The organism is Methylobacterium soli, from assembly GCF_008806385.1.
Lineage (GTDB): Bacteria > Pseudomonadota > Alphaproteobacteria > Rhizobiales > Beijerinckiaceae > Methylobacterium > Methylobacterium soli.
In genome coordinates, this window is the sequence record NZ_VZZK01000043.1 from 1 (window position 1) to 42427 (window position 42427).

Annotated in this window: 39 protein-coding genes; 14 read left to right on the forward strand and 25 right to left on the reverse strand. The window is 70.2% G+C overall.

Features of this window, described 5'->3' with window-relative positions; translation table 11 throughout:
- Positions 1-410: 410 nt before the first annotated feature.
- From oxc to F6X53_RS27110, 5 genes are all read right to left on the reverse strand, one after another.
- Positions 411-2174: an oxalyl-CoA decarboxylase gene (gene oxc / locus F6X53_RS27090; protein ID WP_151004235.1), complete on the reverse strand. Its 1764-nt coding sequence runs from the start codon at positions 2172-2174 to the stop codon at positions 411-413.
- A 383-nt stretch (positions 2175-2557) separates the two neighbouring features.
- Complete coding sequence (gene oxlT / locus F6X53_RS27095) at positions 2558-3874, reverse strand: oxalate/formate MFS antiporter (RefSeq protein WP_151004237.1); 1317 nt, start codon at positions 3872-3874, stop codon at positions 2558-2560.
- A 564-nt stretch (positions 3875-4438) separates the two neighbouring features.
- A complete protein-coding gene (locus tag F6X53_RS27100) occupies positions 4439-5125 on the reverse strand; it encodes an alpha/beta hydrolase (RefSeq protein WP_151004239.1) in 687 nt (228 codons plus the stop codon).
- Positions 5126-5230: 105 nt separating this feature from the next.
- Positions 5231-5605 (reverse strand): Cif family virulence factor, encoded by a 375-nt coding sequence (locus F6X53_RS27105; protein WP_151004241.1) that lies wholly within the window; start codon positions 5603-5605, stop codon positions 5231-5233.
- 83 nt (positions 5606-5688) lie between these two features.
- Positions 5689-6132, reverse strand: a complete 444-nt coding sequence (locus F6X53_RS27110; protein WP_151004243.1) for an OsmC family protein — start codon at positions 6130-6132, stop codon at positions 5689-5691.
- Positions 6133-6666: 534 nt separating this feature from the next.
- Between F6X53_RS27110 and F6X53_RS27115 the strand changes: the two genes are divergently transcribed.
- A complete protein-coding gene (locus F6X53_RS27115; protein ID WP_151004245.1) occupies positions 6667-7170 on the forward strand; it encodes a PAS domain-containing protein in 504 nt (167 codons plus the stop codon).
- Positions 7171-7236: 66 nt separating this feature from the next.
- Complete coding sequence (gene frc, locus F6X53_RS27120; protein WP_151004246.1) at positions 7237-8487, forward strand: formyl-CoA transferase; 1251 nt, start codon at positions 7237-7239, stop codon at positions 8485-8487.
- Positions 8488-8863: 376 nt separating this feature from the next.
- On the opposite strand, the gene F6X53_RS27125 is transcribed toward frc, so the two are convergent.
- From F6X53_RS27125 to F6X53_RS27140, 4 genes are all read right to left on the reverse strand, one after another.
- Positions 8864-10177, reverse strand: coding sequence for a leucine-rich repeat-containing protein kinase family protein (locus F6X53_RS27125; RefSeq protein ID WP_151004248.1), 1314 nt, complete (start codon positions 10175-10177; stop codon positions 8864-8866).
- Positions 10178-10318: 141 nt separating this feature from the next.
- On the reverse strand, positions 10319-11551 hold the full coding sequence (locus F6X53_RS27130; protein WP_151004250.1) for an extracellular catalytic domain type 1 short-chain-length polyhydroxyalkanoate depolymerase: 1233 nt from the start codon (positions 11549-11551) through the stop codon (positions 10319-10321).
- A 73-nt stretch (positions 11552-11624) separates the two neighbouring features.
- Positions 11625-12044 (reverse strand): CopG family transcriptional regulator, encoded by a 420-nt coding sequence (locus F6X53_RS27135; protein ID WP_151004252.1) that lies wholly within the window; start codon positions 12042-12044, stop codon positions 11625-11627.
- A 108-nt stretch (positions 12045-12152) separates the two neighbouring features.
- Positions 12153-13016, reverse strand: coding sequence for a transglutaminase family protein (locus F6X53_RS27140; RefSeq protein ID WP_151004254.1), 864 nt, complete (start codon positions 13014-13016; stop codon positions 12153-12155).
- 428 nt (positions 13017-13444) lie between these two features.
- Between F6X53_RS27140 and F6X53_RS27145 the strand changes: the two genes are divergently transcribed.
- A complete protein-coding gene (locus F6X53_RS27145; RefSeq protein WP_151004256.1) occupies positions 13445-13882 on the forward strand; it encodes a hypothetical protein in 438 nt (145 codons plus the stop codon).
- Positions 13883-13901: 19 nt separating this feature from the next.
- Here F6X53_RS27145 and F6X53_RS27150 read toward each other — a convergent pair whose 3' ends face one another.
- Positions 13902-14144, reverse strand: a complete 243-nt coding sequence (locus F6X53_RS27150; RefSeq protein WP_151004257.1) for a hypothetical protein — start codon at positions 14142-14144, stop codon at positions 13902-13904.
- Positions 14145-14465: 321 nt separating this feature from the next.
- Between F6X53_RS27150 and F6X53_RS27155 the strand changes: the two genes are divergently transcribed.
- The 3 genes from F6X53_RS27155 (at position 14466) to F6X53_RS27165 (ending at position 15533) form a co-directional block, all read left to right on the forward strand.
- Positions 14466-14645 carry a hypothetical protein gene (locus F6X53_RS27155; protein ID WP_244965626.1) on the forward strand — a complete coding sequence of 60 codons (180 nt, stop codon included), beginning with the start codon at positions 14466-14468 and terminating at the stop codon, positions 14643-14645.
- 153 nt (positions 14646-14798) lie between these two features.
- The gene (locus F6X53_RS27160) at positions 14799-15047 is read left to right on the forward strand and encodes a hypothetical protein (protein WP_244965627.1); all 249 of its coding nucleotides are present in this window, start codon (positions 14799-14801) and stop codon (positions 15045-15047) included.
- A gap of 231 nt (positions 15048-15278) precedes the next feature.
- The gene (locus tag F6X53_RS27165) at positions 15279-15533 is read left to right on the forward strand and encodes a DUF6894 family protein (RefSeq protein ID WP_151004259.1); all 255 of its coding nucleotides are present in this window, start codon (positions 15279-15281) and stop codon (positions 15531-15533) included.
- A gap of 151 nt (positions 15534-15684) precedes the next feature.
- Here F6X53_RS27165 and F6X53_RS27170 read toward each other — a convergent pair whose 3' ends face one another.
- The 5 genes from F6X53_RS27170 to F6X53_RS27190 form a co-directional block, all read right to left on the reverse strand.
- On the reverse strand, positions 15685-16599 hold the full coding sequence (locus F6X53_RS27170) for a PhnA-like protein (RefSeq protein ID WP_151004261.1): 915 nt from the start codon (positions 16597-16599) through the stop codon (positions 15685-15687).
- Positions 16600-16663: 64 nt separating this feature from the next.
- On the reverse strand, positions 16664-17005 hold the full coding sequence (locus tag F6X53_RS27175) for a CsbD family protein (protein WP_151004263.1): 342 nt from the start codon (positions 17003-17005) through the stop codon (positions 16664-16666).
- Between the two features lie 76 nt (positions 17006-17081).
- Positions 17082-17240, reverse strand: coding sequence for a CsbD family protein (locus F6X53_RS27180; RefSeq protein ID WP_151004265.1), 159 nt, complete (start codon positions 17238-17240; stop codon positions 17082-17084).
- Positions 17241-17335: 95 nt separating this feature from the next.
- The gene (locus F6X53_RS27185) at positions 17336-18796 is read right to left on the reverse strand and encodes a helix-turn-helix transcriptional regulator (RefSeq protein ID WP_151004267.1); all 1461 of its coding nucleotides are present in this window, start codon (positions 18794-18796) and stop codon (positions 17336-17338) included.
- 205 nt (positions 18797-19001) lie between these two features.
- Positions 19002-19493 (reverse strand): YidB family protein, encoded by a 492-nt coding sequence (locus tag F6X53_RS27190; protein ID WP_151004269.1) that lies wholly within the window; start codon positions 19491-19493, stop codon positions 19002-19004.
- Positions 19494-19827: 334 nt separating this feature from the next.
- Between F6X53_RS27190 and F6X53_RS27195 the strand changes: the two genes are divergently transcribed.
- From F6X53_RS27195 to F6X53_RS27205, 3 genes are all read left to right on the forward strand, one after another.
- Entirely contained in the window at positions 19828-21120 is a 1293-nt protein-coding gene (locus F6X53_RS27195) for an ArgE/DapE family deacylase (RefSeq protein ID WP_151004271.1), read from the forward strand.
- 42 nt (positions 21121-21162) lie between these two features.
- The gene (locus tag F6X53_RS27200; protein WP_151004272.1) at positions 21163-22482 is read left to right on the forward strand and encodes an MFS transporter; all 1320 of its coding nucleotides are present in this window, start codon (positions 21163-21165) and stop codon (positions 22480-22482) included.
- Between the two features lie 174 nt (positions 22483-22656).
- Positions 22657-23445, forward strand: a complete 789-nt coding sequence (locus F6X53_RS27205) for an IclR family transcriptional regulator (protein WP_151004274.1) — start codon at positions 22657-22659, stop codon at positions 23443-23445.
- Between the two features lie 28 nt (positions 23446-23473).
- Here F6X53_RS27205 and F6X53_RS27210 read toward each other — a convergent pair whose 3' ends face one another.
- Complete coding sequence (locus tag F6X53_RS27210) at positions 23474-24319, reverse strand: bestrophin-like domain (protein ID WP_151004276.1); 846 nt, start codon at positions 24317-24319, stop codon at positions 23474-23476.
- A 208-nt stretch (positions 24320-24527) separates the two neighbouring features.
- Here F6X53_RS27210 and F6X53_RS27215 point away from each other — a divergent pair, with 208 nt between their 5' ends.
- Complete coding sequence (locus F6X53_RS27215; RefSeq protein ID WP_151004278.1) at positions 24528-24938, forward strand: hypothetical protein; 411 nt, start codon at positions 24528-24530, stop codon at positions 24936-24938.
- A 38-nt stretch (positions 24939-24976) separates the two neighbouring features.
- On the opposite strand, the gene F6X53_RS27220 is transcribed toward F6X53_RS27215, so the two are convergent.
- The 3 genes from F6X53_RS27220 to F6X53_RS27230 all read right to left on the reverse strand — a co-directional run bounded on the left by F6X53_RS27220 (position 24977) and on the right by F6X53_RS27230 (position 28173).
- Positions 24977-25831 carry a GNAT family N-acetyltransferase gene (locus F6X53_RS27220; RefSeq protein WP_151004280.1) on the reverse strand — a complete coding sequence of 285 codons (855 nt, stop codon included), beginning with the start codon at positions 25829-25831 and terminating at the stop codon, positions 24977-24979.
- Between the two features lie 72 nt (positions 25832-25903).
- Positions 25904-27580 carry an FAD-dependent oxidoreductase gene (locus F6X53_RS27225; RefSeq protein WP_151004282.1) on the reverse strand — a complete coding sequence of 559 codons (1677 nt, stop codon included), beginning with the start codon at positions 27578-27580 and terminating at the stop codon, positions 25904-25906.
- A gap of 311 nt (positions 27581-27891) precedes the next feature.
- On the reverse strand, positions 27892-28173 hold the full coding sequence (locus F6X53_RS27230) for a hypothetical protein (RefSeq protein WP_151004284.1): 282 nt from the start codon (positions 28171-28173) through the stop codon (positions 27892-27894).
- A 135-nt stretch (positions 28174-28308) separates the two neighbouring features.
- Between F6X53_RS27230 and F6X53_RS34085 the strand changes: the two genes are divergently transcribed.
- Entirely contained in the window at positions 28309-28443 is a 135-nt protein-coding gene (locus tag F6X53_RS34085) for a YjiS-like domain-containing protein (protein WP_151004286.1), read from the forward strand.
- Positions 28444-28471: 28 nt separating this feature from the next.
- Here F6X53_RS34085 and F6X53_RS27240 read toward each other — a convergent pair whose 3' ends face one another.
- From F6X53_RS27240 to F6X53_RS27255, 4 genes are all read right to left on the reverse strand, one after another.
- On the reverse strand, positions 28472-30199 hold the full coding sequence (locus tag F6X53_RS27240) for an adenylate/guanylate cyclase domain-containing protein (protein WP_151004288.1): 1728 nt from the start codon (positions 30197-30199) through the stop codon (positions 28472-28474).
- Between the two features lie 273 nt (positions 30200-30472).
- Positions 30473-30988, reverse strand: coding sequence for a peptide-methionine (S)-S-oxide reductase MsrA (msrA, locus tag F6X53_RS27245; protein WP_151004290.1), 516 nt, complete (start codon positions 30986-30988; stop codon positions 30473-30475).
- 72 nt (positions 30989-31060) lie between these two features.
- The gene (locus F6X53_RS27250; RefSeq protein ID WP_280526074.1) at positions 31061-31627 is read right to left on the reverse strand and encodes a methylated-DNA--[protein]-cysteine S-methyltransferase; all 567 of its coding nucleotides are present in this window, start codon (positions 31625-31627) and stop codon (positions 31061-31063) included.
- A 98-nt stretch (positions 31628-31725) separates the two neighbouring features.
- Positions 31726-32538, reverse strand: a complete 813-nt coding sequence (locus F6X53_RS27255) for an isocitrate lyase/PEP mutase family protein (RefSeq protein WP_151004292.1) — start codon at positions 32536-32538, stop codon at positions 31726-31728.
- A gap of 543 nt (positions 32539-33081) precedes the next feature.
- Here F6X53_RS27255 and F6X53_RS27260 point away from each other — a divergent pair.
- Both F6X53_RS27260 and F6X53_RS27265 read left to right on the forward strand, forming a co-directional pair.
- Positions 33082-35325, forward strand: a complete 2244-nt coding sequence (locus F6X53_RS27260) for a TonB-dependent siderophore receptor (RefSeq protein ID WP_238296726.1) — start codon at positions 33082-33084, stop codon at positions 35323-35325.
- 12 nt (positions 35326-35337) lie between these two features.
- Complete coding sequence (locus F6X53_RS27265; protein ID WP_151004295.1) at positions 35338-36924, forward strand: PepSY-associated TM helix domain-containing protein; 1587 nt, start codon at positions 35338-35340, stop codon at positions 36922-36924.
- Positions 36925-36967: 43 nt separating this feature from the next.
- Here the strand turns inward: F6X53_RS27265 and F6X53_RS27270 are convergent, their stop codons facing one another.
- Positions 36968-37948, reverse strand: a complete 981-nt coding sequence (locus tag F6X53_RS27270; protein WP_151004297.1) for a quinone oxidoreductase family protein — start codon at positions 37946-37948, stop codon at positions 36968-36970.
- 165 nt (positions 37949-38113) lie between these two features.
- On the reverse strand, positions 38114-41836 hold the full coding sequence (gene putA / locus F6X53_RS27275; protein ID WP_151004299.1) for a trifunctional transcriptional regulator/proline dehydrogenase/L-glutamate gamma-semialdehyde dehydrogenase: 3723 nt from the start codon (positions 41834-41836) through the stop codon (positions 38114-38116).
- A gap of 366 nt (positions 41837-42202) precedes the next feature.
- Here putA and F6X53_RS27280 point away from each other — a divergent pair.
- A partial coding sequence (locus F6X53_RS27280; RefSeq protein ID WP_151004301.1) for a co-chaperone GroES occupies positions 42203-42427 on the forward strand: 225 nt, incomplete at its 3' end.

Below are 42427 nucleotides of genomic sequence, written 5' to 3' on the forward strand. Positions count from 1 at the left end.
CCGAGACACCGGAAGACCAAACTCCCGCAAAACCGCCTTCGCCTGATATTCGTGTATGTTCATGGCACTCCAATCCCTGGCGTTTCATCCCTGGCCGCTGCCGGCACGGGTGCGACGAGATCATGATGGCGACGCCTGCGCCCGATCCCGCTCGGGATAGCGGGCCGGGCGGCCTCGTGACGACCGGGCCTATAGCGGGAATGCGCGCGTGCGTCTCTCGCGCACGGCCACGCTTCAATAAGCAAAAAATCCTATATCGCGACAGAGCGAGCCTCGGATCCGTCCCGGCGCTCCGATGGCGCTCCCGGACACCGAAAGACTGCCGAGCCCGGGGGGCTCGGCAGCGCTGGAGGTCTCCTTCGGTTCCGGACGGCGGCGCGCCGCCGTCCGGGTCGCCGAGGCGGCTCTCTTCACTTCTTGCGGATCGAGCTCTGCGGGTTGAGGCTGCCGATATTGCCGCTCTCGCTGCCGGCTTCCGGGTCGATCACGGCGTTGATCAGGGTCGGCCTGCCGGAATCCATGGCCTCGTTCACGGCGCGGCTCAGCTCGTCCGGCGTGGTGACGTGGACGCCGACGCCCCCGAAGGCTTCCATCATCTTGTCGTAGCGCGAGTCCTTCACGAAGACGGTCGGCGCGACGTCGGCACCGCCCGAGGAATTCACGTCGGTGCCGCGATAGATGCCGTTGTTGTTGAAGACCACGATACAGACCGGCAGGTTGTAACGGCAGATCGTCTCGACCTCCATGCCGGAGAAGCCGAAGGCGCTGTCGCCCTCGACCGCGAGGACGGGCTTGCCGGTCTCGACTGCGGCCGCGACGGCGAAGCCCATGCCGATCCCCATGATGCCCCAGGTTCCGACATCGAGGCGCTTGCGCGGCTGGTACATGTCGATGATGCCGCGGGCGAGATCGAGGGTGTTGGCGCCCTCGTTGACCAGGATCGCGTCCGGCCGCTCCTTGATGACGGTCCGAAGCGCCCCGAGGGCACCGTGGAAGTTCATGGGCGAGGCATTGCTCATGAGCTTGGGCGCCATCTTGGCGAGGTTCGCCTCCTTGCGCGCCTTGATGGTGTCGGTCCACTCGGCCGGCGGGGTCGGCCACTTGCCGTCCATGCCGTCGAGGAGCGCGGTGATGCAGGAGCCGATATCGCCGACGAGCGGCGCGACGATCTCGACGTTCGAGTCCATCTCCTTCGGCTCAATGTCGATCTGGATGAACTTCTTCGATCCGGGCGCGCCCCAGGTCTTGCCCTTGCCATGCGACAGCAGCCAGTTGAGGCGGGCGCCGACGAGAAGCACGACGTCGGCATCCTTGAGCACCAGCGAGCGGGCAGCACCCGCCGATTGCGGATGCGTGTCGGGCAGGAGGCCCTTTGCCATGCTCATCGGCACGTAGGGGATGCCGGATTGCTCGACGAGGGCCCGGACCGCATCGTCGGCCTGCGCGTAGGCCGCGCCCTTGCCGAGGATGATCAGGGGACGCTTGGCGCTCTTCAGGACTTCGAGGGCGCGCTTGACCGCGGCCGGGGCCGGGATCTGGGCGGGCGCCGGATCGATGACCTTGACGAGGGAGTTGGCGCCCGCCTGGGCGTCCATGACCTGCGAGAACAGCTTGGCCGGCAGGTCGAGATAGACGCCGCCCGGACGGCCGGACACGGCGGCGCGGATCGCGCGCGCCACGGCGATGCCGATATCGGCCGCGTGCAGAACGCGGAAGGCCGCCTTGCAGAGCGGCTTGGCGATGGCGAGCTGGTCCATCTCCTCGTAATCGCCCTGCTGCAGGTCGACGATCTCGCGCTCGGAGGAACCCGAGATCAGGATCATCGGGAAGCAGTTGGTGGTGGCGTTCGCGAGCGCCGTCAGGCCGTTGAGGAAGCCGGGCGCCGACACGGTGAGGCAGATGCCGGGCTTCTTGGTCAGGAAGCCCGCGATGGCGGCCGCGTTGCCGGCATGTTGCTCGTGGCGGAAGGAGATGACGCGCATGCCCTCGGCCTGGGCGAGGCGGCCGAGATCCGTGATCGGGATGCCGGGCACGCCGTAGATCGTGTTGATGTCGTTGAGCTTGAGGGCATCGATGACGAGGTGGAAGCCATCGGTCAGCTCCCGCTGGGTGTCGGCTTCGGCCATGTTCACGTCGGCCGTCTGCGTATCGATGATCTGTGCCAGTGCGGACATTCTGCTTCCTCCCGGATGTTTTGCCGAAGATTTTTCATTGTGAGGCTCAGCGGCCTGTTCGGACGGCCAAACCCGATGATGCGCATGCCGGTGGTGTGACCGGACAAGGTGACGCCGGCGTCCTGATCCTGCGTGAGGACAGCCTCTGCGGGCGTTCCTCGAACGATGCCGCGGGCCTCGAAGCCAACGCGACAACACGATTCAAAACTGGCATGCCAAATACCAGATGTCAAACCGGATCTGCGGCCACGCCTCCCGCGGCGTTGCATCTCCGCGCCTCGTGTCAGGGCCGATCCTACATCCCGGACCGCATGAAAAAAGGGGCACGGACCTGAAGTCCGTGCCCCCTCTCGGTAGAATGTAACCCGGGTCGGTGGAGGCCGTCAGGCCACCGCGACGCGGGAGACGGGCGCGGCGGCAGCGTCGCGCTGGCTGTTGGCCACAACCCGCTTGCGCCAGGGCTTCAGCACCGCGATGGCGAGGATCGACGCCAGGATGTTGGCGCCGGCGGCGGCCAGGAAGACGCCGTTCCAGTTGCCCGAGCTCTGCTGCAGGTAGTTGGCGACGGGGACGAGGAGCGCTGCCGTTCCCTTGGCCGTGTAGAGCAGTCCGGCATTGGTGGCCGCGAACTTCGAACCGAACGTGTCCGTGCAGGTCGAGGGGAAGAGGGAGTAGATCTCGCCCCAGGCGAAGAACACGAAGCCCGAGAGCAGCACGAACCACAGCGGGTCATGGCCCCAGAGGTAGAGCATGTAGATGCCGAACCCTTCCATCGCGAAGGCGATGAACATCGTGTTCTCACGGCCGATCTTGTCCGAGACCCAGCCGAAGAACGGCCGCGTCAGTCCGTTGAGCACGCGGTCGATCGTCGCCGCGAAGGTGATCGCCACCATGGTGACGCCCAGGATGGTCACCGGCACCTTGTCGACGCCGATATCGGCCGCGATCGGCTTCAGGTTCGCGGTGATCATCAGGCCGCCGGCGCCGACGATGACGAACATGAAGTACATCAGCCAGAAGATCGGCTGCCGGGCGACCTCGCCAGGGGTGTAGTTGCGGCGGGTCTGGATGATGTTGGCGTTGGCGACGACCTCCGGGACCTGGCCCTTCTTGGGCGCGGCCAGGAAGAAGGCCAGCAGGGCGACGATGATGCCCTGGCCGAGGCCGAAATACAGGAAGGCGGCCTGGAAGCCCGCATCGGCGATCGCCCACTGGATCGGCGCGACCGTGAGTGCCGAGCCGGCCCCGAAGCCCGCGGCGGTGATGCCGGCGGCCAGACCGCGCTTGTCCGGGAACCACTTCAGGGCGCTGCCCACGCAGGTGCCGTAGACGGCGCCGGCGCCGAGACCGGCGATGACCTGCCCGAGATAGAACATGTTCAGCGTCTCGGCATAGGCGTTGATCACCCAGCCGATGGCACAGAGAATGCCGCCGAACAGGACCACGACCTTCGGGCCGTACTTGTCGACGAACCAGCCCTCGACGGGCACGAGCCAGGTCTCGAAGAGCACGAAGAGCGTGAAGGCCCACTGGATCGCGGCGCGATCAAAGCCGAACTTCTTCTGAATTTCCGGGACGAAGAATGTCCATCCGTATTGCAGGTTGGCGATCATCACCATGCAGATGACGCCGATGATCAGCTGCGTCCATCGATAGCCATCGCTGACCGGTTTGATCGGCGTCACGTCGGTCGTACCCATCGGTTTCCTCCAATTGCCCTCTGTCGGGGCATCGCAGTGGATTGGGAGCCTAGAAACTCATCTGAAGGTTCGGAGCAGCGAAGTATGTCTCCCGCCCCATCAGTGATCCGAGAAGGCTGAAGCATGGTGCCATGCCGCCTTCCGAATGAAACGAACGTGTCGCTCAGAAGCGCGACAGTTCTTAAAGCCTCACAAACCGTGCGATGCGCTGGAATTCGTCGCGATCACGCAGCATGCCTTGACTCGTATATTGTATACCAGCTTCTGCCTCGCCGGGACGCGCGTCAAGTGTGCAAGCCGCAAGATTCGATTTTGCGTTGCAACATACTTCCCCTTCCGTCACCCTGAAGCGTACGCTTCCGGACACGCGACGGGGCCCGAGCCGACGCCGGGGCGACGACCAAGTTTCGTCACCTGCCGTTTTTTCCGGAGCGATGTCCGGAGTTTACGAAGGGAGACCCCGGTCGAGCGCGGCGGTGTCAAACGCGCGCCTGTCACCATGAGCCGGCACGAAAAATCACGATGCCCGGCCGAGAGCCGCGGATCGGCACCGCGAGCGTACGGTCACTCGCGCGCGTCGAGGAAGAAGTCGACCGCCTTGGCGATGACCGGCGGCTGATAGGCGTGGGGTCCGTCATACTCGACATAGGTCACGTCGTAGCCCGCCTCGCGCAAGCCGGCGGAATGCACGCGGCCGCTGCGGCCCACAGGGATCTGCTCGTCCTGCGTGCCATGGGACATGAAGATCCTCGGGGCGCCCTCCTGGCTGTGGACGGACAGGAAGCCCGCCGATGAGACGATCAAGTGCGTGACGACATGGCCGTTGGCGAGCCCGGTCGAGAGCGCGTAGCTGCCGCCGTCGGAATGGCCCGCGAAGGCCAGGTGGGCGGGATCCAGGAGGAAGCGCGTCGAGACCGCCGCCAGGGCGAGGTCGAGCCGCTGCCGGTCCGGCCCATGGCCCGCGATGACGATGTCCCAGGTCGGAAACAGCGATTGCGGCGCGAGGAGCAGGAAGCCCCGGGCGCTCGCATGCGATTCCAGCATGGGCAGGATCTTCGCGGCACTGCCGCCGCCGCCGTGGAACAGGACCGCGAGGGGTGTGGGGCGGCGCGGATCGACGCCTTCGGGCACGTACAGGATGGCATCGCGCTCCTCGAAGAGCCCCATCGGTTGACGCCCCGGGGGTAGCGGCGCCTCGGTCGGCAGGCGATGCGCGAAGCCGAGCCGGCCCGCCAGATAGGGATCGATCATGCCGCAAGCCTCATTGCTGCGCGGATCGCGCACGCATCAACATCCGTGGTCTTCAGCACGCCTGCCTCCCGTTCTCCGCCCAGGCGGGGCGCCGCAAGGCGCCGCTCAAGCCTTGCTCGGGGCCAGCGGCTTCAGCTTCAGCTGGTCGATGAACCACAACCAGGTGCCGTCGGCCTGCTGGCGGGCCGCCTCGACCGAGACGTTGCCGTTCGGAAGCCGGGCGAAGGTGAGGGCGACGGGGCCGTTGCGCAGCGCGGGCGGCGCGTCCACGGCCGGAAAGGTCGAGCGGCGCGCGAGCAGGTCGGCGTAGAACGCCCGGATCTCGGCCTGACCGGTCGCGACGACCTCGCCCACCGCCACGACGGCGCCCGGCTCGTACAGGGCCACCAGCCCGTCCACATCCCCCGCATTCGCCCGCTCGTTGAAGAGGCGGGCGAGGTCTTCGGGCTCCCGCGCGGCCTTGAGGTCGGTTCCGTCCATCGATGTCTCCTCCTGATCATTCGCGCTCGGCCCCTCGGGGCCATGTCCGCCGCCGAGCGTCGATATTTCCAACGCGCCGGATGCTATTTCAGGCGTTCGCCCCGGCTGTCCCGGACCGAGACGGCGACCGGGATGCCGGTCTTCACGCTCTCGGAGACCGTGCAGAAGCGCTCGAACTGGGCGAGCACCTTGTCCATCCGGTCGAGGGCGGCGACCTCTGCGCCGATGGTGATCGCCACGTCGATCGCGCTGATCCTGAGCCGCCCCTCGGCGTTGCGCTCGACCGCACAACGAGCCTCCGCCACCACGCCCCGGGCGTCCTGCTTGAACTTGCCGAGCGCGAAGACGAAGCTCGCGCACAGGCAATTCGCCACGCCCGCGATGAGCAACTGCTCCGGGAACGGTCCCTCCCCCTGCCCGATCGGCACAGCCTCGTCGACGAGCAGGTCCGGGTGCAGCGCACCGAAATCCACCATGAACTGGTAATCGTGAACCTGCCTGATCGTGATGCTCGGGCTCGACGCCATGTGGCTCTCCTGATGCGCGCGCTGCGGGAAGCGCCGCGACCTGCTCTCGATGGAATTGGCGTCCCTGGATGGCCCGGGATCAGGCCCGTCGCGGGCGTGGAGCGCTGCCCGGCTCCGCCGCGATGCGGCCCATCTAGGGCACCGCGGCCCGACCTGCCAAGCCGGACGGCAGGGGCATGACCGCCTCCCATCCGGCGGCTGGCTTCGCCGCGTCGGCGCCCAACTTGGCCGCGTCGGCGGCGGCGGGTCGGTCCATTCCCGGTCGCTCCCTTGACAGCACCACCCCTGTTGGCATACCACATGCCACACACCGATACAAAAAGATCGTGAAAACGACGCGCCGCGGTCGAAAGGCTGAGCCCTTCGACGAGAGGAGGAGATGGAGGTCGTGAGACTACCTGACACAACTCAGCTTTCTCATCACGCCAAGTTACATATCTGCCTGAAATTCATCGTCACACGCTAGTATTTTTTAAGACAATATCTCAGCATCGACTTGTTAAAACGTCGAGTTTCGTGCGTGATGGCAATACCATGTCGCAGATCGTCGATCTTGATAACCTCGTTGCTTCAATCGGTGATGCGATTGTCGTATCGGATGTCGAAGGATCGATCATTCTGTGGAATCCGGCCGCGGAACGCATCTTCGGTTACTCGGAGGCTGAGGCCCTCGGTCAGTCGCTCGATCTCATCACGCCTGAACGGCAACGTCAGCGTCATTGGGACGGCTACGCCAAGACGATGCGCACCGGCGAGACCCGCTACGGCACCGAGGTGCTTCGGGTTCCCGCCCTGCACAAGGATGGTCGGCCCCTGTCGATCGCATTCACCGTCGGCCTCCTCTTCGACGCCGACAGCAAAGTCACCGGAATCGCGGCCGTGATCCGCGACGACACCAAGCGCTGGAATGACGAGCGACAGTCACGCCGGCGCTTGAACGAACTCGAATCCCAGTTCGCCTCGTTGAGCTGCCATGCGCGCACGGCGCGCAGCCCAGTTGAACGCGGCACCGACTTTCCGGGCGCACCGATGCGCTGACGATCTCGCTCCGGAAGTCACGTCGAACGAACCGCAATCCAAACGATCCAAAGGGAGAACACCCAGATGAGCCAGCCGCTCGAAGGCATCAAGATCATCGACTTCACCCACGTCCAGGCGGGCCCCGCCTGCACGCAGCTGCTGGCTTGGTTCGGCGCCGACGTGATCAAGGTGGAGCGCCCCGGCGCCGGCGACGTGACGCGGACCCAGCTCCGCCACGTGGAGGACGCGGACGCCCTGTACTTCACGATGCTGAACAGCAACAAGCGTTCGCTGACGCTGGACACCAAGACGGCGCAGGGCAAGGAAGTCCTCGAGAAGCTGATCCGCGAATCCGACGTGATGGTCGAGAATTTCGGCCCCGGCGCCCTCGATCGCATGGGCTTCTCCTGGGCCCGCATCCAGGAGCTCAACCCGGGCATGATCCTCGCCTCGGTCAAGGGCTTCTCCGACGGCCACCATTACGAGGACCTGAAGGTCTACGAGAACGTGGCGCAATGCGCCGGCGGCGCCGCCTCGACCACGGGCTTCTGGGATGGCCCGCCCACCGTCAGCGCCGCGGCGCTGGGTGATTCCAACACCGGCATGCACCTCGCCATCGGCATCCTCACGGCGCTCCACCACAAGAACAAGACCGGCAAGGGCCAGAAGGTCGCCGTCTCGATGCAGGATTCGGTGCTCAACCTCTGCCGCGTCAAGCTGCGCGACCAGCAGCGGCTCGATGCCCTCGGCTACCTCGAGGAATATCCCCAGTATCCGCACGGCGAGTTCTCCGACGTCGTGCCGCGCGGCGGCAACGCCGGTGGCGGCGGCCAGCCGGGCTGGGTGCTGAAGTGCAAGGGCTGGGAGACCGATCCGAACGCCTACATCTACTTCACGATCCAGGGCCATGCCTGGGCGCCGATCTGCAAGGCGCTCGGCAAGGAGGAGTGGATCGAGGATCCGGCCTACAACACGGCCCGTGCCCGCCAGGACAAGATCTTCGACATCTTCAACACGATCGAAGGCTGGCTCGCCGACAAGACCAAGTTCGAGGCGGTCGACATCCTGCGCAAGTTCGACATCCCGTGCTCGCCGGTCCTGTCGATGAAGGAGATCGCGGCCGATCCCTCGCTGCGCGCCAGCGGCACCGTGGTCGAGGTTCCGCACCCGAAGCTCGGCTCGTACCTGACGGTCGGCTCGCCGATCAAGTTCTCGGACCTCAAGGTCGACGTGAAGGCCTCGCCGCTCCTCGGCGAGCACACCGACGAGGTGCTGCGCGGCCTCGGCTACACCGAGCAGCAGATCGAGCGCCTGCACCAGGAGCGGGCGGTCTGAGACCGTCCCCACCCGAATGACCCTGCGAGGGCGGCGCGCCGAGAGGTGCGCCGCCCTCGCGCGTTTCTCGGCCCCGCTTCGAGGCCGGGCCCGTCCGCGCGGCCGACCTGCTGGAGATTGCCGAGCCAGGGCGACCTGCCGGCGCGCTTCAAACGCACCATCCATCGGCAGGCGGCGCAGAGGGGCAGGCTGAAACAGGCCGCGAGCGCCCCGACAGGCGGCCACGCCCGCGCTGGATGTCGCCCCGCCTCACGGGATCGCCGCCCTCGCGGCGTCCGCGCTCAAGGTGGGATTCCTGCCCCTGTCGCCGTGACACTGTGCCTGCCCGGCGAATGGGCAGCGCACCGCGCGACGGGCATGTCCGTTCCGGGAGCCCTCAGCCCGTCGATCCTGCGCCGACCTGCGCGCGGATCTCGGCCATGCGCGGGCGCGCTCGCGGGTCGGCCTGACAGCAGGCGCGCTCCAGCGCCCGCAGGGCGGTCGCCGCCTCGGGCTCCCGCGCGCAGCGATCGAGGAGTTCGCCCAGGAGCAGGCCCCAGGCCCGCACCTCGATCCGCTCCAGGGCAGTGCCCGCCACGCCGGCAGGCAACCCCGACGCGGCGCCGAAATCGCTGAGCACCGCCTCGCCCGCAACGCCGTCCCAGAGGATGTTGTGGGCGTAGAGGTCGCCGTGCAGGATCCCGCCCGCATGGAGATGCGCGGCGGCCTCCGCGACGGCGCGCGCGATGCGGAGCGCGGCGCGCGGGTCCAGACGCAGGTCAGGGTCGTAGACGTCGCGGCTGCAGCTTGCGAGGCTCGGCGGCCCGGCGAGCGGTCGCCAACCCGGCGGCAGGAGCGGCATCAGGAGCCCGTCGACCCCCTCCGGATGTCCGGTGACCCGGCCGAGGGCGCCGGTGAGGTGCGGATGGCGGCCGGCCGCCAAGCAGGCCGCCATCTCGTGCTCGGGCAGGCCGTCGCTGGTCAGGCTGCCCTTGAACAGCTTGAGGGCGACGGCTTGCCCCGCGCCCGTGCCTCCCTTCCGCCAGAGCGCGCGATGCACGCGCCCCGAAGCGCCCTCCCCCAGCAGGGCGCCGGGCTCGAGGTGAGACCAGGCGACTTCGGGGGCCCGCGCCGGAGCCCGCGCCGCGCCCGCGAGCGGGTTTCCGCCCCAGGCGATCCAGGCGAGGGAGGGCAATTCCGCCAGCCAGGCCGGAAGGTCCTCGAACCGGTTGGCGGACAGGCGCAGGAGTTCCAGGTTCGGCGCGCCCGCGAGGGAGGCCGGCAGCGCCCGCAGGCGGTTGCCCGCCAGCATCAGCTTCTGGAGCTGAGGCCGCGCGCCCAGCGCCTCGGGAAGCGCCTCGATCCGGTTGTCCGTCAGCGTCAGCCAGCGCAGGGCGTTCGGCAGGGATTCGGCCGGAACCTCGCGCAATCCGCTTCCCCGGAAGCCGATCTGGCTCAGGGCCGGGCAATCCCCGAGGCAGGGCGGCAGCCGGGCGAAGCGGGTCCCGGAGCAGAACAGGATCCTGAGCTTGCGCAGCCGCCCCATGTCGTCGGGAAGCGCGCTGAGGCCGCTGCCACTGAGGTCGAGCATCTCCAGGGTGTCGGAAAGACCGAAGACCTCGCGCGGCAACGCCGCGAGCGCACCCGTGAGGCGCAGGCTGCGCGCACCCGCGAGATCTCCGCGCCGCAGCGCCTGCACTGTGTCCTGCATCGTCGGATCCCCGCACCGTGGCGCGCCCTCGCCCCGACGCTTCGGGACGCCCCAGCTCTCGCAGGTCGCGCGGGGCCCGAGAAGCGCGGCGGCCGGCGGACGTCCACCGGAGGGGCACCGGATGGGGCCCCTCCGGCCGGCTCAATGCCGGGTCGCGGCCTGCGCGCGCGCATGGGTCCTGAAGAAGCGCATCATCTCACGGCTCGCATCGGGGCCGCGCGGGTCGGTGTAGGTGCCGGCCGTGCTGCCGCCCGACCAGGCATGGCCGGCCCCGTGCAGCAGCCACTGCTCCAGCACCTCGCGGCCGGCCGCGTCGGCCTGGACCGTGCGGGTATAGGCCATCCCGCCGGGCGTCTCGCCGCGCGTCACCGTCCTGACGAGGCCGTCGCGGGGCGTTGCCTGCGCGATGACCTGGTCGCCATTGACCGGGTTGACGGTCCGGTCGCCATCCCCGTGGAACACGATGGTGGGCACCGCCTCCCCCGCCCCGCGCGGCCAGACCGCGCCGCCGCCGTTCATGGCGGCGAAGGCCGAGGGCATGTCCCGGGCGGCGCCGCAGGCGAGGCCCGAATGCACGCCGATCGCGGCGAACAGGTCCGGGTAGGTCGCCCCCATGATGGCAGCGGCCGCGCCGCCCGCAGAGAGACCGGCCACGTAGATGCGGGCCGGATCGGCCGAGAACTCCGCCATCACCGCGCGGGTGATGCCGGCGATCAGCGCGGGCTCGCCGCCCTCCCGCTGCTGGTCGCCGGCGTTGAACCAGTTCCAGCACTTCTGCATGTTGGCCGATTGGGGCTGGCGCGGATAGGCGACCAGGAAGGTCTGCTCCTCGGCGACCGCGTTCATCCCCGTGCCGGCGGCGAAATCGTCCGGGTTCTGGGTGCAGCCGTGCAGCATCACCACGAGCGGCAGCGCCTGGCCGACATAGCCGCTCGGGATGAACACCTTGTAGGTCCGGGCGCCCGCCTCGTTCGCGAAGGTCCGCTCCTCGAAGCGCGCCCCTTCCGGCACGGGCGGCGGCGCCTGCCGGCCGGAGCCGAGCCCCTCACCGAGGCCCGCGAGCGCGCCCGGCCCGGCGAGGCGGTCGCGGAACGCCCGCATCGTCTCGGCGAGATCGGGGAAGCCCGGGGCCTTGCCGGCCTTCTGCGCGTCGCCCGGCGCCGTCCAGGCCCCGCCGGCGGCCGAAGGGGGCACCATGTCGAGGGTCGGCCAGGATGCGGCACCGCGCGGCGCGCGGTCCGAATGGCCCGGCGCGGCGTCCGGCGGGACGTCCGGCGCCTTGCGGCCCTGGAGCAGCGCCATGGCCTCGGCGAGCTTGCCGGCCCGGGTGAGCCGGGTGACCTCGCTCATATCGATCGTCTTGTGCATGGTCATGATCCTTCCTTCGCTCCGGCGGGGCCGGGCGGGAGCGCCGATGCGCGGTTGGGGGATGGGCGTTCGGTGGGCGTCAGGCGATCCGGTCGGCGAGGGCGGCCTTCACGGCCGGACTCGCGTGGAAGGCGCCGAGGACCTGGATCGAGGCGATGGCCGCGCGGGCGAGGTCCGGCGTGACGTCTTCGGCGATGCTGGCGAGGCCGAGAACCTGAATGTGCAGCGGCAGGCCCGCGTCGCGCGCCGCCTCGAGATCGCGGCGGCTGTAATGCGACAGGCCGAGGCTAAGCTGGCGTCGCGCCACCGATTGGCGGACCGCCTCCTCCTGCCGTTCGAGCTGGTTGCGCACCGCGGTGCGGATGAAGTCGGCCCGGTTGGCATAGAACCCGTCTCGCACCATCAGATCGACGCGGCCGAGATCGACGAAGCCCAGATTGACCGTGACCTTCTCGCTGTCCGGCATCCTCGGCCGAAGCTCCTGAACGTTGCCCGCCATCTATTCACCCTCTCTACGCCATCCGGTTGGATGGTCTAGAGATGGCGAGCGCCAGCAAGGCCGCAAGGGGCGGGGCGTCAGAATTATCGGAGCCCGACGCCTCCCGGATTATTGCGCGGTGACGCTCACGGTCACGCTCATGCTGGCGAATGCGTCGGCGGAACCGAGATAGCTGCCGACCACCGGCATGGCCTGGCGGATATCGCGGGCGACGGCGACCGGGATCAGGTTCGCGCCGCCCATGCTGCGATTGGTCGGATCGAAGGTGATCCAGCCCGCGCCCGGCAGGTAGACCTCCGCCCAGGCATGGGTGGACCCGGAATCGGCGGATCCCACGAGGGTGCGCGTCGGGTCGTGAAGGTATCCCGAGACGATGCGCGCCCCGAAGCCGAGGCTGCGAACGGCCTCGACGAACAGGGTCGCGAGATCGCGGCAGGAGCCCTGCGCACGCCACAGGGTCTCGTTCGGAGGCTGCGTCCCCTCGTCTTCCCGCGCCTGATACGCGGCCGCCTGGGCGACACCGGCATTGAGATCCTGGAGGAGCGCGAGGGTGTTGGTCGGGTTGCCGGCGACGAAGCCCTGCGCCCAGGCCCGCAGGCGGCCGTCATCGGGATATTGCTGGACCGTCAGGGCACCGAGATCGGTCCAGGCATCGTCGGTGTAGCGGAAGGGATAGGATTGCGCGCAGGCCGCGATGTCGAAGACCGGGTAGACCTGGGCGGACAGCGCGACCTCGGCCACGGCGTCGATCACGAGATTGTCGGCGGGTGCCACGAAGGTGGCGGTGGCCAGCGCGTTGCCGGCAACGTCGTTGGCCCAGCTCACCGACGCATCGGGTGTCAAGCTGAGGCTGCTCGACACGAGGCGCACCTCGCGGCTCTCGCGGGGCCTGAGAAGCAGCCTGTGGGTGCCGAGGCTGACCGGCCAGCGATAGCGATACAGGGTCCGGTGATGGATCCGTAGATTGATCAAAGGGCATTCCTCCCGAGAACCATCCGGCGTGCTCGGCGATTCCGCAAGGTGGATCATCCGGCAAAGCGATGCACGAAGCGACGCCCGCATGGCCGTCCGGAATCATCAGGAGACGCCAGGGCAACACGCCTCGACCAACGCGCAAATTCTCCTTCGCGGGCATCACGAATAGACAACGCGCAAATCCAGATCCGTTCACGATCAGCAGGATCGCGTTACACGTCTCTCGTGGAAGAACCCCGATCCCGCGCAATGCGCCGCACCCTGAAAACCCTGATCAGCTTGGCACCATTGCCACGCCTCGGGCGTTGATCCGCCATGCGGGCCTTCACCGCCATGCGCGCAAGCGTGCAAGCCTGTCCTCGTGGGCACAGGCAAAACAATCCCTGATTCAGGTCGGCATTCATGGGTGCGCCTGGGAGACAAACGTGCCGGCACACCAGATTAGTGAGGCGGAGGCCGCAACGGACGTTCTGCTGCACATCATCGCGACGTGCCGGGAAGGCCGCGTGACCTTCAGCGCCGTGTGTGAGGGTGGGGTTCTCACCACGTGGCCCGAGCCCGGATGCGCCCAGCCCGGCCCGGATTTCGGCGGGCGCCTCGGGAACGCCGCCGCGACGGCCTACTGGATGCAATTGCAGGGCCTCGGCGAATCCATCCACGCCACGGGCGGGCTCGATGCCCTCGACGAGGCCATCATGCACATCGTCCAGATGGACCCGGTCCACTCGGATTGGCGCGCGTTGGTTCTGGAGAGCGTGTGGTTCGACATCGGGCGCGCCCCCTCCACCGATAGGGTGATCGGTTCGGCCTCGGAGCGCGTGACTGCAGCGCGATCGGAGACGATTCCGGAACCCGCCCCTTGAGCGGCGCGCCGAGCCGGTCCTAATCCCAGTCCTGGCTGTCGACCTGGCAGGCGCCGCCCATGTAACGCTCGATGGCCGCCATGGTGGCATCGAGGGAGGCGTGAAGGCGCACGACGCCGTCCAGCCGGCTGCCGTCCTCCGGCATGATCTCGAAGGTTCCGGAGGGGCCGGAACTCTGGACCTTGCCGAGCGGCCGGCCGAGCCGGTCCTTCAGGCTCCACGCCAAGCCCTCGGACCCGATCGGGGTCAGCACCACGTCCATGGCCGAGATCCTCCTCGAGGCCCGGAGGATACCGCAATTTCGGCCGTCCGTCCGGGCTGTGCCGGAAGGGGCCGGGTCCACCCGGCGATGTCCCCCGCCTCGAAGCCCGCTGCGGGAATGCTTTCGAATGGACGATCCGCGCGAGGGCGCGGTAAGGTCGATGCGCGGAGAGACACTGCGGTGATCCGATCGGTCGCCTCGCAGCCGGAGCGTTCGAGCGAGGGCGGGTTCTCCGCGACGGGGCCTGAGCGACAGGCAGGCTGCCGGAGACCCGAGAACGCCGCCATCCTGACCCCTCCTTCCCTCACCCGACGGTTGCCCATGACTGAACCGAAGAAGCTGGTCCGCGTGCTGACGATCGAGGTTTCGGGCGGCTATGAACTCGTCATCGAATCGGATGATGGCCGCGTGGTCCGGGTGGTGGCGACCTCCCGGCAGATCGAGGCGCTGGCGCGTCAGTTCACGAAACTCGTGGATGACGAGGAGCAGGCCGGCGGCTGATCCGCCCCGCAAACAGACGCGTCTTCGCGGCGGAGGCCTGAGAAGTGCGGGTCCCGATCCCCATATCAGGGTGTACGACGCCGCAAAGGCCGCCGCGACGTGGCCGGACCGCCCTTCGGTCGGCGCGGGTTCGGCCCACCGGAGGAGATCACCTTGTCCGACTTCATCGAGCACGCTCCCGATAAGCCCGAGCCCCTGGCCGAGCGCCAGAAGCGCTGGGCCCAGGAGAGCGCGGAAGCCTGGATCGCCCATGACGCGGTCGTGCAGGCCCGTGACGAGAAGACGATCCGCCTCAAGGCCTTGCGGCTGGCCAAGCAGGCCGCCGACGCCGAGACCGAGCGTCAGCGCGCCGCCGAGGCGCCGGCGCGGAAAAAGCGCAAGCCGGCCCAGCCGAAGACCTGATCGGCGCCAGCAAGCCGGGTGCGGACCGGTCGATGCGCGCCCGGCGCGTGTCGGGCGGAAGCGCATCGGTTTGCCCGCCATCATGCGGGCGCCCGACGCGCCCAGACTACTGGTATAATTTCACTAATTGATACGTTTAATTATTTGATGCAAAAGCTTCCGCGAGGAAATTGCGCCAAATCGCGCGGCCGGAACGGCTACGCATGACGCAAAGCGCGCCCCCAGAGAGTGATGTCCAGGTATTTCTTCGATGTCGATGACGATGGCGTCGTGCAGGATGACCAGGGCGTCGAACTGATCAACCTTCACCTTGCCCGCAATTACGCAGTGCGCGTTGCGCAGGATTGCGCCAGCCGGCATCTGAGCGAGGGCCGGAACCGCTCCGTGGCGGTCAGCGTCCGCGATCCCGCGGGGCGGCGGATCCTGAAGATCTCCCTGACCTGCGTCATCGAGGACGGCGCGTCGGCCCATCCTTTGCCGCGCTAGGGCCGTGCCCGGCCATGACGGGCCGGATCACCGGACGCGATGTTCGCTCCGGTGCGCGCCTTGCCGCCGAATCGACGGCCAGGGCGCGTCGTTCCGCCTCGGATCATTGATCCCCGGCCGGTCACGGCCGGGGTGTCGTTGCCGGGATCGATCAGGCCCGGCGGGCCGCGAGGCTGCCCGCCGCGACCGGATCGACCGCGCCCATGCGGCCGCCCAGGAAGGCCGCGAGGGCGCCGAGGATCAGGGCGATCGCCGCGTAGAAGGCGGCCTGCGTCGCCGCGCTCTTCGTCGCGATCGCGGCGGCCTCGGCCTTCTGCTTGGCCGTGGCGACCGCCTGCTCGTACTGCTTCGTGTAGTCCTGGATCTGCTGGCGGGCCTGCTCGACGGGCACGCCCTGCGCCTTGGCGAGCGCGTCCGCGGCCCGCGACTCGGCCTGCTGCTTCTGGGCCGGATCGCCGGACAGGAGCGCCCGGACGGCGGCGGCGGCGGAATCGCGCAGAGCCTGCGGATCCTGGCCGCTCGCCTGCTCACGCACCTGGCGCTCGATTCCGTCGTGGGGGTTCGAGACCTTGGCCAGGGCGGGCGCGGCCGCCTGGGCCGCCGTCTGGACGGTCCCGCCGATCGCCGAGCCCGCCCCGCCGAGCGCGCTCGTGACGGTGCTGAAGGCGCCGCCCACGATGCCGCCGACCGCAGAGGTCAGCAGATACAGGATCACAAGGGTGGTCACCGCCCAGGAGACGAGGCCGTGATAGCCGGCCGTGGCGCCGGCGGCCCGGCCGGAGAGGCGGCCCGCCAGATAGCCGCCGGCCAGGGAGGCCAGGATGCCGGAGACCACCCACCACAAGCCGGCGCCGAGCGAGAGGGTGGAGGCGGCCGGGTTGTCGGCCGCATGCGTGCCGACGCTGGCGAGCCCGACGCCGACCCCGACCATGTTGAGGATGAGCTGCGTCACGAGCGCCGTCACGGCGCCGGCGAAGATCGCTCCCCAGGAGACCTGATGCAGCAGGGTGCGGGTGTCGGCCGTCGGCGCGAGGGGCGCCTGCGGGATGCTGGAGGATGTGGCCACGCGTGGACTCCGGGTCGTGTCAGGCATTGCGATGGATGATCGTTCGCGGGCAGGCGCCCGGCGATCAGCGGCGATGGATCAGGAGGGCGAGGCCGTAGCCGAGCACGCCGGCGATCAGCAGCGCGGCCAGCGGGCTCTCCTCGACCTGGCCGCGCACGGCACGGCTCCCTTGGCGCAGGGCGTTCCCGCCGGTCTCGAAGGCATCCTCGGCGTAATCCGAGACGTCGTCGGCGACATGCCGGACCGCATCCTTGGCCTGGCCGTAGAGGTTCTCGCCCCGTCCCTGCGCCTCGCGGAGGCGGCCCTCGACGGAATCGCCGTGCGATCCGACGAGGTCGCCCACCGCACTCTGCACCTTGCCGCCGAGTTCCCGGGCGGCTCCCGTCACGCGATCGATGTCGACCATCTTCGTCTCCTTCACTGAACGTGTCTGTTGCCGACGCAACATTCCTGGTGCGCCGAGGCTCCTGCGGGCCTTGCCCTCAGGTCTTCGGCGAGGGGGCGCTGCGCACGGGCTTCGCCCGGTGCTTCTCCGCCCTGCCCTCGGTCTCGATGCGGGGATCACCGGTCAGCTTGCCGATGGCCTCCTTGACCGAGCCCTTGAGCTCGGCGGCGGAGCGCTTCTCCTCGTTCCGGCTCATGGGCGCCTCAACTCCTGCGAGCAAACCCTCACGCCGGCTCAAGTGGACTTGGTTGCGCACGATTCAATGATGCAAAACTACCAGTAACGTGGATTTTATTGACCAGCCGCGGAGGCCGGAAAGCCGTTGTCCCGGCCCCACACGATCACCTCCGTCCGCTTGTGGACCCCGAGCTTGCGGTACAGGGCGGCGGTGTGGTTGCGGACCGTGTTGCGGGACAGGTTGAGCCGCTTGGCGATGGCCTCGTCGCTCTGCCCGGCGCAGATCAGGTTGAGGATCTGCCGCTCGCGCACGGTGAGGCTCAGGGCCGGCTCCTCCGCATCCTGCCGCCCCGGATGGCGCAGGTTCGCGAGCTTCTCGATCAGGCCGCGACTGAACCACGAGGTGTCGGTCATCACCGCCTCGATGGCGGCGAACAGGTCACGCTCGGAGCGCTTGCGCTCGGTGATGTCCTGCAGGACGGCGAGGACGTAATCCTCCTCGCCGATCGCCACCCGCTCGGCCGAGACGAGGCAATCGAGCTCGCTGCCATCCTCGTGGCGCAGGCAGGTCTCGAGGCCGATCACGTAGCCGGTGCGGGTCACGGTGGATTCGAAGCGGGCGCGGGCAGCCTCCGCCACCCAGAGGCCGATCTCCCCCGGGGCGCGCCCGACGATCCTGTCCTCGCCGTAGCCGAAGACCCGGGAGAAGGCCTCGTTGATCCCCGTGATGCCGAAGCCCGCGGCCCGGGCCAGCACGGTCGGCACGGGGGTGAGCCGGAAGGCCTTGGCGAAGCGCTCCTCGCTCTGGCGCAGGGCCGCCTCCGCCTTCCGGCGCAGTTCGAGATCGGCGAAGGTGAAGAGCATGCACGGCTCCGCGCCCATCTCCATCGGCTGCCCGGCCACGATGACGAAGCGCGTGCCGCCATCCGGCAAGGCGAGGCAGGCCTCCATCTGCGGGATGGTGCCGCCCTGGTTCAGCCGGGAGATCGCGAGATCGCGGTTGCGGGCGCCCGCCAGCACGTCGACCTCGTAGACGCTGCGCCCGATCACGTCGTCGCGGGTATAGCCGGTCATCTCCAGGAAGCCGGCATTCACCTTGACGTGGCGCAGGTCCGCCAGCCGGCAGATCACCGCCGGGGCCGGGTTGGCGTTGAAGGTCTTCTCGAAGCGCTCCTCGGCCTCGTATTGCGGCGTCACGTTCTGCAGGATCAGGGCGAGGCAGCTCGGGTTGCCGTCTGGATCGGTGGCCACGAGGCTGCGGAGCGAGTGCACGAAATCGACGTCGGGCCGATCCGTGCGGGTCACCTCCACGATGACGTCGTGGAAGGTCTCGCCCGCCACCACGCGCTCGATCGGGTATTGCTCGGGGGCCCGGTTGTTGCGGTAGCGCAAAGCGTAGCGCGACCGGTAGGCGTCCACGGTCTCGCCGAGCTCCCCGAGCGTCTCCGCCCCGTGCATGGCGAGCGCCGCCGCGTTCGCCCAGGTGATGCGCTGGTCGGGCTCGACGAGGATCACCCCCTCGCTCAAGCCCGCGATGATCTGGCGAAGTTCGGATCTGTCGACACCCTGCGTCACCGGCTCGGCCCTGCTTCCCCGTCGACGCGGATCGGTCGAGCGCTAACAGGGTGCCGGTCCCGCGGTTCCGGGGGCCACCCGCGCGGCGCCGGTACATCTGCATCAATGACGTGATCGTGATGCCCGGTATCGCGCGGGGGCCCGGGTGACCGGGTGCCCCGCCACGGCCCCTGGCTCGCGGCGGGGACGGGTCGGACCCGCGGGATCAGGCCGGAACGCGGCCGTCCGGCGAGTAGCGGTCGATCGCGTTAGGCAGTTCGCGGGAGAGGCGCGCGAGCAGTTCGTCGCGCGAGAGGCCGGTCTGCTGCGCGAGGGTTGCGAGTACGTCGGGACCGATCGCCTTCTCCAGGTCGGAGGATGGCAGGTCGCGATTGGGGCCCTGGTTGACCCAGGATTGCGCGGCCTCGCCATGGCCGTTCCGGGTGAAGTGGTCGACGAGCTCGTTCAGTCCGCTGGCGATCAGCCCGCCGACGCCGCCCGCGCCCGCACCGCCCAGGAGCCCGCCAAGGCCCGACGGTATGTCAGTCCGGCCAGCGGGCGAGGCGCCCTGCCCCACCTGTGCCGTGCCCTGCCCCGCGGGCGTAGGCGGCTCCTTGCCCAAGCCCCCGAGCAATTCGGCGATCTTGTCCCGGTTCTGGTAGCCCGCGACCGCGAGCAGCCCGAGCAACGCCGTCATCGACGGATATCCGCGACTCATCACGATTCCTCCCTGGTTGCTGCGACCACAAGGAGCCGCGCGCCGCTTGGTTCCGGCCGAGGGGCCTGCGGGTGCGCGTTCGAACGCGCGCCCGATCGGAGTTCCGAGGCGCAGGACACGCCGATGCGGCGGGCAGGCGCGCTCCCGCCCGCCCCTTTCCGCTCGGTGACGGATCGCGAGACGTTCCCCTCTCTGCGCCCTGTGAGTGTCAATAGATGATACTTCCATCATAGGTTGACACCGACGAAGATTCCCGCTGTCCTGGGGACATCGTGCGATGTTCAACGCGGCCTCACCGGATCCCGCGAGGCCGGCCCAGCCGCAGAGGTTGCCCATGACGCCGATCGACGAGACGCTCCGGGACGCCATCCAGGCCTCGGTCGCGACCGGTTTCGGCGAGCAGGTCGCCTTCACGCAGGACATGATCCGCCTGGCGTCGCTGCGCGGGGCGGAGCACGCCATCCAGGATCACGTCTTCCGCGCCCTCAAGGCTCGCGGCTACGCGATGGACCGGTTCGCGATGGACCGGACCGCGATCGAGGCGCATCCGGGCGGGGCGGCCTTCACGCCGGAGCACTCGGACGCTCCGATCGTGGTCGGCATCCACCGGCCCCGCACCGAGGCAGGCCGCTCGCTGATCCTGCAGGCGCATGTGGACGTGGTGCCCCCGGGCCCCGCCGAGATGTGGACGCACGGGCCGTTCGATCCCGTCATCGAGGGCGACTGGCTCTACGGCCGCGGCGGCGCGGACATGAAGGCCGGGCACGTGGCCAACCTCTTCGCCCTCGACGCGCTGCGGCGGATCGGGATGCAGCCGGCCGCGACCGTGTACGTCCAATCCGTGGTCGAGGAGGAATCCACCGGCAACGGGGCCCTGATGACGCATCTGCGCGGCTTCCGGGCCGACGCGGTGCTGATCCCGGAGCCCGAGGACGAGAAGCTGGTGCGCGCCAATACGGGCGTCCTCTGGTTCCGCGTCGAGGTCCGGGGCATGCCGGTGCATGTGCGCGAGATGACTACCGGCTCCAACGCCATCGACGCCACCTACCGGGTCATCGCGGAACTGCGCGCCATCGAGGCGGAATGGAACGCCGCCAAGGGCGAGCATCCGCATTTCGAGGACGAGGCGCACCCGATCAACCTGAACATCGGCAAGATCGAGGGCGGGGACTGGGCCTCCTCGGTGCCGGGCTGGTGCCGGATCGATTGCCGGATCGCGTTCTACCCGGGCCAATCGGCCGCGGATGCCGCGCGCGCCATCTCCGAGCGCCTCGCCGCCTTCGCACACGCCGACACGTTCCTGGCCAACAACCCGCCGCGCGTCACCTTCAACGGCTTCCACGCCGAGGGCTACGTGCTGGAGCCGGGCTCCGAGGCCGAGGCGGTCCTGGGCGAGGCCCACCGCGCCGCGACGGGCCGCCCCCTCGAGTCGTTCATGACGGCGGGCTATCTCGATACGCGCGTCTACGCGCTCTACGACCGGGTCCCGGCGCTCTGCTACGGGCCGGTCTCGCAGAACATCCACGGCTTCGACGAGCGCGTCAGCCTCGCCTCCCTCGCGCGCATCACCACGACGATCGCGCTGTTCATCGCCCAATGGTGCGGGCTCGAACCGATCGAGGGCTGAGGCCGACACCGACAGGTCATCCGACGCGAGAGGGGCAGGACCATGAGCACGCAACCCGCCGGGGCGATGCCCGCGCCGACGAACCAGTCGCGGCGCGCCGCGATCGCGTCCTTCGTCGGCACGACGATCGAGTGGTACGACTTCTTCATCTACGGGACGGCGGCCGCCCTCGTGTTCGGCCCCCTGTTCTTCGCGGAATCGACGCCCTTCATCGCGACCCTCTCGGCCTTCGCGACCTTCGCGGTGGGCTTCCTGGCGCGCCCGGTCGGCGGCCTGATCTTCGGGCATTTCGGGGACCGCTTCGGCCGCAAGCGCGCCCTCGTCGTCACCCTGGTGATGATGGGCCTCGCGACCACGGGCATCGGCCTGCTGCCGACCTACGCGTCGATCGGCTTCTGGGCGCCGACGCTTCTCGTCTTCCTGCGCCTGATCCAGGGCGTCGCGGTGGGCGGCGAGTGGGGCGGCGCCGTCCTGCTCGCGGCCGAGCACGCGCCCAAGGGCCGAAGCGTGTTCTATGCCTCCTTCGCGCAGCTCGGCAGCCCCGCCGGCCAGATCCTGTCGCTCCTGGCCTTCCGCCTCGCGAGCCTCCTCGACAAGCAGGCCTTCCTCGAATGGGGCTGGCGGCTGCCGTTCCTCGTCAGCGCCGTCCTGCTCCTCGTCGGCCTGGCGATCCGCCTCGGCGTCGAGGAATCCCCCGATTTCGAGCGCACCCGGCGCGAGGTCGGCGCCGCGCAGGCGCCGATCCGCGAGGTGCTCGGCACCAGCCTGAAGCCGCTCTTCCTGGCGGCGGGCGCCAACACCATGGGGATCGCCTCGGTCTACCTCTTCAACACCTTCATGATCGCCTACACGACGCAGTATCTCGGCATCGAGCGGGCGACGATCCTCGACGCGCTCCTGGTCGGCGCCTTCGTGCAGCTCGTGATGACGCCGGTCGGGGCCCGCATCGCGGAGCTGATCCGCAACGAGCGCCTGTTCCTCCAGCTCGCCCTGGTCTGGGCGATGCTCGCCCCCTACCCGCTGTTCCTGCTCGTCGACACCCGCGCGGTCTGGGCCATCACCCTCGGCCTGTGCATCAACATCATCGGCGTCGCGACCTTCTACGCGGTGATCGCCGGCTACGTGGCGAATGCCTTCCCGACCCGGGTGCGCTACACGGCGATCTCGATCGCCTACCAGTTCTGCGGCGCGATCGCGGGCGGGCTGACGCCGGTCATCGGCACCATCTTGGCCGAGCAGTTCCGCGGGCATTGGTGGCCGATCGCCGCCTTCGGCACGACGCTGGCGCTGATCTCCTTCGTCTGCGTGACGCTGCTGGCCGGGCATCAGCGGCGGGCCTCCGCCCTCGCGGTCGCGGCTTAAGGGGCGGGCCCGGGCAGCGGGACGGCTTCGAACATCCCGGCCGACGGCACGGCGTTTCGCCCCCCGGCCGTTCCGTGCCATGCCTCGACGGCATGCCCGGAGCCGAATCCGCAGGACCGTAACCGGGCGGCAAGAAACGGACGAAGAGACGGGCACGCCATGGGAGAGGTCGGGATGAGGCCGGGCGAGGCGATCGCCCCGAAGCCCGGCGTGCCGCTCGTCCGGGCGCTCGAGCGCGGGGTGGCCCTGCTGAGGGCTTTCAGCGCGGAGAAGCCGAACAGGACCCTGACGGACCTCGCCCAGGCGACGAGCCTCGACAAGGGGACGGCGCGCCGGCTCCTGCACACCCTGGCGCTCTGCGGCCTCGTCGCCCACGACGAGCGGACCGGGTTCTACGCGCTGACGATCGGGGTTCTGGAACTCGGGGCCGCCGTGGAGACGGGCCGCGCGCTCCACGAGGTCGCGGCCCCCTATCTCGCCGAGATCGCCGAGACGACCCGGGCCACGACCTTCCTGTGGGTCCATCACGAGGGATCGGCGCTCTGCGTCGGGCGCGTCCGGGCGCCGGTGCCGAGCGTCGAGGTGCCCTGGTCGACCATCGGCACGCGCATCCCGCTGCATTGCGGCGCGGGCCCGCGCACGCTCCTCGCCTTCCTCCCGGCGCCGGAGCGCGAGGCCGTCCTGGCGCGCCCGCTGCCGCGGCGGACCCCCGCGACCCAGACCGATGCCGATCAGCTCCGAGCCGAGGCGGCGCGCATCCGGGCGCAGGGATGGGAATTCGCCGTGGACGACTTCGTCATGGGTCTCTGCGCCCTCGGCGCGCCGATCTTCGAACCGGGCGGCGCGCTCGCGGGCTCGCTCAGCATCACGACCCTGACCGGCCAGATCGCCCAGGATGAGGTGGCGCACCACCTTCGTCCGATCCTGAGGGCCGCGGCCGAGATCCGCGCGAAACTCGGCTGACGCACCGATCCGCGCCGGCCCGGCGCGGTCACGGGGTCGCGCCGAAATCCGAGAGCAGCGCCGAGAGGGCTTTCGGCTCGACATGGACCGAGCCCGCGAAGGGGTGATCGATCGCGACGATCACGAGGAGACCGGAGAAGATCAGGACCGAGAGCATCCCGGTCATGATCGTCTGCACCAGCAGGTTCTCGGCCCCGAAGAAGAAGGTGAAGGCCGTCGTCAGCACGGCGCCGCTGAACAGCACCAGCCACAGGATGTCCGGGACGCTGCCGGAGGCCATGATCAGGCGGTCGCGGCGCGCCTCCGTCACGAGGTCGAGCTGGTGCAGGATCTCGCCGAACAGGGTCTCCCCCCGGGTCTCGCCCGGGGCGATGGACAGGACGATCCGGTAGAGCGCGTCGAGCTCTTGGCGCGAGGCCGGGCTCGCCGCGCCGTGCTCCATCGCGGGCCAATCCCCGTCGATCGTCGCCGCGACGTAGCGGGTCAGCCCGGCGCGCAATTCGGTCCGCGACCGCGCCTCGATCCCGTCCGTCAGGCGGTAGAGCGTCGCGAGCGCGCCGGCCTCCTGCGCCACCTTGCGCTCGGCCTCGCCGAACTTCTCCCACACCACGATCACCGCGAAGGCCAGCAGCACCGCGTAGAGGACCCCGACGGTGGCGAATTTGAAGCCCGCCACCTCGTTGTTGGTGCGCAGCCTCGCGAAGCTGACGCGGCGGCGGATCAGGATCGGCCCGAACATCGCCACGAGCGTGGGCAGCCCGACGAGGAGGATCCCGGACAGCCAGAGGGGTAAGCTCGTCAGGAACATCCAGCCCGGTCCGGCACGCCCGCCCGCGGACGCCGTCGCGATCGGCGCGCGGCCGGAGGGTAGCATCGGGACTGGTCCCGGGCAGCCCTCGGTCACCGAGCGGACCCTGCGCGCGGCAGGCGCCGGCCATCCGCCCCAGACCCGGCGCCGGTCGCCCGTCGCCCGTCGCCCGTACCGTTCCTGACCGAATTCGGCCTCGCCACCCTATCGCCGCGAAGCAACACACACATTTGCCGTTCCGGACTTGGACGGAAGCGTAGCGTAGGAGCGTCACATGGCGGAACAGGCCCAGGTATCTTTCGCATCAATACTGCAAACAGCTTGGGAGCTGACGCAGACAGTCAGGAGCGAGACCGGGATCGCCGTAGAGCTGAGGCTGACGACCTTGGGCCTCACCGCCCTGTCCGGCGACTTCCTCTGCAGCCGCATGGCGACCGTCTCCTGGCGCGAACTCGCGGAGGCACGCGATCTGCCCGATCGCCTCGCCCACGCCATCCGCGACGTGGCGGACCGCCCGAGGCCCCATCTCCAGCCCCTCGGGCAGGACCGGCCGGCGCCCGAAGGAACGTCGATCCCGCGGGATCCGCCTCGGGTCCCGGCGCGGGCGCGCCAGAACGCGGGCGGACGGCAAGGGACGGGACGCGCGAAGGCGACGAAGCAGACCCGCAAGCAGTCGCAGCGATAGGAGCCCGGCCCCCGAGGCAAGGGTCACCCAAGGAAGGATCAGCCGAGCTCGAAGGTCGTCACCCCGAAGGTCTCGGCGAGGGGCAGGTCCGGCCGCGCGCCACGATACATCCGGGCCGTCTCGAACGAGGGCGCGAAGGCGAGGGATTCGGCGAGCCGCACCGCCGCCCGGTTCGGCTCGGACACGTCGATCGCCACCGGCCCGGCGACGCCCTGGATCAGGTCCGTGAGGAGCGCCTCCGCCACGGCGGCATCGCGCGCGAACAGGGGCCCGACCTTGTGACCGAGCCGGCAGGCGCGCCGGACGCCGTAGCCCACGACCCTGCCATCGGCCAGGTAGGCCCGCGCGCGCCGGCCCTCGCCCCGCAGCCAGCAGCGCAGGAAGGCGTCGCGCGGGGCGGGGAAGAAGCGCCGGTCGAAGGCGAGCACGGCCGGCAGGAGGACGTCGTCGACGGGCACGATCCGGGGATCCGGCGGCCCCGGAGGCCGGGGCGGACCGGTGAAGCGGATGTTGCGATAGGCGGTCACGAAGCCCGCCCGCGCGTAATCGGCCTGCCGCTCGACTACGCCGTCGAGGCCGACGCGGTAGCCTGCGAGGCGTTCGAGGCCGGCGGCCCAGAGGCGGCGGCCGAAGCCCCGCCCCCGCCAATCCGGCCGCACGATGTAGAGGCCGAGGAAGCCGAACGCCTCCGCGTAGCGGACGACGGAGATCGAGCCGACCGGCTCGCCGTCCGCGCACAGCATCAGGAATCCCGCGGGATCGGCGGCCATAAAGCAATCAGCGTCGTGCAGGCCGGGGTTCCAGCCCTCCTGGGCGGCCCAGTCGAGGGCCGTCTCGAGATCGGAGGACGACATCGTCCGGATCGTGATCGGGCCTTGGGGCGCGCGGCTCATGGCAGGGGCTCTCCTCGTCGTCCCTGGCGCCCGGGCGGGCACCTCCGGCTCGCGGCGAGCGGCGTCCCCCGGTCAGGCGATGCCGGGATCGAGGAACCGGTGAATGGCCTGGACGACGACCGACCCTTCGCCGACGCCCGATGCCACGCGCTTGACGGAGCCCGCCCGGACATCCCCGACCGCGAAGATGCCGGCGGTGGGCGTGGCGTAGGGCGAGGGCGCCGCCGCGCCGTTCTCCGGAAGCCCGGTCACCACGAAGCCCTTGGGGTCGAGGGCGAGGCAGCCGTCGAGCCATTCCGTGTTGGGATCGGCGCCGATCATCACGAACACGCTGCCGATGCGGTGGGTCTCGCGCGCGCCCGTCCGCCGGTCGGTCCAGGCGACCTCGCGCAGAAGCTCGTCCCCCGCCAGAGCGGTGATCTCGGTCCGGACATGCAGGCTGATGCGCGGCGAGGAGGCGATGCGCTGGATCAGGTAATCCGACATCGTCGCGGCGAGCCCCTCCGACCGGACCAGGATGTGGACATGGGCGGCGCTGCGGGAGAGGAACACGGCGGCCTGGCCGGCCGAGTTGCCGCCGCCGACCACCACCACCCCCTCGCCGGTGCAGAGGTTCGCCTCCATGGCGGTGGCGGCGTAGTAGATGCCCTGGCCCTCGAAGCGCTCGTAATCCGGCACGTCGAGCTTGCGATAGCGCGCGCCCGTGGCGACCACGACGGACCGGGCCGGGATCGTGCTGCCATCCTCGAGGCGGAGCCGGAAGGGCCGGTCACTGCAATCGAGGCCCGTCACCATGCGGGAGAGCGCGAGGCGCGCCCCGAATTTCTGCGCCTGGACCTGCGCGCGGCCCGCGAGGGCCTGGCCGGAGATGCCGGTCGGAAAGCCGAGATAATTCTCGATCTTGGACGAGGTGCCGGCCTGCCCGCCCGGTGCCAACCCCTCGATCACGACGGTCTGGAGCCCCTCCGAGGCGGCGTAGACCGCCGCCGCGAGGCCGGCCGGACCGGCCCCCACCACCGCCACGTCGAAGACATGCGCCGGATCGAGGGCTTCCGTCAGCCCGAGGGCGTCCGCCAACTCCGCGTTCGTCGGATTGCGCAGGATCACCTCGCCCGGCGCGATCACCACCGGCAGGTCGTCCGGATGGAAGCCGCAGCTGCCGAGGAAGCTCTGCGCGTCCGGATCGAGATCGGCGTCGAGGAGACGATGCGGATAGGCGTTGCGGACGAGGAAGCGTTCGAGCCGGAGCGTGTCGCGCCGATGCCCCGAACCGAGCAGGACCACGCCGCCGACGCGGCTGCGGATCAGGCCGACCCGGCGCAGGATGAAGGCCCGCATGATGATCTCGCCGATATCCGGCTCGCCCGTCACGAGGCGGCGGAACCCGGCGCGGTCGATGCGCACCACCCGCGTCGCGCCGGTCGCCCTTCCCGAGACGAGGATCTCGCGGTTGTTGAACAGGTTCAGCTCGCCCGAGAAATGATGCGCCGCGTGGGTCGTGAAGACCTGCGGCACGCCGCGCGCGTCCTGGTCGAGGATCTCGATGCAACCGCTCAGGACGAGGAAGAAATCCACGCCCCTCTGCCCACGCGCGAAGACGAGGCTGCCATCGGGCAGGGTTTCCTCGGTGCCGTAGGCGGCAACCCGCGCGACCATCTCGTCGCTGAGGCGGGGAAAGGTCTGCGCGGTGCGCGCCTCCGGCGACGAAGGATCGAGGTCCGGTCCGGGCGAGAGCGGGTCGGCGGCCATGGGCAGATCGCGGTCCAGGCAAGACGCGGCAGGCCCGCCGGACACGAAGCGGCAGGCCCACCACGGATGAGGCGGCGGCCCCGAACTCTACGGTTCGACCGCGAGCGGGGCCAGCGCGGGTGCCGGGACCGTACGCATCTTACGCGCCAGAGGCTTGGCGCGCCGGGCTCGTGGCCGTCCCTGCGCGTGTCTCGCGCGCTGCCTTAAAGCTCGGATGAGGGCGCAGCCCGGATGCGCGCGGGGCGGCCCCGGCCGAGACCGGGACCGCCCCGCAGCGGGCGAAACCATGTCCGGCCACGCCCGAAGGCGGCTCAGTAGCCGTAGCTCCGGCGCGGATTGGCCTGCGCCGGGCCGTAGCCGGTGCCCCGCGGCTGGACCCGCGAGCCGTAATCGATCTCCCGCTGAGCCCGGCGGTTGGCCAGATAGCGGCCGCCGAGGCAGCCCGCGACGGCTCCGACGACCCCGCGCTCGGCCAGGTAATGCCCGGCAAGGCCCCCGATGATCGCCCCCTTGATGCAGCCCTTCGCCTCGGCCGCGCCGGTGCTGAGAAGGGTCACGATGACGAGGGCCGACGCGCTTGTAACGATCCGCATGTTGGTTCTCCGGGCCAATGCCCGGGTTCAACAGCTTCGCGGCGGCGGCGTTCCGCCGATCCTGTGTGACCTGCGTCACGGACGCGTGCCCGATTCTGCCGAACAAGCCCCCGGGCCGTCGCCCGGGAGGGTTTCATGTTGGTCAGGCTCGTCAGATTGTCCCTCGGCGCCCTCAGGGCCTACGGCCAGAGGCGCAGGTCCAGGGCGGAGCTCGCCCGGTTCAACAGCCGCGATCTCGCCGATATCGGGCTCCCCCGCCGGGAGGATTAGGGGCGCGGGCGCCGCGCGCACCCTGGCCTCAAGCCGGATCAAGCTGGAGCGTGCCGACCCGGCGCACCTTGAGGGCTTCGGAGCGCCCGTCGAGGATCACTTCCTGAAGCGCCTGCGCCGGCACCTGCGCGGTCGCGTAGACCGCCTCCGACACGAGCGCGACGCAGCCGAGCGCCTTGGTCAGGCCCTGCAGCCGTGCGGCGACGTTGACGGTGTCGCCGAGCGCCGTGAAGCGCGCATCCGCGTGGTCCCCCATCTCGCCGACGATCGCCATGCCGGCATGCAGCCCGATGCCGTAGCGCAGGGACTGCCCGAGATCGGCGGAGAGCAGCCGGTTCAGCCCGGCCATGTGGCTCGCGATCGCCTCGACGGCCCGCAAGGCCTCGCGCGCGCCGGTGGCCGGGTCGGTCTGCAGGCCGAACAACGCCAGCATGCCGTCGCCGAGCAGCTGGTTGACGGACCCGCCCGCATCCCGCACCGCGTCGCCCACGGCCCCGAGGAAGCGGTTGATGATGAACACGGTGTCGTAGGGCAGCCGCTCCTCGGCGAGCCGCGTCGAGCCGCGCAGGTCGATGAACATCGCCACGATGAAGCGCTCCTCGCCCGATTGCGCCCGCTCCAGTTCCCGCGCCTGGCGCAGCCGGGGACGCGGTTGGAACAGCGGCGTCACCGCGAGATCGCGACGCGGTTGCAATTGGCAGGCGAGCCGGATGTTGGGCGCCGCGCCGATGCGGTCGAGCACGGCCCGCTCGGCCCGGCTCGGAACCGGAAGCGCGAACCCATCCGCGTCCTCGGAGACCCGCACCCGGCAGGTCGAGCAGCGCCCGCGTCCGCCGCAGACGCTAGCATGCGGAATGTTGAAGCGCCGGCTCGCCTCCAGCACGTTCGTTCCGCTCGGCACCCGGACGGTGCGTCCATCGGGATAGCGGATGCGGATCGTCCCATGCCGCACCTCCGAGAGCGTGCGCAGGCCGCGCGCCGCGAGCACGAGGGCGAGGGCCGCCGCATAGGCCGCGAGCAGGCTGGCGCGCATCGCGCCGAGCTGCGCGGCCTGCGCCGGCGTGCCGAGATGCACCGGCGCCAGGGCCTGCGCGCGCCATGCGGGATCCTGGGCGAGCAGCGCGACGCTGCGGCCGCCCTGAACGAAGCCGAGCAGCGCCAGGACCGGCACCAGCACCGCGCCGGCCAGCAGCCAGGGGCTCGCCGCCGGGAAGCCCGGCTTGAGCCGGAGCCAGAAATACCATCCGACGCAGCCATGGAGCCAGGCGACGACGAGGACCACCGCCTGCATCACCCCGTTCTGCGGCGCGGCAACCCAGAAGGCGTAGAGTTCCTGCGCGTATCCCCGTTCGAGCCCCTCGGTGGCGAAGGCAATCCGGGTCGCGACGATGTGGGTGACGAGGAGGGGCGGGATCGCGAGCCCGAGCAGCAATTGCACGGCCTCCCAGAGGCGCACGCGGAAATAGCGGCGCTCGTAGAGCGCGTAGAGCCCGAGCAGGAGATGGCCGACGAGGGCCGCGTAGAGGACGAGGAGGCCGAGCGGGTTGAGCCAGATCGCGGCGGCCACGGTGAGGCCCGCCTCCATCGCGCCGAGCGAGATGTTGCCCAGGGCATGGTTGACGAGATGCGTCAGGATGTAGGCGAACAGGACGAGGCCCGTCCCGAGGCGCAGCTGACGCAGCGTGAGGCGCCTCAGGGCCGCGAGAGGCCGCGGCCGGCTGACGCTGCGGGGAGGCTCGGCCAAGGTTCGGTGCATGTCGACGTATCGGTCCGCGATGCCCGCTCCCGGCCGCTATAGCATAGCCGCCGTCGCGCGGACGCATCCGGAAGTTGCGCGAGATCGATCGCCGAATTCTTGGCCTCGCGCCAGACGCGCGGCGCGCGAGAGACATCTCACCCGCAACCATTCCTGGTGGCCGTCGCGGATGTGGGGCCCACGGCCTCGAAGGCCGCGGAGCCCTGCGGAGCGCTCCGGGCGGGCAAGCCGGTCAGAGCCGCCGGCATCCTGCCGTATCGCGGCAGGCCCGCCTCAGCCGTCCTGGAGCGCCTGCGCGCGGACCGGAAGCCGCCAATTGGGGCGGATGAAGTGGCAGGTATAGCCGTCGGGACGCCGCTCCAGGTAATCCTGGTGCTCGGGCTCGGCCTCCCAGAACGGGCCGGCCGGCGCCACCTCGGTGACGACCTTGCCGGGCCAGAGGCCGGAGGCGTTCACGTCCGCGATGGTGTCCTCGGCGACCGGCCTCTGGGCGTCGCTCGTGGTGAAGATCGCCGAGCGGTAGCTCAGGCCACGATCGTTGCCCTGGCGGTTGAGCGTCGTCGGGTCATGGATCTGGAAGAAGAACTCGAGGATCCGGCGATAGCTCGTCCGCGCCGGATCGAAGCTGATCTCGATCGCCTCGGCATGGGTCCCGTGGTTGCGGTAGGTCGCGTTCGGAACGTCGCCCCCCGTGTAGCCGACCCGGGTCGACACGACGCCCTCCTGGCGCCGGATCAGGTCCTGCATGCCCCAGAAGCAGCCGCCCGCCAAAATCGCCGTCTCGCTCATCGCTCATCTCCCGTTGCGCGCGCGATCGGGCGCCATCCCGATCGCGCGGCTCAAACCCGAAGGGTGCGCCCGTTATGTGTGGCGTGGGGCCTCATCCTGCCACGCGGCGAAGCGCCTCCGGCTCGGCCGGAAAGCAGCCTTGGCCGGATTCGAGCGCCAGGAGCTGCCGCTTGATAGCGAGGCCGCCGGCGAACCCGTCAACGCGCCGCTCGCCCCGATCGCCCGATGGCAGGGCGTGACGATCGAGATCGGGTTCCGGCCATTGGCGGCGCCGACAGCCCGCGCGGCTTTCGGATGGCCGATCTGCCGGGCGATGTCGCCGTAGCTGCGCGTCTGCCCGAACGGGATCGTCAGCAGGGCCGCCCAGACCGTCTTCTGGAACTCCGTCCCGATCAGGTCGAGGGTCAGCGCGAAGGCGCGCCGCTCGCCCGCGAAATACTCGCCGAGTTGCCGCTCCACCGCGCGCAGGACCGGATGCGCGGGCATCGCGGCGGTCACGTTCAGGCGGACGCGGCTCGGATCGTCATTCTCCCACAGGATGGCCGCGAGGCCCCGGTCGCTCGCGATGACCGTCAGGGCGCCGACCGGGGACGGCACGATCGTGGAGACATAGGCCAAGGGCATCGCCTCTGCTGACATGGGCACCGCCTCTGCTGACATGGGCATCGCCTGCGCTGACATGGGCCGCAGCCCGCGTTCCGGATCCGCCGCGCGGGGCGGGGGTGGTCTCTCGGGCTTCAGGGACCGAACACGTCGTTCAGGCGCCTGGCGGGGGCTGCCCCCGCCAGATCCTCGAACGAGCCGGCCCGCATGCGCTCGGCGGCGGCCAGCACCGCGCCCCAGCCGATTCGGGCGAGCGACCCGCCGACGCTGATGCGCCGGACGCCGAGTTCGGCGAGGTCGGCCATCCGCTGCCCGGGATCCATCACCAGCACGTTGAGGGGCTTGGGCGCCACCGCCCGCACCATCGCGGCGATGGCCTCCCGCCCGCGCACGCCCGGCGCGTAGAGGCAATCGGCGCCCGCCTCCGCGAAGGCGACGAGCTTGTCGATCGCCGGGCTCAGGGCCTGGGGATCGATCAGCAACCCCTCGGTCCGGGCGACCAGGACGACGTCCTCCCCGGAGGCGTCGATCGCCGCGCGCGCGGCGCGGATGCGCTCCACCGCGAACCCGAGATCGTGGAGGCCCGACGGGGTGCCGTCCCGGTCCTCGATGGAGAGGCCGGCCACGCCCGTCCCGATGGCGCGCGCGACGTTCCGCGCGACCCCCTCGGGATCGGGGGCGAACCCGGCCTCGTAATCGGCGTTCACCGGCAGGTCGACCGCCGCGCAGAGGGCGCTCAGGTGGGCCAGCACGTCGTCGCGGGTCACCGCGTAATCGGGGCGGCCCGCCGTCCAGGCGAAACCCGCGCTGGTCGAGGCCAGGGCGGAGAAGCCGAGATGCTGCAGCAGGCGGGCGCTGCCCAGGTCCCACGGATTGGGCAGCACGAAGCACCCGGCCTCGTGGAGGGCACGGAAGGCGGCGCGCTTCTCGGCGACGGTCCGGGTCATCGCAATCCTCCTCGCCCGTTCGCATCGCGCGACGGCGCCCGACGATCATCGCCGATCGCGGGCCCGGGGCAAGCGCGCGGCCGGGCCGGGAGGGCGCGAGGCTGTGCACGGCGCCCGTCACCGGGCACGCGGGCGCGAGGCGGATGACCGGCCGGGAACCCGCAGGTGGGTTCCCGGCGCAACGCCGCTGTGGCCTGGACGAGCGCGGCGGGCGGGGCCGGGACTCCGAGAGGCCGCCCGCGCCACCGCCGCGCCCTCGGCGGGAGCGCCACGAGCAGGGAGAATTTTTAATCCAGTTTGCAGCAACTCTAATATAGTTTAGAACACTTCCATAACATAGTCCTTGGCCTAAAACCTAAAACTGGTAGGAAAACGCTCACCCGTCGCAAGGCGTGCGTTAACGTAGAATTATTGCTCGTTCTCGCGCCGCGTAGAGCGCCGGAACAACAGTGATACCGGCAAGATATGACACAGCGCGTCTTTGGGCACACCCTGCATGGGTCCCTCTATGCTGCACTTCTCTCGACAACTTGCAGCTTGCTGATGCCGGGCGTGAGCGTGGCGCAATCCGCTCCGGCGGCTGACATCGAGCTGAACGAGCTGAGCGTGGCCGGCGAGGGCGCCGGGCGCAGCCTCGGCGGCGCCCTGTACGGGCCCGGCGGCGCCCTCGGCCCCGTGCCGGGCTACGTCGCCAGCCGCAGCACCGTCGGCACCAAGACGGACACGCCGATCCTGGAGACGGCGCAATCCGTCTCGGTCATCGGCCGCAAGCAGATCGAGGAGCAGAACGCGCTCACCGTCAACCAGGCCCTGCGCTACACCCCGAGCGTCACCACCGAGCAGCGCGGCGGCGCCGGCTCGACGCGGCTCGAGCAATTCTATATCCGCGGCTTCACCGCACCGGTCTTCCTGGACGGGCTCGTCCTGCCGGGCAGCCGCGACGCCTTCCCGACGGTCGATCCCTTCCGGCTCGAGCGCATCGACATCATCAAGGGGCCGGCCTCGGTCCTGTACGGCCAGTCCGGACCGGGCGGCATCGTCAACCTCGTCTCGAAGGTCCCGCAATTCGTCCGCCACGGCGAGATCTTCGTGCAGGGCGGCGGCTTCAACGAGGTGCGGGGCGGCCTCGACGTCGGCGGGCCGATCCCGTCCGAGGCCGGGCCCCTGGCCGACCAGTTCGCCTACCGGGTGATCGCCGGCGGCTGGAAGGGCGACGGGCCGGCGGTGACCACGCAGGTCGAGCGCGTCTTCATCAACCCGAGCCTGACCTGGCGCCCGTCCACGGACACCCAGCTCACCGTCATCGGCAATTACCAGCGCGATCCGTTCTCGGGCTTCTACGGCGGCTTCCCGGCGGTCGGCACGGTCTTCCCCAGGAATTTCGGCAACGGCTTCACCGGGCGCCTCCCGGTTGATTTCTACGACGGCGACCGCAACTTCGAGCGCTCGGACCGGACGCAGGGCTCGATCAGCTACCTGTTCGACCACCGCTTCAACGACAATCTGCGCTTCCACTCGGCGGGCCGCTACCTCTACACCGAGGGCGATTATCGCAGTGTCTACAGTGCCTTCAACACCGCCAACGGTCCATTCACGAGCGGGCCGATCATCAGCCGCTCACGCGGCGGCACAAATGTCGAGATCGACGCCTTCACGATCGACAACAACGTCGTGGCGAACTTCGACACCGGCATCTTTGCCCACACCGCATTGCTCGGCGTCGATCATCGCACTTTCCGCACCCACACGCTCTCCGGCCCTTTTCCAGCAGCTCCTAGCCTGAACGCGCTGGCGCCGAACTACTTCACGAACATCCCGGAAGTTCCCTTCACCTCGGATGCGACGATCACCGCCGAGCAGACCGGCGTGTATGTCCAGGACCAAGTCAAATTCGATCGCCTCGTGCTGACGCTCGGCGGGCGCTACGACACCGCCCGGCAGACTGGCCCAACCCGGACGATCGCGACCGGTGTCGTCGCCAATCAGGACGTGCCGGCGGACGCGTTCACCTACCGGGCAAGCTTGCTCTATCTGTTCGACAGCGGTGTCGCGCCGTACGTCTCGTACAGCGAGGCCTTCGAGCCGATCACCACCGGCCGCATCTTCGACACCGCCTTCGGCACCGCGGGACGCATTCCCAACCCCATTGCGAGCAATCAGTACGAGGCCGGCATCAAGTACCAGCCGCCCGGGACCGACATCCTGCTGACCGCCGCGGCCTTCGACATCCGCCGCTCGAATGCAACGAACCCGGATCCGGTCAATAACGGCTTCGTTGTGCAGACGGGCGAAGTCGGCGTGCAGGGGATCGAGTTCGAGGCGCGCGCGAACATCACCGAGGGCCTGACCCTGGTCGGCGGTTTCTCGCTGCTCGATATTAAGAACACCCGCGACATCACCACGACGAGCAACGACCTGACCGGGCAGCAGGTGCCGCTCCTCGGCCGCAGCCCGGTGCTGGTGCCCGACTCCACGGCCTCGTTGTTCGCGAACTACCGCTTCACGGACGGGCCGCTCATCGGGCTCGGGATCGGCGGCGGCGTGCGCTATCTCGGACCGTCCTGGGGCGATCCGGCGAACACCTTCAAGGTGCCGGCGAGCGTTCTCCTCGATGCGGTGCTCTCCTACGACCTGAAGCACCTCGACGCCTCGCTCCAGGGCTTCCAGTTCCAGCTCAACGCCAACAACTTGCTCGACGAGCGCTACGTCACGGGCTGCTTCAGCTACTCGGGCTGCTATTACGGCCTGCCGCGTACAGTCTACGCGACCCTGCGCTATCGCTGGTAAGGGCACGTCCGGATGCGCAACGGTTTCCGTCAATCGATGGCATGGCTGCACGCCTGGTCGGGCCTCGTGGTCGGCTGGGTGCTCTTCGCCGTCTTCGTCACCGGCACCGCCAGCTATTACAAGCCCGAGATCTCGCGGTGGATGCAACCCGAACTGCGCCAAAGCGGAGATCTCGGTCCCGAGGCTACGGCGAGGGCAGCGGAGCGCGCCATCGTCTACCTACAGGAGCACGCGCAGGAGGCTCGGTCATGGTTCATCACGCTGCCGACACCCGAGAAGCCGGCGGTGGGGCTGTTCTGGCGGAAAGGCCCCGGCCAACCACCCAATCAAGTCCTGCTTGATCCTGAAACCGGAATCCCGGCCGCAGTGCGTGAGACGCGGGGCGGCGACTTCCTCTACCGCTTCCATTTCGAGCTGCATCTGCCGCCGATCTGGGGGCGGTGGATCGTCGGCATCTGCGCCATGATCATGCTGGTGGCGCTGATCTCCGGCATCATCACCCACCGGCGCATCTTCGCGGACTTCTTCACCTTCCGGCGGGATAAGTCGGCCCAGCGCGGCTGGCTCGACGCACACAACGTCACGGGCGTTCTGGCTCTGCCCTATCACCTGATGATCACCTATACGGGCATTGTCACGTTCGGGCTGATGTACATGCCCTGGGGCGTGCAGACCGCCTACAAGGGCGACCAGCCGCGCTTCTTCGCGGAATCCGGCCAGATCACCGCCCCGCGCCCGCCTTCGGGTCAGCCCGGCACGCTGGCCCCCGTCGGCCCGATGGTGCGCCAGGCGATGGCCACGATCCCGGAGCCGCTGGAGCGCCTCTCGATCATCAACCCGAAGGACGCGAACGCGTCGGTCGTGGCGGTGTTCGAGGAGCCGCACGGGCTCTCCCACGAGCATCCCCAGATCGCCTTCGACGGCACGACTGGCGCGGTCCTGGAAATGCGGGCGGGCGGGCTGAAGCCGGCGTCCAAGACCTTCACCACGATGGTGGGCCTGCACGAGGCGCATTTCGCCAGGCCCACCCTGCGGATCCTGTTCTTCCTGTGCGGGCTCGCCGGCTGCGCCATGGTGGCGACCGGGCTCCTGCTCTGGTCGGTGGCGCGCCTGCCGAAGCCCGGCGCGCAGCGTTCCGTCGGCCTGCGGCTCGTCCAGGGCCTCAACGTCGCCACCGTGGCCGGCCTGCCGGCGGCCGTCGCGGCCTATTTCCTGGCGAACCGGATCCTGCCCGTCGGGCTGGCGGACCGGGCCGCCTGGGAGGTCCGCGGGTTCTTCGCCGTCTGGCTGCTCATCGGCCTCGTCGCCCTGCTGCGCCCGCAACGCCGCGCCTGGCCCGAGATGCTGACGGCGGCGGCCGCCCTGTACGCGGCCGTCTGCGCCGCGGACGCCCTGCGGATCGCCCGGGATGGCCTCGCCGGGGCGCCCGCCGTCGAGCCGGTCTTCCTCGGCTTCGATGCCGCGATGCTCGTGCTCGCCGGCCTCCTCCTCGTCGCGGCCCGGAAGGCCGCCCGCCACGAGGGCACCCGCCGCGCGCCGGCGGCGCGGAACACGGCGCCGGCGCGACGCCGCTCCGCGATGCTGGAAGCCGGGGAGTGAGTGGGGGGCCGGCGCCGCGATCATCCAGCGCCGGCCCGCCGCGTCAGGGCTCGATCAGGATGGCGCCGACGACGCGGCGCGCCTCGGCCGCCTCATGCGCCTCCACCACCCGGTCGAGGGAGAAGCGCTCCCCGATATCGACCCGGACATGTCCCCGGCCGATCGCGTCGAAGAGGTCGGCCGCGTTGGCCCGGAAGGTCGCCGCGTCGGCATTGTGCGGGAACACCGAGGGCCGCGTCAGGAACAGGCAGCCCTTCTTGTTCAGGAGCTCCGGCTCGATCGCGGGCGGGGGACCGGAGGCGCCCCCGTAGGAGACGACGAGCCCGAACGGGGCCGCGCAATCGAGCGAGCGGATCAGCGTGTCCTTGCCGACCGCGTCGTAGACGACGCGCGCCTTGCGGCCGCCCGTGGCCTCCAGGAACGCCGTCGGCCACTCAGGCTCATTGAGGTCGACCACGGCCTTGCAACCGGCGGCGAGCGCGGCGTCGCGTTTCTGCGGGGATCCGGTGGTGCCGATGACGGTGGCGCCGAGGGCGGTCGCCCAGCGGGTCAGGATCTGTCCGACGCCGCCGGCCGCCGAATGGACCAGCAGGAGCTCGCCCGGCTGGACGGCATGAGTCTTCCGGAGCAGGTACTGCGCCGTCATGCCCTTGAACAGGAGCGTGGCCGCGGCCTCGTCGCTCACCCCGTCGGGCAGCACCACGAGCTTGTCCGCCGGGACGTTGCGTCGGTCCGCATAGGCCCCGACGCCGGCATTCATGTAGGCGACCCTGTCGCCGGTCCGGATCTCGGCCACGCCCGGCCCCACCGCCTCGACGGTCCCGGCCGCCTCGAACCCGAGTCCGGTGGGGCTCGGCAGCGGATAGGCGCCCTTGCGCTGGTAGACGTCGATGAAGTTGAAGCCGACCGCCGTCTGGCGGAGCTGGACCTCCCCCGGGCCCGGATCCGGCAGATCCTCGGTCCTCACCGACATAACCTGCGGCGGACCGAATTCCGTGATCACCACGCTGCGTCTGGTCGACATGGGGGGCTTGCCTCCTGGGATCTGCCTGTCCGGGCGCCGGGCGAGCCTCACCGGTCTCGTCCCCGCATCCTCGCACGATGGATCGCTTGTCTTACGCGAAGTGAGCGGCGAAGCGCGCGAGCAATCTGCGAAAGGCCGGCCGATCGGGGACGGCGATCGCGGCGCTCAGACGAGCGCCATCAGGCTCGCATTGCCGCCGGCCGCGCTGGTGTTGATGCTGGTCGCGCGCTCGGTGAGGAGCCAGGCCAGAGGGTAGGACGTCTCGCCCGCCGCATCGGGCCGGGCCACGTGGATCGGCACGATCGGCCCGGGGCGGCGGGCGAGCGTCCCGGCGAGCGCGATCAGCGCGGGGGCCGGCCCCTGCCACAGCACGGCCGCGACCGCGTCGAGATCCCCCGCCGCCTCGACCGCGATCCAGGGCCGCAGGCTCGATGGCAGATCCGCGAGCGCGGCGCGCGCCGATTCCGGGGCCCGCACCACGGCGCGGTTGCCGGTGGCGAGCGCCGCCGCGACCTGGGCGAGCATTGCCGCCTGCGTCTGCGCCGCGCAGAGAACCGACCCTCGCGGGTGGAACGCGTAGAGGTTCGTCTCGCCAACCGGGCCCGGCAGCGTGATCTCCCGGCCGAGAAGGCTCCGGGGAATCGCGGCAGGTTGGCCCCGCGCGCGCAGCCAATCCGCCCAGGCCCTCGCGGCGGCCGGCCACGGGCCGATTCCGGTCTCGGCCTGGTCGGCCAGGCGCGGCTCGGGAGAGCCGCTCGCGAGCAGCCGGCGCAGGTAGAGCGGCCCGCCGGCCTTCGGACCGGTGCCGGACAGCCCATGCCCACCGAAGGGCTGGACGCCGACGACCGCGCCGACGAGGTTGCGGTTAACGTAGACGTTGCCGGCCCGGCTGAGGGCCCGGGCCCGCGCGACCGTCTCGTCGATGCGCGTATGCACCCCGAAGGTCAGGGCGTAGCCGGTCGCGTTGATCTCCGCCATCAGCCGTTCGAGGCCGTCGCGGGGGTAGCGGACCACGTGCAGCACCGGCCCGAACACCTCCCGGGTCAGCTCCGCGACGCGGGTCAGCTCGATCACGGTCGGGGGCACGAAGCTACCCTCGGCGCATGCGGGCGGGAGCGTGGCCTGGTGCACGCGGCGCCCGGCCGCCCGCATCCCGGCCACATGGGCCAGGATCCCGGTCGCCGCCTCCGCGCTGATCACCGGCCCGATATCGGTCGCGAGCCGGTCGGGATTGCCGAGGCGGAGCTCGGCCATCGCGCCCTTGAGCAGGCCGAGCGTCCGGTCAGCCACCTCCTCCTGAAGGCAGAGCAGGCGGAGCGCCGAGCAGCGCTGCCCGGCCGAGTCGAAGGCGGAGGCGAGGACATCCGCCACCACCTGCTCGGTGAGGGCCGAGGAATCCACCACCAGGGCGTTCTGGCCGCCGGTCTCGGCGATCAGCGGCACGGGCCGCCCGTCGGGGTTCAGCCGCTCGGCGAGCGCGGCCTGGATCTGCCGGGCGACCTCGGTCGAGCCCGTGAACATCACGCCCCGGACCCGCGCATCGGCCACGAGCTTGGCGCCGACCGCCCCGCCCCCGGGCAGGAATTGCAGGGCCGGGACCGGCACGCCGGCTTCGTGGAGCAGGCGCACCGCCTCGGCGGCCACCAGGGGCGTCTCCTCGGCGGGCTTGGCCAGGACCGCGTTCCCGGCCGCGAGGGCGCCCGCGACCTGCCCGGTGAAGATCGCGAGCGGGAAGTTCCAGGGACTGATGCAGAGCACGGGCCCGAGGGCTCGATGCGCCGGCGTGAAGTCGCTGGCCTGCGCCGCGTAGTAGCGCAGGAAATCCACGGCCTCGCGGATCTCCGCGACCGCGCTCGGGACAGACTTGCCCGCCTCGCGCACGAGGAGGCTGATGAGCGCGGCCCGTCGGCCTTCCAGCTGCGCGGCCGCCCGCATCAGGCAGGCGGCGCGCTCGGGGGCCGGCTTGGCGGCCCAGTCGTCGTGGGCGGCATCGGCCGCGGCGAGCGCCGCCTCGACCTCCGCGGCCCCGGCCTCCACCACCGTGCCGACCCGGTCGCGCCGGTCCGCCGGGTTGAGGACGGGCGCCGCGACCGCGTCGGGAGACCCGACGCGCGGGGCCTCGGCCAGGATCGGGGCGGCCCGCCAGGGCGCCGAGCCGCCTTCGCGCAGCGCCGCCCCGAGGTCGGCGAGCGCGCGCTCGTTCGAGAGATCGAGGCCCGCCGCATTCGCCCGGTCCGGATAGAGGTCGCGCGGGCGCTTGATCGCCGGGTGGGGGGCGCCGAGGGGCTCGATCGCCCGCGCCTGCGCGACGGGGTCGCGGGCAAGCTCCGCGACCGGCACCGCCGGATCGGCGATGCGGTGGACGAAGGAGGAATTGGCGCCGTTCTCTAGGAGCCGGCGCACGAGGTAGGCGAGCAGGGTCTCGTGCGTGCCCACCGGCGCGTAGATGCGGCAGGGCCGGTTGAGCGCATTGTGGCCCACCACCTCCTCGTAGAGGGCCTCGCCCATCCCGTGCAGGCACTGAAACTCGTAATCCCCGGTCTCGAAGCGGTCTCCCCCCATCGCATGGATGGCGGCCAGGGTCTGGGCGTTGTGGGTGGCGAATTGCGGGAAGACCGCGTCGGGCGCGGCCAGGAGCTTGGCCGCGCAGGCGAGGTAGGACACGTCCGTGTGGACCTTGCGGGTGAAGACCGGGAAATCCTCCAGCCCGTCGACCTGGGCCCGCTTGATCTCGCTGTCCCAGTAGGCGCCCTTCACGAGGCGGACCATGAGCCGCCGTCCGGTCCGGCGCGCGAGGTCGATCAGAAAGTCGAGCACGAAGGGCGCGCGCTTCTGGTAGGCCTGCACCACGAAGCCGACGCCGTCCCAGCCCGCGAGAGCGGGGTCGCCGCAGAGGTCTTCGAGGATGTCGAGGGACAGATCGAGCCGGTCCGCCTCCTCGGCATCGATGTTGAGCCCGATCTCGTAGCGCCGCGCCAGCGCCGCCAGGGCGGCGGCCCGCGGCAGCAGCTCGGCCATGACCCGGGCCCGCTGGGCGCGGGCATAGCGGGGATGAAGCGCCGAGAGCTTGATCGAGATGCCGGGCCCCTCGTAGAGGCCGCGCCCGCCCGAGGCCCGGCCGATGGCGTGGATCGCCCGCTCATAATCGCCCTGGTAGCGCGCCGCGTCGGCGGCCGTCATGGCGGCCTCGCCCAGCATGTCGAAGGAGTGGCGGAAGCCCTGCGCCTCCCGGCGGCGGCTGTTCTCGAGGGCCTGCTCGATGGTCTCGCCGGTGATGTATTGCTCGCCCATCATCCGCATGGCGAGGTCGACCCCGCGCCGGATCAGCGGCTCGCCGCCGCGCGCCACGAGCCGCGTCAGCGCCGAGGCCAGGCCGCTCTCGCTGGCCGCGCCCGTGAGCCGGCCGGTGACGAAGAGCCCCCAGGTCGCCGCGTTGACGAAGAGCGAGGGGCTGTGGCCGAGATGGGCGAGCCAGTCGCCGTGCCCGATCTTGTCGCGGATCAGCGCATCGCGGGTCGCCGCATCGGGGATGCGCAGCAGCGCCTCGGCGAGGCACATCAGCGCGACGCCCTCCTGGCTCGACAGGTCGTACTCGCGCACGAGCCCGTCGACGCCGCTGCGCTGGCCCTTGGCGCGCAGGGTGCCGACGAGACGGCGCACCAGCCGGGCCGCCGCGGCGGCCTGCGCCTCGGGCAAGGCCGCCGCGGCGAGCAGGGGCGGCAGGCATTCCGGTTCGGGGCGCCGATAGGCGGCCGTGATCGCCGCGCGCAACGGGGGTTGGGGGCCCGGCCCGTCCGCGAAGGCCGCGAAGGGGCCCGTCTCCGGGGGAACAGCCCGTTGGGAAGCGCCGCCGGCCTCCCGCGCCGGATCGTCAAGCGTATCGCTCATGCAAGTCCCAGCCCCGCGCCAATCCCCGCACGAGGGCGCGGTACCGCGCTCCCGCCCCTCGCCCCGCGGTCGGGCAAGGCACGCCCGGCTCCCGGCGCCGAACCGTCCTGGCCGTCCCCAACGGGTAAGGCGGAAACCGCCGAGGCGTTCCGGGATCGGCCGGCGATCGTCCGGGACGCGATGCGGACGCTCGTGAGCGCGCGCAGCCGCCGCCCGATCGAAATGCACGTTAGCACTCTGGCCGCCGGAGTGCTAAGAAACGCGCCAGGGAGCGGATGCCCGTGTTCCGGCATCCGGAAGTTTGAGCCATCGCAGTCGCGGCCCGGGTCTCGACCCGCCGGCGCAGCCGCTTGATTGGAGCCAACCATGACATTTCGTCCGCTGCACGACCGTGTCGTCGTCCGCCGTATCGAGGGCGAGGAGAAGACCAAGGGCGGCATCATCATCCCGGACACCGCCAAGGAGAAGCCGCAGGAAGGCGAAATCGTCGCCGTCGGCCCCGGGGCCCGGGACGAATCCGGCCGCGTCAACGCGCTCGACGTCAAGGCCGGCGACCGGGTCCTGTTCGGCAAGTGGTCCGGCACCGAGGTC

Bases quoted from the DNA above. Each gene is read 5' to 3' on its own strand.
- F6X53_RS27265 (WP_151004295.1), top strand. From the start codon at position 35,338: ATGCGCAACGGTTTCCGTCAATCGATGGCATGGCTGCACGCCTGGTCG.
- F6X53_RS27105 (WP_151004241.1), bottom strand. From the start codon at position 5,605: ATGGACGGAACCGACCTCAAGGCCGCGCGGGAGCCCGAAGACCTCGCC.
- F6X53_RS27150 (WP_151004257.1), bottom strand. From the start codon at position 14,144: ATGGACGTGGTGCTGACCCCGATCGGGTCCGAGGGCTTGGCGTGGAGC.
- F6X53_RS27180 (WP_151004265.1), bottom strand. From the start codon at position 17,240: ATGAGCCGGAACGAGGAGAAGCGCTCCGCCGCCGAGCTCAAGGGCTCG.
- frc (WP_151004246.1), top strand. From the start codon at position 7,237: ATGAGCCAGCCGCTCGAAGGCATCAAGATCATCGACTTCACCCACGTC.
- F6X53_RS27125 (WP_151004248.1), bottom strand. From the start codon at position 10,177: ATGCAGGACACAGTGCAGGCGCTGCGGCGCGGAGATCTCGCGGGTGCG.
- msrA (WP_151004290.1), bottom strand. From the start codon at position 30,988: ATGAGCGAGACGGCGATTTTGGCGGGCGGCTGCTTCTGGGGCATGCAG.
- F6X53_RS27175 (WP_151004263.1), bottom strand. From the start codon at position 17,005: ATGGTCGACATCGATCGCGTGACGGGAGCCGCCCGGGAACTCGGCGGC.
- F6X53_RS27100 (WP_151004239.1), bottom strand. From the start codon at position 5,125: ATGATCGATCCCTATCTGGCGGGCCGGCTCGGCTTCGCGCATCGCCTG.
- F6X53_RS27260 (WP_238296726.1), top strand. From the start codon at position 33,082: ATGCCGGGCGTGAGCGTGGCGCAATCCGCTCCGGCGGCTGACATCGAG.
- F6X53_RS27215 (WP_151004278.1), top strand. From the start codon at position 24,528: ATGGCGGAACAGGCCCAGGTATCTTTCGCATCAATACTGCAAACAGCT.
- F6X53_RS27110 (WP_151004243.1), bottom strand. From the start codon at position 6,132: ATGGCGTCGAGCCCGAGCATCACGATCAGGCAGGTTCACGATTACCAG.
- oxc (WP_151004235.1), bottom strand. From the start codon at position 2,174: ATGTCCGCACTGGCACAGATCATCGATACGCAGACGGCCGACGTGAAC.
- F6X53_RS27115 (WP_151004245.1), top strand. From the start codon at position 6,667: ATGTCGCAGATCGTCGATCTTGATAACCTCGTTGCTTCAATCGGTGAT.
- F6X53_RS27230 (WP_151004284.1), bottom strand. From the start codon at position 28,173: ATGCGGATCGTTACAAGCGCGTCGGCCCTCGTCATCGTGACCCTTCTC.
- F6X53_RS27200 (WP_151004272.1), top strand. From the start codon at position 21,163: ATGAGCACGCAACCCGCCGGGGCGATGCCCGCGCCGACGAACCAGTCG.
- F6X53_RS27250 (WP_280526074.1), bottom strand. From the start codon at position 31,627: ATGTCAGCAGAGGCGATGCCCTTGGCCTATGTCTCCACGATCGTGCCG.
- putA (WP_151004299.1), bottom strand. From the start codon at position 41,836: ATGAGCGATACGCTTGACGATCCGGCGCGGGAGGCCGGCGGCGCTTCC.
- F6X53_RS27130 (WP_151004250.1), bottom strand. From the start codon at position 11,551: ATGACCATGCACAAGACGATCGATATGAGCGAGGTCACCCGGCTCACC.
- F6X53_RS27225 (WP_151004282.1), bottom strand. From the start codon at position 27,580: ATGGCCGCCGACCCGCTCTCGCCCGGACCGGACCTCGATCCTTCGTCG.
- F6X53_RS27270 (WP_151004297.1), bottom strand. From the start codon at position 37,948: ATGTCGACCAGACGCAGCGTGGTGATCACGGAATTCGGTCCGCCGCAG.
- F6X53_RS27240 (WP_151004288.1), bottom strand. From the start codon at position 30,199: ATGCACCGAACCTTGGCCGAGCCTCCCCGCAGCGTCAGCCGGCCGCGG.
- F6X53_RS27205 (WP_151004274.1), top strand. From the start codon at position 22,657: ATGAGGCCGGGCGAGGCGATCGCCCCGAAGCCCGGCGTGCCGCTCGTC.
- F6X53_RS27195 (WP_151004271.1), top strand. From the start codon at position 19,828: ATGACGCCGATCGACGAGACGCTCCGGGACGCCATCCAGGCCTCGGTC.
- F6X53_RS27220 (WP_151004280.1), bottom strand. From the start codon at position 25,831: ATGAGCCGCGCGCCCCAAGGCCCGATCACGATCCGGACGATGTCGTCC.
- F6X53_RS27210 (WP_151004276.1), bottom strand. From the start codon at position 24,319: ATGCTACCCTCCGGCCGCGCGCCGATCGCGACGGCGTCCGCGGGCGGG.
- F6X53_RS27165 (WP_151004259.1), top strand. From the start codon at position 15,279: ATGTCCAGGTATTTCTTCGATGTCGATGACGATGGCGTCGTGCAGGAT.
- F6X53_RS27255 (WP_151004292.1), bottom strand. From the start codon at position 32,538: ATGACCCGGACCGTCGCCGAGAAGCGCGCCGCCTTCCGTGCCCTCCAC.
- F6X53_RS27155 (WP_244965626.1), top strand. From the start codon at position 14,466: ATGACTGAACCGAAGAAGCTGGTCCGCGTGCTGACGATCGAGGTTTCG.
- F6X53_RS27135 (WP_151004252.1), bottom strand. From the start codon at position 12,044: ATGGCGGGCAACGTTCAGGAGCTTCGGCCGAGGATGCCGGACAGCGAG.
- oxlT (WP_151004237.1), bottom strand. From the start codon at position 3,874: ATGGGTACGACCGACGTGACGCCGATCAAACCGGTCAGCGATGGCTAT.
- F6X53_RS27190 (WP_151004269.1), bottom strand. From the start codon at position 19,493: ATGAGTCGCGGATATCCGTCGATGACGGCGTTGCTCGGGCTGCTCGCG.
- F6X53_RS34085 (WP_151004286.1), top strand. From the start codon at position 28,309: ATGTTGGTCAGGCTCGTCAGATTGTCCCTCGGCGCCCTCAGGGCCTAC.